Source organism: Nocardioides panacisoli, assembly GCF_019448235.1.
Classification (GTDB): Bacteria; Actinomycetota; Actinomycetes; order Propionibacteriales; family Nocardioidaceae; genus Nocardioides; species Nocardioides panacisoli_A.
Genome location: NZ_CP080409.1, coordinates 171364 through 226092, shown reverse-complemented (window position 1 = coordinate 226092; position 54729 = coordinate 171364). Strand labels below are relative to the sequence as shown.

The window sequence follows — 54729 nt, the reverse complement described above, 5'->3', positions numbered from 1 at the left end:
TGGGCGCGTGAGCGACGACACTCCCCGCACCGAACAGCACGACCCGGCGGTCCCCACGGCGTACGCCACGTTCATGCGCACCGGGTGGGCCGACACCGAGCGGGACCTCCCGGAGCTGCCCGTGGCGCGCCATGCCGCGGCACGGCGCGAGCGGCTCGCCGCGATGTTCCCCGGGGAGCGGCTGGTCCTGCCGGCCGGCACCTTCAAGGTGCGCGCCCACGACACCGACTACCGCTTCCGTCCCGACACCGCCCACACCTACTTCTCGGGCAACCAGACCACCGACGCCGTGCTGGTCATCGAGCCGGACGGCTCCTCGGTCCTCTTCGCCCGGCCGCGGTCGGGACGTGACAGCGACGAGTTCTTCCGCGACCGTCAGTACGGCGCCCTGTGGGCCGGCGAGCGGCCCTCGCTGCGCGAGCTCTCGCAGTCCTTGGCCCTCGAGGTGCGCCACCTCGAGGAGCTGCCCCGGACCCTGGAGCGCGGCGACAAGACCCGGGTGCACCGCGGCATCTCGGCCGACGTCGACCGCCTCGTGTCCCCCGACGACTCCCAGGACGCCGACCTGGCCCGTGTCGTGTCGGAGATGCGCCTCGTCAAGGACGAGTGGGAGCTCGGCGAGCTCGCGGCGGCCTGCGACGCGACCGTGCTGGGCTTCGAGGATGCCGTCCGCGAGTGGGACCGCGTGCAGCAGTACGGCGAGCGCTGGCTCGAGGGCACCTTCTTCCGCCGGGCGCGGGCGATGGGCAACGACATCGGCTACGACTCGATCTGTGCCGCAGGCCCCCACGCCACCACGCTGCACTGGATCGACAACACCGGTCCGGTCGAGCCGGGACAGCTGGTGCTGTGCGACATGGGCGTGGAGGGCACGAACCTCTACACCGCCGACGTCACGCGCACCATGCCGGTCACCGGCCGCTTCACCCCGCTGCAGCGCGACCTCTACACGTTGGTCTTCGACGCCCAGGAGGCCGCGATGGCCGCGCTGGCGCCGGGCCAGCCGTTCCTGGCCGGGCACGACGCGGCGATGCGGGTGCTCGCGCACGGACTGGCCGACCTCGACCTGCTCCCGGTCAGCGCCGAGGAGGCGCTCGACCCGGACTCCCGGGTCTACGCCCGCTGGACGCTGCACGGCACCTCCCACATGCTCGGCATGGACGTGCACGACTGCGGTGCGGCGGCGCCGGACTCCTACCGCGAGGGCACCCTGGCGAAGGACATGGTGCTCACCGTCGAGCCCGGGCTCTACTTCCAGGCCGAGGACCTGCTGGTACCCGAGGAGCTGCGCGGCATCGGCATCCGGATCGAGGACGACGTCGTGGTGACCGAGGACGGCATCCGCAACCTCTCGGCAGCGCTGCCGCGTGACGTGGCGGGCGTCGAGGAGTGGATGGGTCGCCACCTGCCCTGACACCGCGCCGGACCGGCCACGGCGTGACGAGCCCACCGTGACTTCCCAGTAACCGGCTCCGCGCGGGATAGTGCTCGCAATGAGCAAGAAGACCGCCACCGCCTCGTCCTACTCGATCACCATGCGGCTGTACGCGCCGCCGGACCACGGTGTCGTGGGGCAGGTGGCCACGGCGATCTCGGAGTCCGGTGGCGTCGTCACCGCGATCGACGTCGCCGACTCCAGCCACGAGCGGCTCGTCGTCGACGTGACGTGCTCGGCGGCGGACTCCGACCACGCCGGCGAGCTCCAGGAGGTCGTCGCCGGCGTACCCGGCGTGGAGGTCCACAAGGTCAGTGACCGGACCTTCCTGATCCACCTGGGCGGCAAGCTGGAGGTCAGCTCGAAGGTGCCGCTCAAGACGCGCGACGACCTCTCGTTGGCCTACACCCCCGGGGTGGGCCGCGTGTCGACCGCGCTGGCGGCCAACCCCGACGACATCCCGCGGCTGACCAGCAAGGGCAACGCGGTCGCGGTGGTGACCGACGGGTCCGCCGTCCTCGGACTGGGCAACATCGGCCCCGGCGCCGCCCTCCCGGTCATGGAGGGCAAGGCCGCCCTGTTCAAGCGCTTCGGTGGCATCAACGCCTGGCCGATCTGCCTGGACACCCAGGACACCGACGAGATCGTGCGCGTGGTGGAGATGATCGCCCCCGGCTTCGGCGGCATCAACCTGGAGGACATCGCGGCGCCGCGCTGCTTCGAGGTCGAGGAGCAGCTGCAGGAGCGGCTCGACATCCCGGTCTTCCACGACGACCAGCACGGCACCGCGATCGTCGTCCTCGCGGGCCTCATCAACGCGCTCCGGGTGGTGGACAAGCAGCTCGAGGACGTGCGGGCGGTCGTCGCCGGCGCGGGCGCTGCGGGCACGGCGATCGTGCGGCTGCTGCTCGCTGCCGGTGTCCCCGACGTGGTGGTCTGCGACCGCAACGGCGCCCTGGTGGCCGGCGACGACTCCCTCTCCCCCGCGCACGCCGAGCTCGCCGCGGAGACCAATCCCCGGCGCGTCAGCGGCGACCTGCGCACCGCGCTCGCCGGTGCCGACGTCTTCGTCGGGGTGTCGGCGCCCGGTGTGCTCGACCCGGAGTGGATCACCGACATGGCCGAGGCACCCATCGTGTTCGCGATGGCCAACCCGGACCCGGAGGTCGACCCGGCCGCCGCTTCCCGGTACGCCGCCGTCGTGGCCTCGGGCCGTTCGGACTTCCCCAACCAGATCAACAACGTGCTGGCCTTCCCCGGCGTCTTCCGCGGGCTGCTCGACGCCCGGGCCTCCGACGTCACGATGGAGATGATGCTGCGCGCCGCCGACGCGATCGCCCACGTCGTCCGTGACGAGGAGCTCAACCCGAGCTTCATCATGCCCTCGGTCTTCCACCCCGACGTGCACAAGGCCGTCGCAGCCGCGATCGTCGGTCACGACTGAGGCCCCGACGCCGGGCGCCGCCGTCCGAATCGGTGGGGCGGCGCCGGCGATGGGATACTGGGGGACGCGCCTCCGTAGCTCAACGGATAGAGCATCCGGTTTCTACCCGGCTGGTTGCGGGTTCGATTCCTGCCGGAGGCACTCAGCCGCGTGCGGTCGCCGCGGCGACCTCGGCGAACGGCGGACGCTCCGTGGCCGGGACGGTCCGCTCGACCCACTGCCGGTCGCGCTGCATCCGCGGCAGCACGACCTCCTCGACCGCCGCGCCGCCGCGCCGCCGGTCGGCCACCGCGAGCAGCTCGGTGGCCATCGCCCCCAGGTCGTGCAGGTGCTGGTGGCGATGGGCGCGGTTGCCGAGGTCGACCTGGGCGATGGCCTCGGTGCCGCGGCGTGAGGCCGTGTCGAGCAGCGTCGCAATCTCCACGCCGTAGCCGGTCGGCACGGGGAGGGAGGCGAAGTGGTCGCGGCGCACGGCCCACTCCCCCGCCAACGGCTGTACGACGGCCGCGAGCTCGGGACGGTGCAGCGCCAGCCAGGGGCGGGCCACGAGCTCGGTCACCCGTCCGCCCTCGACGGCGACGCCGGTGCCGAGGTCGAGCACCCGGTCGTAGAAGCCCTTCGCCAGCACGACCCCGGGGTCGGTGAGCAGCGGGCCGAGGAGTCCGGAGACGAAGTGGGTGCCCCAGTCGGTCAGGTCGGCGTCGATGAAGACCACGAGGTCGCCGGAGGTGACGAACAGCGACTTCCACAGCGCCTCGCCCTTGCCCGGGAGGACGCCGAGGTCGGGGCGGACGTCGGCGACCGAGTGGACGGTCGCGCCGGCCGACCGGGCGGCGTACGCCGTGTCGTCGGTGGACAGCGAGTCCATCACCACGACCTCGTCGACCAGGGGGATCGCGGTGACGAGGTCGTCGCGCACCTGTCGCACGACGTCGCCGACCGTCGACTCCTCGTCGCGGGCGGGGACGACCACGCTGACGCGCTGGTTCCCCTTGGCAGCGAGCAGGTCGGCTGTTGGCCAGTCGCTCGCGCGCGAGGTGCGCCGGTCGAACCAGGCGCGGGCCGCGGGGTCCACCTCAGGCGCTCGGCCGCTCGTGCCGGATCTCGTCGGGCAGCAGGTAGTCCGGATCGATCTCCCGGCGCCCCTCGAGCAGGTCGACGGTGGCGATCACGTCGCGGGCGGCGGCGACGTCGTGCACCCGCACGATGTTGCCCGGCGTGGCGGCGAAGTGGGCGATGGCGGCATGGGTCGCGGCGTCGCGGCCACGGGGCGAACGGCCGGTGACGGCGCCGAGGAAGTCCTTGCGGGACAGGGCGAGCAGCACCGGTCGCCCCAGCGCGCGGACCTCGGCGATGCGACGCAGGACGGCGACGGTCTGGTGCGGGGTCTTGGTGAAGTCGGGACCGGGGTCGAGCACGATCGACTCCGCGGGCACGCCGCGGTCGACGGCGGCGGCCATGCGGTCACCGAGGAACGCGACGACCTCGCCGGCGACGTCGTCGTAGAGGTCGCGTTGCTGGAGCCGGGTCAGTGGCGCGGCGGCGGTGTGCATCAGCACCAGGCCGGCCCGGTGCCGGGCGACGATGTCGGCCAGTGCCGGGTCGCGGAGGCCGCTGACGTCGTTGAGGATCGCCGCCCCCGCCTCGAGCGCCGCCTCGGCGACGGTCGGCTTGTAGGTGTCGACGCTCACCAGGACCTCGGGGTGGTGGCGCTGGAGCCAGGCGACGATCGGGACGACCCGGTCCGCCTCCTGGCGGGCGTCGATCTCGGGCCGGTTGGTGATCGCGGACTGGCCGCCGACGTCGATGACGTCGGCACCGGCCGCCACGAGCTCCTGGCACCGCTCCAGCCGCTGGTCGAGTGAGGTGAAGCGCCCGCCGTCGGAGAAGGACTCCGGGCTCGCGTTGACGACCCCCATCACCCAGGTGCCCTCGACGGGTCGATCGGTGCCGCCGATGCGGAGGGTTGGCGCGCTCACCCGACCGAGCATACGAAAGCCGCGGTACGACGCCCCGGCGTGGCTCCGGCGCCGGACCGGCGCCGGTGCCGAGGATGGCGACGGCCCCGCGGAGGTATGAGCCCGCGGGGCCCGCAGCGTCGGACTACTCCTGGACCGCCGCGACGAGGTTCGCGCCGATCTCCTGCCAGGAGGAGCCGTCGTCGAAGGTCTCGCCGTCGAGCTGGACCGTCGGGGTGCCCTGGAGGCCGTCGGCGGCCGCCGCCTCGGTGGCCTCGGTGACCCAGTCCTCCTGCGCCATGTCCTCGATGCCACCACGGACCGCGCCCTCCTCGGCGCCGGACTCCACGGCCAGCTCCACCAGCTGGTCGTCGGCGAGTGGTGCGGAGGCCTGCTCGGCGAAGAGCGCGTCGTGGTACTCCTTGGCCACGTCGGGGCCCGACTCCTCCAGGACGACCTTGAACGCGTTGAGCGTCCGCACCGACTCCTCGCCGAGGAACGCCACGGGCCGGTAGTCGATGCGCACCGCGCCCTGGTCGGCCTGCTCGGCGAGGTCCTCGCCGGCCGCGGCCTCCAACGTGCCGCAGTGCGGGCAGAGGAAGTCCTCGTAGATGACCACGGTGTGGTCGGCCTCGTCAGGGCCGTATACGAAGCCGTACTCGCTCGCCCCGACGTCCGCGGGCTCGACGTCCTCCCGGTTCAACGCACTGATGAGCACGGCTCCGCCGACGATGAGCACCATGGCGCCGACGACGCCACCGATGGCCAGCAGGCGGCGCTTGCGCTCGCGTCGGGCCTGGGCGGCCTTGATCTCAGCGGCCTTCTCGGCTCGGCTCTGGGTCCGGGACTTCTTCGACATCAGCTTCCTCGTGGATGGATGGGAACAACAGGTTGTCCAACGCCCACCGGGTGCGCCGCAGCGCGACGACGTACGCCGACGCCGCCAGCAGCGCGACGTCGCGTGCGATCTCCCAGGGGTAGTTGGAGGCGGCGCCGGGCTCGGCACCACCGCCGCCGAAGCATCCGCAGTCGATCTCGATGCCACGCATCCAGACCGAGGCGATGCCGACGATGAAGGCGAGGAACAGCACCGCGGAGACGACGGCGGCGCCGCGGGTGAGGGCACCGACGACCAGCGCGATCCCGATGCCGAGCTCGAGGGCGGGCAGGACGAGCCCGACCGGCTCGACCAGGCTCCCGGGGAGCAGCTCGTAGGCACGCACGGCCTCCACGCTCGCCCGCGGGTCGGTGACCTTGAGTGCGCCGGCGACGATCCAGACGCCACCGGTCACCAGGCGGGCGAGCAGCCCCAGCCAGCCGTGTACCCCCGCGTTCATGATGGCCCGATCCTAGGCGCCCGGACTGAGGAATCCCTGAGCGCGGACGCGCACCGGATCCTGCCTCGACATAGGGTGGGGCGTCGTGAGTGACCGGCTGGTGTGGATCGACTGCGAGATGACGGGCCTGGACCTGGGGGCCGATGCCCTCATCGAGATCGCTGCGCTCGTCACCGACTTCGACCTCCGGGTGCTCGGTGAGGGCGTCGACGTGATCATCAAGCCGCCGGCGGAGGCGCTGGACCAGATGATCGACCTGGTGCGGGACATGCACACGACCTCGGGGCTGCTGGACGACCTGCACGCCGGCGTGACGCTGCAGGAGGCCGAGGAGCAGGTCTTGGCCTACCTGCGCGAGCACGTCGGCAAGGGCGCTCGTCCCCCACTCGCCGGCAACTCGGTCGCCACGGACCGCGGCTTCATCGCCCGCGACATGCCGGCGCTCGACGACTTCCTCCACTACCGCATCGTCGACGTCTCCTCGGTCAAGGAGCTCTCCCGTCGCTGGTACCCGCGGGCCTACTACAACTCCCCACCCAAGCGCGGCAACCACCGCGCCCTCGCCGACATCCAGGAGAGCATCGAGGAGCTGCGCTACTACCGCGAGGCGGTGTTCCAGCCCCAGCCCGGCCCCAGCAGCGACACGGCGAAGGCCCTGGCCGACCGCCACGGGGGCGCGATCACCGGACTGGGCGAGCAGGGCGACACCGATTCCGCGTCCTGACCACCATGCGTCTACACTCGTCCCGGCCCGCATGGGCCCACGGTGGGTGTAGCTCAGCTGGTAGAGCATCGCGTTGTGGTCGCGAGGGTCGCGGGTTCAAGCCCCGTCACTCACCCCAGCACGCCGAAGGCCGGCCTCCGCAGGAGGTCGGCCTTCGGCCTTTTTCGTGGCCGGTCCGTGCTTGCCGCTCTCCATTCCTCTGACTAGAGTCAGAGGAATGGAGAGCACCGCGGTCCTGCGCCGGTTCAACCGGACCTACACCCAGCGCATCGGGGTCCTGGAGGAGTCGTTCCTGGGCACCGGCCGACCGCTCGCGGTCAACCGCGTGCTGTTCGAGGTCGGCGCCGACGAGGGCACCACCGTCCGACGGCTCCGGGAGCACCTCGGCCTGGACTCGGGACACCTCTCCCGCCTGCTGCGTCGCCTGGAGGGCGACCGGCTCGTCAGCATCGGGCCGGACCCGGTCGACGCCCGGCGACGGGTCGTGCACCTCACCGCCGACGGTCGTGCTGCGGTCGAGGACCTGGACCGCCGGTCCGAGGACCTCGCGGTGGAGCTGCTCTCCCCACTGACCGAACGGCAGCGCACGCGGCTCTCCGAGGCCCTGGCCACCGCCGACCTGCTGGTGCGTGCCGCCACCGTCGAGCTCCGGACGGTCCCGCCCGATGACGCCGTCGCCCGCGAGGCGACCCGGCGCTACGTCGCCGAGCTCGCCGCACGCTTCCCCGCCGGGTTCGAGCCCGACGGCCCTGAGGCCGCCGAGCCGGGGGCGACGTACGTCGTCGCCACCAGCGGGGGCGCTCCCGTCGCCCACGGTGGGATCCGTCCGTTGCCGGACCTCCCGGGACGCACCGCGGAGCTGAAGCGCATGTGGGTCGACGCCGAGTGGCGGGGTGCCGGCCTGGGGGCGCGGATGCTGCGCCACCTCGAGGCACTGGCACAGCAGACCGGGCACGACCGGGTCGTCCTCGACACCAACGCGACCCTGACCGAGGCGATCGACCTCTACGAGCGGATGGGCTACCGGCGCACCGAGCGCTACAACGACAACCCCTACGCCGACCACTTCTTCGAACGCACCCTCCCGTGACGCCGTCGCGCGGACGACGTCAGCGCGCGGGCAGGATGCGGCCGCGGGCCTCGCCCAGTCCGAGCCGGCCGCCGTCGGTGGCCGGCGCGGTGGCGCGCAGCACCACCTCGTCGCCGTCCTCGAGGTAGGTCCGCGGCACCCCGTCGAGCACCAGCGGATCGGCGCCGTCCCAGGTGAGCTCGATGAGCGCCCCGCGCTCGGTGCGGGCCGGACCCGAGACGGTGCCCGAGGCGAACAGGTCCCCGGGCCGCGTCGGCGCGCCGTTCGCGGTCAGGTGGGCCAGCATCTGGGCCGGCGACCAGTACATCGCGGCGTACGGCGGGCGGCTGACGACCTCGTCGTTCCACACCACCTCGACCTCGACGTCGAGTCCCCACGGCTGCGGCATCGCCAGGTAGGGCAGCACCGGCGGGTCCTGCACCGGCGTCGCGACCCGGGCTGCGTCCAGTGCTGGCAGCGGCACGACCCACGGCGAGACCGTCGAGGCGAAGGACTTGCCGAGCATCGGTCCGAGCGGCACGTACTCCCAGGCCTGCAGGTCGCGGGCGGACCAGTCGTTGAACAGCACGACGCCGAACAGGTGTCGCTCGGCGTCGGCGACCGGGATCGGCTCCCCCGCCGCGCTGCCGGTGCCCACGACGAAGCCGAGCTCCGCCTCGAGGTCCAGTCGCTGGGACGGCCCGAACTCCGGCACCGGGGTGCCGCCGCGCGCACCCGCCGCCGGCAACCGCTGCCCCTGCGGCCGGACGATGTCGGTGCCCGAGACCACGATCGAGGCCGATCGGCCGTGGTAGCCCACGGGCAGGTGCTTCCAGTTGGGCTGCAGCGGGTCCGCGGCGTCGGGACGGAACAGGCGACCGAGGTTCGCCGCGTGGTGCTCGGAGGCGTAGAAGTCGACGTAGTCGGCCACCTCGAACGGGAGGTGCAGCGTGACGGCGTCGTGGTCGTGCAGCGCGGCCTCGGGTACGTCGTCCTCGAGCGCGTCCCTGATCGCGGCGCGCACGGCGACCCACCGGTCGTGGCCCTGGGCCAGGAACGGGTTGAGCGAGGGCGCCGCGAAGACGTCGTCACCGAGGAGCAGCGCGAGGTCGACGACGTGGTCGCCGTACCGGGTCGCCACCCGCGGCGCGGCGCCGTCGACCGAGTAGACCCCGTAGGGCAGGTTGGCCGCACCGAAGAGGGATCCGGACGGCACCTCCGGACGCGTCATCGCGACGTGCCGTCGGCTCCGGCGTCCTGCGACCAGGACCGCAGGTAGACGCCGTCATCGCTGGCGCGGCCGGCCTCGCCGAGCTCGAGTGGCCGGAAGGTGTCGACCATGACGGCGAGCTCGTCGAACCGCTCGACGCCGAGGCTGGCCTCGATGGCGCTCGGCTGCGGACCGTGGGAGTGCCCCCCGGGGTGCAGCGTGATCGAGCCCCTGCCGATGCCCGACCCCTTGCGCGCCTCGTAGTCGCCGGCGACGTAGAACATGACCTCGTCGGAGTCGACGTTGGAGTGGTAGTACGGCACCGGCACCGACAGCGGGTGGTAGTCGACCTTGCGCGGCACGAAGTTGCACACCACGAAGTTGTGCCCCTCGAAGACCTGGTGGACCGGCGGCGGCTGATGGACCCGGCCGGTGATCGGCTCGAAGTCGTCGACGTTGAAGACGTAGGGGTAGAGGCACCCGTCCCAGCCCACGACGTCGAACGGGTGCTGGGGCACCACGTGGACGGTCCCGGCCAACCCACCCCCGCTGCCGCGGTGCTTGATGAGCACCTCGACCTCGGTGTCCTCGACCACGCGCGGCGCGTCGGGCAGCCGCAGGTCCCGCTCGCAGTACGGCGCGTGCTCGAGGAACTGGCCGTAGCGCGAGAGGTACCGCTTGGGTGGCGCGATGTGGCTGTTGCCCTCGATGGCGTAGAGCCGCATCGGCTCCCCGCCCGTCGGCACCCAGCGATGGGTGGTGGCACGCGGCAGGACGACGTAGTCACCGGGGCCGGCCGTGAGGTCGCCGAACACCGTCTCCACCACGCCGTGGCCAGCCTCCACGAAGACGCACTCGTCGCCCACCGCGTTGCGGTACAGCGGCGAAGCGGCGCCGGCGAGGACGTAGCTGATGCGCACGTCGGCGTTGCCGAGCACGAGACGGCGGCCCGTCACGGCGTCCCGCTGTGATGCCTCGTCGGCCCCGAACAGGTCGTGCAGCCGCAGGTGGCGCGGCGCCAGCGGCCAGTTCGGCGTCGTGGTGAGGTCGGGCAGCTCCCAGGGACGGGCCTCGAGCATCGCCGAGGGGACGTGGCGGTGGTAGAGCAGCGAGGAGTCCGAGGAGAACCCCTCCTCCCCCATCAGCTCCTCGTAGCGCAACCGGCCGTCGTCGTCACGGAACTGCGTGTGCCGCTTCGGCGGCACCGCGCCACTGCAGTGGTAGTGGGCCATGGCCTGCTCCTCAGGTATTACCCCGACGCTCCTGCTCGCGCTCGATGGCCTCGAAGAGCGCCTTGAAGTTGCCGATGCCGAACCCGAGCGACCCGTGCCGCTCGATGAACTCGAAGAAGACCGTGGGGCGGTCCCCCAACGGCTTGGTGAAGATCTGGAGCAGGTAGCCGTCCTCGTCGCGGTCGACCAGGATCCCGCGCCGCTGGAGCTCCTCGATGGGGACGCGCACCTCGCCGATGCGGGCCCGCAGCTCGGGGTCCTCGTAGTAGGAGTCCGGCACCTGGAGGAACTCGATGCCGCGCGCACGCATCGTGTCGACGGCGGTGAGGATGTCGTTGGTCGCCAGCGCGAGGTGCTGCACGCCGGGGCTGCGGTAGAAGTCGAGGTACTCCTCGATCTGTGACTTGCGCTTGCCGACCGCGGGCTCGTTGAGCGGGAACTTCACGCGGTGGTTGCCGTTGGCCACGACCTTCGACATCAGGGCGGAGTACTCGGTGGCGATGTCGTCGCCCACGAACTCGGCCATGTTCGCGAACCCCATGACGCGGCGGTAGAAGTCGACCCACTCATCCATCCGCCCCAGCTCGACGTTGCCCACGACGTGGTCGAGGGCCTGGAAGAGCCGCTTCGGGTCCCCGGGCGATGGCTGGTGGCCGGAGCTGCGCTCGACGTAGCCGGGGAAATAGGGGCCGTCGTAGCGGGACCGGTCGACCAGCGTGTGGCGGGTCTCGCCGTAGGTGGCGATCGCGGCGAGCCGGATGGTGCCGTGCTCGTCGGTGACCTCGTGCGGCTCCTCGAGGACCTCCGCCCCCGCCCGGCGCGCGTGCTCGATGCAGCGGTCGACGTCGGGCACCTCCAGCGCGACGTCGACCACGCCGTCGCCGTGGCGGGCCTGGTGGGCGATGAGCGGGCTGTCGGGGTCGACGCCACCCTTGATGACGAACCGCACGGCGCCACTGACCAGGACGTACGCCGCGTGGTCGCGGTTGCCGGTCTCCGGTCCCGAGTAGGCGACCAGCCGCATGCCCAGGGCGCTGATGAAGAAGTGCGCCGCCTGCTTGGCGTTGCCCACCGCCCACACGACGGCATCCCACCCGGTCACCGGGAAGGGGTCGGTGGCGTCGTCATACTCCACCAGGCCGACGAGCTGCTTGAGCTGGTCGAGGTCGAGGTGGGCGAGCTTCTCTTCGTGCGTCAGCAGGCTCATGCAGGGACCCTTTCGTCGTGTGGTGCCGCTCACATCCCACCGCCCGCGACCACACCTCGGCAACCTGACCGTTGATCACTCGACATCCTGTGCACCCTGCGCGTCTTCTGGTGCCGCGAACTACACAGATCGACTACCCTGAGTCCAATGGCGACCGGTCACGACCTCGACGAGCTCGACCTCGCACTGCTCTCGGCCCTCACCGAGCACCCGCGGGTCGGCGACATGGAGCTCTCCCGGCTCACCCATGTCGCGCGGGCCACCGTGCAGAGCCGGCTGCGCCGACTCCAGGACGCCGGGATCATCGCCGACTGGGGACCGACCGTGGACCCGGTCGCCGCCGGGTTCCCGGTGCGGGCGATGGTGACGCTGCACATCGCCCAGGGAGCACTCGACGAGGTCGCCCGCGACCTGGCCGCGATCCCCTACGTGCTCGAGGCCTACGTGACCACCGGCGAGTACGACGTCCTGTGCCAGGTGGCGACGCCCTCGCACGAGGAGCTGCAGGCGACGCTGGTGCGCATCGACCAGTCCGCGACGGTGGTCCGGTCGGTCAGCGTGGTGGTCCTCTCCACCCTGGTCCCCCCACGCGTGCTCCCCTTGCTGCACACTGTGTCACCGGAATTGACAGGCCGGGCCCCGGCGTACCGGCGCCGCTGACCGCGGGGACTTGTCTCCCGGGGCCCCATGCGATTGGGTGACGTGATGCCGATCACACAAACATTGTTCGCAGGCACCTCACTGGGGGCCGCCGAAGCCGAGGAGAACTCCGGCTGGCTGGCAGACCTGGAGAGCGCCATCAGCAGCGGCTTCGAGCCGGTCGCCACCGCGGTCGCCGACGTCGTCTTCTTCACCGTGCCGATCGCGGGCGTCGACGTCCCGCTCGTCGCGCTGTGGCTGGTGGCCGCAGCATTCATCTTCACCGTCTACTTCGGCGGGATCCAGTTCCGCTCCTTCCCGACCTCGATGGCCCTGGTGCGCGGGAAGTACTCCCGCGCCAGCGACCCCGGCGAGGTCACCCACTTCCAGGCGTTGGCGTCGGCGGTGTCCGGCACGGTCGGCCTGGGCAACATCGCCGGTGTCGCCGTCGCGGTCACCGTGGGTGGACCGGGTGCGACGTTCTGGATGGTCCTGGCCGGACTCCTCGGCATGTGTACCAAGTTCGTGGAGTGCACGCTGGGCGTGAAGTACCGCGAGGTGCACGAGGACGGCACCGTCACCGGCGGACCGTTCCGCTACATGCCGGTCGCCTTCGAGCGCTTCGGCAGCGTCGTCAGCAAGGGCGCGGTCGGCTTCTTCGCCGTCGCCCTGATCCTCTTCGGCGCCCTGGGCGGCAACGCCTTCCAGGCCAACCAGACCTACTCCCAGGCCGTCGAGGTCACCGGTGGCGAGAGCGGGTTCCTCGGCTCCGACGCGGCGTCGCTGATCTTCGGCCTGGTCCTCGCCGCCCTCGTCGGCATCGTGATCATCGGCGGGGTCCGGTCGATCGCCCGGGTCACCAGCAAGCTGGTCCCCGTGATGGCCGTGATCTACATCGCTGCGTGCCTGCTGGTCATCCTGATCAACGTCACCGAGGTGCCCGCCGCCTTCGGCTCGATCATCTCCGGCGCCTTCAACCCCGAGGGCATCACCGGTGGTGTCATCGGTGTGCTGATCATCGGCTTCCAGCGCGCGGCCTTCTCCAACGAGGCCGGCCTCGGCTCCGCGCCGATCGTGCACTCCGCGGTCAAGACGAAGAACCCGGTCAGCGAGGGCTTCGTGGCCCTGCTCGAGCCCTTCATCGACACCGTGATCGTGTGCACGATGACCGCGCTCACCATCGTGATCGCGGCCGATGCCACCGACTACAACGACCTCATCGGTCAGGGGATCAGCAACGACACCGGCGTGGTCCTGACCTCGCAGTCCTTCGAGACCGTGCTCCCCGGCTTCGAGAACGTCCTCGCGCTGGCCGTGGCGCTGTTCGCCTTCTCGACCCTGATCACCTGGTCCTACTACACGCTGCGGGCCTGGACCACGCTCGTGGGCAAGACCAAGGGCCGGGAGAACTTCTTCAAGGCGCTGTTCTGCTTCTTCACCGTGGTCGGTGCCGTGGTCGACCTGGGGTCGGTGCTCACCTTCGCCGACTCGATGCTCTTCCTCTGCGCGATCTTCAACCTGCTGGCCTGCTACCTGCTGCTGCCGAAGGTCAAGGAGGAGATCGTCAAGTGGCGCCAGGGCATCAAGGACGGTTCGATCGCCGAGGTTCCCGTCGAGGAACGCGCGAGCTGACCGCCTGAACACACCCCAGACGCCCCCGCCGGGCCGCCCGACCGCAGGGCGCGACCGGCGGGGGCGTCGTCTGGTGTGATGGGGTCATGGCCCGCCCCCCGACCACCGCGCCGAAGGCGCGCCCGGGCGACCGCGTCGCGATCGTGTCGCCGTCGTTCGCCGCCCCGGCCGTGGCGCCCGCGGTGCACGACCAGGCACTGCGTCGCCTGCGGGACCTGACGGGTCTCGAGCCGGTCGAGTACCCGACCACGCGGCGGCTCGACGCCTCCCCCGAGGACCGGGCGGCGGACCTCAATGCCGCGTTCGCCGACCCCGACATCCGTGCCGTCCTCGCCACCATCGGCGGCGAGGACCAGATCACCGTGGTTCCGCACCTGGACCCGGACGTCGCACGGGCCGACCCCAAGCCGTTCCTCGGCTACAGCGACAACACCAACGTGCTGTCGTGGCTGTGGGAACAGGGTGTGCGCGGCTTCTACGGCGGCTCGACCCAGGTCCATCTCGGCGCCGGCCCCGGCGTCGATCCCTGCCACGCCGACTCCCTGCGCGCCGCCCTCCTCACCGGCGGGCGGCTCGAGGTGACCGACCCGGGCGTGTCCGAGGACTTCGGACGCGACTGGGCAGACCCGGCAGCCCTCTCCGAGTACGGCGACCGGCGTCCCACCGAGCCGTGGACGTGGGCCGGGCCGGCGCGAGCGGTCACGGGGCCCACGTGGGGCGGCTGCATCGAGGTGTTGCAGTGGATCCTGACCGCCGGACGCTTCCCCGCCGACCCGGCGGTGCTCGGCGGGGGCGTGCTGCTGCTGGAGAGCAGTGAAGAGCTCATCCCCGCCCGCGAGTTCGGCTGGATCCTGCGCGCCCTCGGCGAGCGGGGCCTGCTCTCGGCCGTCGACGCCGTGCTCGTCGCCCGCGCTGCGTCAGCCAACCTCGACCAGGCGGTGCTGCCCAGCGAGGCCGAGCGGGCCGCCCACCGCGAGGCCCAGCGCGACGTCGCACTGGAGACCATCGCGCGCTACAACCCCACCGCGGTGGTGTGCGTCGGCGTACCATTCGGTCACACCAGACCCCAGTGGATCCTCCCCTACGGCGGCTCGGTCACCGTGGACGGAGCGGCCCGTCGAGTCCTCGCCGACTACGGCTGAGGACCGAGCGCGGGGTCAGGCCGGGATGTGCCCGAACCGCCCCTTCTGGAAGTCCTCGTAGGCCTCGAGCACCTCGGCCTTGGTGTTCATCACGAACGGGCCGGCCCACGCGATCGCATCGCGGATGGGCTCGCCGCCGACGACGATGACGTCCATCTTCGGCGACCGGCTCTCCTGGCGCTGGTCGGCGGCCAGCGTGAGGTAGTCCCCCGCACCGAGCGCGGCGGACTGGCCCATCCGGATCGGCTGGCGGTCGATGCCGACCGTGCCGGCCCCGTTGAGCACGTAGACGAGCGCGTTGAAGTCGACCTGCCAGGGCAGCTCCAGCTGGGCGCCCGGCTCGAGGGTCGCGTGCACCATGGTCATCGGGGTGTGCGTCGACCCCGGTCCGACGTGGCCGTCGACGTCGCCGGCGATCACCCGCACCAGGGCGCCGCCGTCGGGCGTGGTGACCAGGCCGACCTCGCCGGACCGGATGTCCTGGTAGCGCGGGTCGGTGCGCTTGTCCGAGCGTGGCAGGTTCACCCAGAGCTGGACGCCGTGGAACAGGCCGCCGGAGGTGACCAACCACTCCGGCGGGGTCTCGATGTGGAGGATGCCGCTGCCGGCGGTCATCCACTGGGTGTCGCCGTCGGTGATCGACCCGCCACCGCCGTGGGAGTCGGTGTGCCCCATGACGCCGTCGATCATGTAGGTGACCGTCTCGAAGCCGCGGTGCGGGTGCCACGGCGTGCCCTTGGGCTCACCGGGCGCGTACTCCACCTCCCCCATCTGGTCCATCATGATGAACGGGTCGAGGTCGCGCAGGTCGAGGCCGGCGAAGGCGCGGCGCACCGGGAAGCCCTCGCCCTCATAGCCCTGCGGGGCGGTGCTGACCTGCTTGACCGGACGTGGCTGGTCCCCCAGGCCGGGCGCGCTGATGCGCGGCAGGACGGTCAGGTCGTCGACGGTGATCGCGGGCACGAGGGCCACCTCCCGGTTGCGGAACACATTTGGTTTCCGCGTCAACCATAGCGCGCCCGCCGCCATTCCCGACACCACGCGGGCCGCCGTGACTAGAGTCCGGACATGTCCTCGGGCACCTACGACACCGTCATCGTCGGCGGCGGCCACAACGGGCTGACCGCGGCGGCGTACCTCGCCCGCGCGGGCCAGTCCGTGCTGGTCCTCGAACGCAAGGACGTCGTGGGCGGCGCCGCCGTCTCCGAGGCGGCCTTCCCGGGCGTCGATGCGCGGCTCTCCCGCTACTCCTACCTCGTCTCCCTGCTCCCCGAGCAGGTCGTCGACGACCTCGACCTGGACCTGCGCCTCGTCTCGCGGGCCACGGCCTCCTACACCCCCGTCGTCCGCGGCGGCACCCCGACGGGGCTCTTCGTCGAGCACGAGGAGGGAGCGGCGACATGGGCCTCGTTCCGCGCGCTCACCGGCGGCGACGCGGAGTACGCCGCGTGGTGCGACTTCTACGACGAGGTGGCGCAGCTCGCCCGCGTCGTCGCCCCGAGCCTGCTGGGCCCGCTGCCGACGGCCGCGAGCCTGCGCAACGAGGTCCCGGAGACCATCTGGCGCGACCTCGTGGAGCGGCCCCTCGGCGAGGCGATCGAACGACGCTTCGCCGACGACACGGTGCGCGGCGTCGTGGCCACCGACGCACTCATCGGCACCTTCGCCTCACTGCACGACCCGTCACTGGTGCAGAACCGCTGCTTCCTCTACCACCTGATCGGCAACGGCACCGGCGAGTGGCGCGTGCCCGTCGGCGGCATGGGCGCGGTCACCGACGCCCTCGCACGCGCCGCGACCGACGCCGGCGCGCGGATCGAGACCGGCGTCGAGGTGACCGGCATCCGCGCCGAGCCCGGCGCCACGGAGGTGCACTGGGACGGCGGGAGCGCCGTCGCGTGCCGGGTCCTGGCCAACATCGCACCCACGGTGCTCCGGCGGCTGCTCGGCGCACCGGAGGGCCCGGCACCCGAGGGCGCCCAGCTCAAGATCAACCTGCTGCTCTCCCGGCTGCCGCGCCTGCGCTCCGGCGTCGACCCCGAGCAGGCCTTTGCCGGCACGCTGCACCTCGGCGAGGACTACTCCCAGCTCGGTGCGGCGTACGACGCAGCGGCCGCCGGTCGGCTCCCCGACCCGATGCCGGGCGAGGTCTACTGCCACTCCCTGAGCGACCCGAGCATCCTGGGCGACGTGCCACCCGGCACCCACACGCTGACCTACTTCGGGCTGCACACGCCCGCCTCGCTGTTCGCCGCGGATCCCGCGGCCACCAAGGACGAGGCCGTACGCCGCGCCCTCGCCGCGCTCGACGAGCACCTGCTGGACCCGATCGAGTCCTGCCTGGCGCGCGACGCCGCCGGGAACCCGTGCCTGGAGGCGAAGGTGCCCCAGGACGTCGAGGCCGACCTCGGCATGCCGGGCGGCCACATCTTCCACGGCGACCTGGGGTGGCCGTGGCTCGCCGACGACGTCGATCCGGCCGACCTGGACACCCCGGCGGCGCGCTGGGGCGTGGCGACCGAGATCGGCTCGGTGCTGATGTGCGGGTCCGGATCGCAGCGCGGTGGTGCGGTCTCCGGGCTGGGCGGCTACCACGCCGCGCGGGCAGTGCTGGAGGGGTGAGCAGTGCCACCGCACCTCGATTTCCCGGCCGCGTCGCCCGCTGGTAATCTACTTCTCGCTTCACCACGGGCGCCATTAGCTCAATCGGTTAGAGCATCTGACTCTTAATCAGAGGGTTCGGGGTTCGAGTCCCTGATGGCGTACATCACGCGAAGGGCCGGGACACGATCGTGTCCCGGCCCTTCGTCGTTCCCCATCGCTCAGGCACTCGCCCGCACCAGGAACTGCAGCCGCACCTCGTGACCGGGCGCGGCGCCGTACTCCCGGTCGAGCTCGAGGATGCGCGTCAGCGGGGTGACGGTCACGCCACGGAATCCGGCGGCTGCAACCACGTCCGCGGTGTCGCCGATGCTGCGCGACGGGGCCAGCGGCAGCGCGGACCGCACCTCGTCGTCGTACCACCGCACGAAGTCGTCAGTGGTGTCGGCGTCGAGGCCGTCGGGGAACCAGGTCGAGTCGACCAGAGCGAGGGTGCCGCCGGGCCGGAGCAGGCGGCGCCAGTTCGCCAGTGCGGTGACCGGGTCGCGCAGCGTCCACATCACGTAGCGGTTGACGACCGCGTCGAACGCGCCGTCGTTGAAGTCGGGGGCGACCGCGTCGCCGTGCCGGAACCGCGGGACGCGTGTGCCGTCGCCGGCGTGCTGGCGGGCCCGCTCCAGCATCCCGGCGGCGCGGTCGGTGGCGGTGACGTCGTGACCGAGCGCGGCGAGCCGGAACGCGACGTAGCCACTCCCGGTGCCCACGTCGAGGACCGTGGCCGGCGCCGGCGGCAGCGCCTCGGCCCACACGTCCTCCCACGCGGCATCGTTGAGCGGGAGGCGGTCGGGACGGCGCTGGTGGTCGTCGTAGGACGCCGCGCGATCGCTCCAGTAGCGGTCGATGCGGTCCTGGACGGTGAGCGCCTGGTCGGTCGTGGTCATGTGGTGGCTCCTTGCGGGTCGTGCAGGGGACGGAACAGCAGCTGCACCTGCTGGTCGACACTCGTGCGTCGGACGCCGATGCCATAGACGGACTCGAGCAACGCGGGCTCCAGCACCTCCTCGGGCGTGCCGGCGGCGACGACCCTGCCGCCGTCGAGCAGGACGAGGTCGTCGCAGTAGCGCGCCGCCAGGTTGAGGTCGTGCAGCACCACGACGGCACTCGTCGCCACGCTCCGGACCAGTCCGAGGACGTCGTGCTGGAAACGGATGTCGAGGTGGTTGGTCGGCTCGTCGAGCAGCAGGAACGCCGACTCCTGGGCCAGGGCGCGGGCGACCAGCACCCGCTGACGCTCGCCGCCGGACAGCTCGCCGAACCCGCGGGACCGGAGGTGCTCCGCGCCGACCCGGGCGAGCGCCTCGTCGGCGACGGCGTGGTCGTGGACGCCGGCACGGCCGAAGGTGCCCAGGCGCGGGAGCCGACCCAGCAGCACCATCTCGCGCACCGTCAGCACCGACTCGCCACCGGCCTCCTGCACGACGACCGCCAGGCGACGCGCCACCTCGCGGGCCGAGAGCCGCGCCAGCGGCTCCTCCCCCACGTGCACCGTCCCCCGGTCCGGCCGCAGCGACCCGTGCAACATGCGCAGCACGGTCGTCTTCCCGCTGCCGTTGGGGCCGAGGAGACCCAGCACCCGCCCCGGGCGCGCGACCAGCGACACCTCGGAGACGACCGGGTCGCGTAGCCCGTAGGCGTAGGTGAGGGCGGACGCGGTGATCATGCGCCGTCCCCGAACCGTTCCCGCACCATGGCCAGGCCCTCCACCGACAGCGGCGTGGGAGGCTCGACGTAGTTGAACAGCAACGGCATCAGTTCGCCGTCGCGGACCGCCGTCATCCGGCCGGCCCCGGGGAGCCGGGTCACGGCGTCGACGACCTCGTCCGGGTCGCCGGCGCTGTGCAGCAGGACCAGGACGTCGGGGTCCCTGCCGACCAGCTCCTCCGCCGTCACCTCGAAGACGCGCTCGTCGGTGTCGGCGTACACGTTCTCGAAGCCGGCGGCCTCGAGCACCGGGTGCGCCATGCTGCGGCTGCCGTAGGCGTAGGTCACGCCGCCCCCGACCGTCGGGTAGAGGACCGCGGCCGTCCGCTCCTCCCCCTCGGTGCCGGCGGAGAGCTCCTCGAGGCGGTCGTCGAGCTCGGCGACCGCCTGGTCGGCCTCGGCGCGGCGGTCGAAGACCTCGCCGTACGCCCGGAGCTGGGACCGCACGTCGTCGAAGCCCGGGTCCTCGATCCCGGCCGCGCACATCGCCGGCTCCTCCAGGAGCGGTACGTCGACCGCGGCCAGCGTGTCGCGACTGAGGTTGTCCACCTCGCCGAGCACGAGGTCGGGCTGCTGGTCGATCACCACCTCCTTGGAGATCTGGAGGTGGCCGGAGGTGTCGGTCTCGCTCGTGAGCGCCGGGACCTCCTCGAGGGCCGCCCACGTGGCGTCGTCGTAGTAGTCGCGGGGGTACTCCCCCGCCCGGGCGACCACCCGGTCGAGCACGCCCAGGCGCGACAGGAACGGCACGGCCGCACTCTTGAGCAGCACGACCCTCTCCGGCGCAGCCTCCAGTCGTACGTCGGCACCACAGTTCTCCAGGACCAGCGGGTAGCCGTCGGCCGACGACGTCGACTCCTCCGCCTCACCCGGGGCGACCAGGCCGCACGCGGACAGGCCCAGCAGCGTGAGCAGGGCGATCAGGGGACGGGCAGGGCACATGCGGGACTCCTCGGTCACGGGGCGGCGACGTGCAGGCGGCGGACGAGCAAGAGCAGGAAGGGCGCCCCGAGTACGGCGGTGATGATCCCGATCGGGATCTCCTGCGGGGCGAGGACGGTGCGGGCCAGGACGTCGGCCCACAGCAGCAGCACGGCTCCCATGAGGGCGGCCACGGGCACCGTCCAGCGATGCGCCGCCCCGACCGCACGGCGCGCGAGATGGGGCACGACGAGGCCGACGAAGCCGATGCTCCCGGCGGCCGAGACCACCACGGCGATGCACAGGGCGACGACCACGAGCAGCAGCATCCGGAACCGCTCCGGCGGCACCCCCAGGCTGAGCGCGGTCTCGTCGCCGATGGCGAGGGCGTCCAGGCGTGGCCCTGCGGCCGTGAGCACCGCCACGGTGAGGACGACCACCGTCGCGGCGACCAGCAGCGACGCGCCCCACTCCGCGAGGGCGAGGGAGCCGAGCAACCAGAACATGACCGACCGGGCCCCCTCCGCGGAGTCGGAGGCGAAGATCAGGAAGCTGGTGACCGCCTGGAGCGCGTAGCCGACCGCGACGCCGGCCAGCAGCAGCCGGACCGAGGTGACGCGACCGCCGCTGCGGGCGATGGCGTAGACGAGGACGGACGCGGCGAGCGCGCCGAGGAACGCACTCCCGGCCAGCGCGTGCTCCCCGAGGCCGAGCGTCACCCCGAAGAGGATGGCGGCCGCCGCACCGGTCGAGGCGCCGGAGTTGACGCCGAGGAGGTAGGGGTCGGCGAGCAGGTTGCGCACCATCGCCTGCAACGCCAGCCCGGCGACGGCGAGACCGGCGCCGACGGTGACGGCGAGCACCACGCGCGGCAGCCGCACCTGCCAGACGATGGCGTCGCGGGGTGCGCTCCAGGCCTGCTGCTCGGGCACCAGGAAGAGGTGGTGCCCCAGCACCTCCACGACCGTGCCGAACCCGATCGCGACCGCACCGAGCGCCGTGGCGGCGACGGCGGAGAGCCCCAAGGCGAGCGTCAGCCCGAGCACCCAGCGCGCTCCCCGTGCGTCACCACGCGAGGAGTCGACGCGCCCGGGTCGGCCCGGCGCCCGCACAGCCACCGCCACTTGTTGCACCTTGTTCGTTGTTGCAGATCGTTTGCAACAACACTATCGGCACCTCACCACCGACTGCGACCGCCCCACCGTCCCCCGCCGGGCCGCACCGGCCTCAGCCGGTGACGCGGTGGTGGACCAGCAGCTCCTCGGCGAGCACCACCCCGGCGTGGCGCAGGTCCGCGGGCTCCCGCACGAAGCTGTCCGGACCGGCAGCGAGCAGCAGCATGCCGACGCGCCGCTCCAGCGGCTCCAGGCACTCCAGCTCGAGCTCGACGTCGTCCTCGTCGGCGCGCACGACCGTGACGTTCTCGGCGTACATGTCCGCCGCCCACCGGGCGTGGTGCGGCAGGACCACCGTCACCGTCGACGTCGCCCGCTGCTCGGCGAGGCGCTGCGGCAGGTCGTCGGGCAGGACGAACTGCTCCTCGAGCACCTCGAACTCGCGCACGCCGGAGAGCAGGTAGGTCCGCAGCGAGCCATCGGGATCCGGCGGACCGGCGTCGACCTCCCAGCCGCGGCGGGTCTGCACCAGCCGGTAGGGGTGGATCACCCGCGGGGGCGTCACCGCGTGGTCCCACGCCCGCGAGTAGACGACGCGCACCGCATTGCGCTGGCGCTGTGCGGTCTGCAGCGGGCGCAGCGCACGGTTCCACCGGGCCGCGGTCGGCTCCGGGCCGGCCTCGCGCCCGACCATGGTCTCGGTGAGCACGTCGATGGCGGCGGCGAGGTCCTCGTCGGGCTCGATGTCGTGCAGCGCGGACGCCGCGGTGTAGACCAGTGCGAGCTCGGAGGCGTCGACGTACTGCACGCCCAGCTCGTCGGCCGGGTGCTCGTCGACCACGCGGACGACCTCGGCCTGGTGGGGGTCGGCCTCGGCACCGTCGTCGCCGAGGAACTCCAGCACCGGCGGCCGGAAGAGCCCCAGCAGCGGGTCACCCTCCATCAGGTCGGCGCTGTAGAAGGCCAGCAGGTCCTCACGCAGCTCGTCGGCCGGCGCGCCGACCTCCTCGGCCAGCCGGGCCAGCGGTACGCCGGCCGGATGCGCCGAGAGCAGCTCGAACACCTCGGGCAGCCGGGCCACCCGGGCGGCGTACTGCGGTCCCTTGCTCATGCCTGCCCCCTCACCTCAGGTCCGCCCTCTCCTCGAGGTCGGCCACCACGTCGCGACGGATCTCCTCCGGCCCCTCCAGGACCACGCGCCGCCCCAGCTCGTAGAGCCGTGCCCGCAGCGCGGCACGGTTGGTGACGCGGTAGCGCAGCACCACCTCGCCGTCTGCGGTCTGCGTCCCGGCCGGCGGCCCGAGCCACCGGTGGACGTCGGGCTCGTAGTCGGGCGAGGTGCGCAGCGTGACGTCGACCGGCGGGTCGATCTCCCAGGTCATCGGGTGCAGGCCGACGTGGCGCGGCGCCGGCACCCGTCGCGCCGTGCCGGGGTCGTCGACGTCGACCTCGCCCATGCGGCCGACCACGAACGCCTTGACCAGGCCGTCCGCCGTGCCGTCCTCCTGGCCCCGGAGGTACCACTTGCCGTTCTGGGTGCGGACCGACTCCGGGTGCACCGCTCGCGCGCGGCCGTTGTAGTCGAACCGCAGCACCGACCGCAGCCGCACGGCACGCAGGACGGCGTCGAGACGCTCGTCGTACTGCGAGGTCGGCAGGCCGGCGGAGACGTCCGGAGCGTCGGGAGCCGCGGCACCGGCCAGGCCCAGCCGCTCGACCAGGTCGCCCCGGTCCGCCAGCAACGCGGCACGCTGCACGGCCCGCAGCTGCGGCGGGGTGAGGCGCACCCGCAACCGGTTGTCGATCGCGCGCATGCGGTAGCGCGCGGCCTCGCCACGGCCGGCGACGTTCTCGATCTGCCACCCCCGCGCGGTGAGGTGGCGGATGTCGCGCGCGAGCTGGTCCATCGCGCCGTCACCGCTGAAGCCGGCGACCTCGGCGAGCCGCGCACCGGGCACGCCCACGTCACCGTTGGCGCGCAGCACCGCGGCGATGCGCACCAGCCGCTCCATCGGAGCACGCTGGTCCCTACCGGGTCGGTTGACCACAGATCCCCCTCGTCGTCGACGCCTGGGGGCCAGTGTGGCGCATCGGGTCCAGCGCGTCGGGGACCTCGGGTGGGTCCCTACAGGTAGAGCCCGGTCGCCTCGTCGGCCAACCGGTCGGCGGCGACGGCGTGGACGTCGCGCTCGCGCATCACGACGTAGGTCTCGCCGTGGACCTCGACCTCGGCCTTGTCCTCGGGGTCGTAGAGGACCCGATCGTCGGCCTCGACGGCGCGGGCGTGCGGGCCGACGGCCACGACCGTGGACCACACCAGGCGGCGGCCGCCCATGGCGGCGGTGGCAGGGATGACGATCCCGCCGGAGGACTTGCGCTCGCCGGCCTCGGTGTCGGTCTCGCACAGGATCCGATCGTGGAGCATCTTGATCGGCGTCTTGTCCGGCGAGGCGGCCATGGCGCGGGAGGTGCTCAGCGGGCGATCGTGCGGACGAGCACGAACACCGCGACGACGCCGGCGACGCCGCCGACGGTCTTGAGGATGTTGTCGGTGCGCGGCTGCCCCGTCTCGACGTCGACGTAGTGCGCCTTCACCGCCGCGATCTCACGACTGATGATGGTCTTGGGGTGCGAGCGGTGGAGGAGCTGGTCGATCGTGCCCGCCATGCGCTCGCGGGTCTCCTCGATCTCACGCTCGATGTCGGCGGTGTCTTTGCTCACCGCGGCAGGCTATCAACATCGGCCGACGGTGCGCGGTCCGACTGCGGGGCGGTCGTCCGTGGGTCGAACCCGAAGGGCAGCTCGAGCCGGTGTGCGGCCATCAGCGCCTCGTCGGTCAGCACGTCGTACGTCGTCCCGTCGGCCACGACCGCGCCCTCGCTCAGCACGACCGAGCGCGGGCAGAGCTCGTAGGCGTAGGGCAGGTCGTGGGTGACCATCAGCACCGTCACGTCGAGGCGTCGCAGGATCTCGGCCAGCTCGCGCCGCGACGCGGGGTCGAGGTTGGAGGACGGCTCGTCGAGCACCAGGATCTCCGGCTCCATCGCCAGCACCGTCGCGATCGCGACGCGGCGACGCTGCCCGAAGGACAGGTGGTGCGGCGGCCGGTCGGCGAAGTCCGCCATCCCGACCTGTTCCAGTGCCGCCATCACCCGTCCCTCGAGCGCGTCTCCGGCGAGTCCCAGGTTGGCGGGTCCGAACGCCACATCCGCCCGCACCGACCCCATGAACAGCTGGTCATCGGGGTCCTGGAACACGATGCCGACCCGGCGGCGGATCTCGGCGAGGTGCGCCTTCGCCACCGGGAGTCCACTGACGGCCACGCTGCCGCGCTGCGGGGCGTGGATGCCGTTGAGGTGCAGCACCAGCGTGGTCTTGCCCGCTCCGTTGGGGCCGAGCAGCGCGACCCGCTCCCCCGGGTGCACGTGCAGGTCGACCCCGCGGAGCGCGGGCTGGCCGTCGGGGTAGCTGAACGCGAGGTCGCGGACGTCGAGCACGGGGGTCATCCGGGCATCCTCCCCCGATAGCCCCGCGACAGCATCGCGAGGTGGACCCGCTCGCCGCGCTCGTAGCTGCGCACGAAGAGGGCACCGAGCGTCCGGGCCAACGTGGGCCAGTGGCGCGGTGAGCGCGGGTCGGCGCCCCGGGAGCGCATGGCCGTGATCATCCGGCCGAGGTCGGCGGTCACCACGTCGAGGTAGCGGATCATGAAGGCCATGATCTGCACCAGCAGGTCCGGCAGCCGCAGCCGCTGCAGCCCGGTGAGGACGTCGCCCGGCTCGGTGGTGGCGGCGAGGGTCAGCGACGCGAGCACGCCCAGGGTGCCCTTGGCGGCCAGTCCCCAGGCGGCGACCAGTCCGGCCTCGGAGAGTCCGACGCCGAGGACCTCGACCTCGGGACCGCGGGCGATGAAGGGCATCATCGCGGCGAAGACCAGGAACGGGACCTCGATCACCGAGCGCTTGAGCACGTAGGTCACCGGCACGCCGGCGGCCACGATCGCAGCCAGCACGACCAGCAGGTAGGCGCCGTAGGCGGCGTACCACTCGCGCGGCGTGGCGACCACGGTGAGCACGAAGGCCAGCAGCACGACCAGCTTCAGGTGCGCCGGAGCGCGGTGGATCCGACTGTGCCCGTGGTAGTGCAGCCGGTGGCCGTGCCCGGCACCCACGTCAGTCCACCGAGGCCGTGTCGGAGCTCGTACGCCGCCGCAGCAGCCAGGCGAGGCCGCCGGCCACCAGCAGGGTCACCAGCACGCCCAGCACGCCGGCGATGCCGCCGCCCAGCCGCTCGTCCGCCACGCCGGAGGTCTGGTAGTCGGCGAAGACGGTGTCGGCGGTGGCGCTGTCCTCGGCGGTGTCGATGAAGCCGGTCTGCTCGGCGACGTACTCGAGGCCGTCGGGGTGCGCGCTGGCGTAGTAGCTGCCGACGCCGGCGATCAGCAGCGCGACGACCAGGCCAGTGACGAAGAAGGTACGGCGGGTCATGGGGTGACCTCCTCGGCCTCGTCGGCCGTCGGGGCGTGGGTACCGGCGGCGCGTGGGATCCCTCGAGCGCCGCGCACGAGGTCGGGTCGGGAACCGACGACGGCGCTGACCACGAGGCCCGTGACGACGGCCTCACCGATGCCGATGACGGTGTGCCAGCCGAGCATCGCGGTGAGCACGGCGCCGAGGTCCACGTCGACCTGTCCCCCGACGGCGAAGAGCCCGGTGAAGACGGCGGCGGCGACCGGCACCGACACCAGGGCACCGAAGGCGGCCGCCAGCGGCACCGAGGACAGCCTGCGCGGCAGCACGAGCATCGCGAGGCGGAAGGCGGCGTAGCCGACGAAGCAGGCGACCAGGCCGAGCAGGACGACGTTGCTGCCCAGCGCCGTGATGCCGCCGTCGGCCATGAAGAGCGCCTGGACCATGAGCACGACCGAGATGCACAGCGCGCCGGTCCACGGCCCGACGAGGACCGCGGCGAGGGCGCCCCCGAGCAGGTGCCCACTGGTGCCGGCACCGACGGGGAAGTTGATCATCTGGCCCGCGAACACGAAGGCGGCGACGAGGCCGGCCATCGGCGCGGTCCGGTCGTCCAGCTCGTCGCGGGACTTGCGCAGCGCGACGGCGATGCCGGCAGCGGCCACCGCGCCGGTCGCCACCGAGGTGGGGGCGTCGAGGAAGCCGTCGGGGACGTGCATGCCGCTCCGATCGTGGTGGATAGGTTGGGGTGGATCCCCGCCACTTTATTGCAAGACAGTTGCAACAACAACACCGACTCAGGAGTGCCCGTGTCCGAAGCCGCCCGTCTCAGCGTCGGCGACACCGCCCCCGACTTCACCCTCCCCGACGACACCGGTGCCACGGTGCGCCTGGGCGACCTGCTCGGCAAGGACGAGAAGGTGATCGTCTACTTCTACCCCTCCGCGATGACCCCCGGGTGCACCAAGCAGGCCTGCGACTTCACCGACTCCCTGGACTCGCTGCAGGCCGCCGGCTACCGCGTGCTCGGCATCTCCCCGGACAAGCCCGAGCGACTGGCGAAGTTCCGCGACCGCGACGGGTTGACGATCACGCTGCTCTCCGACCCCGACAAGGAGGTCCTCGCGGCGTACGGCGCCTTCGGCGAGAAGAAGATGTACGGCAAGGTCGTGCAGGGCGTCATCCGCTCCACCTTCGTCGTCGACGCCGACGGCACGGTCGAGCTGGCGCAGTACAACGTGCGGGCCACCGGCCATGTCGCCAAGCTGCACCGCGACCTCGGGCTGGGCGCCTGACCCGGCGCCGGAGCGCTCGGTAGCCTGAGGACATGCCCGATCCGCTGCCGAGCAAGAACTCCACGACGGTGCGCGTCATCGCCCTGGTGCTGGTCGCCGGCCTGGTGCTGTCCACCGCGGCAGCACTGTTCTCCGTACTCGGCTGACGGCACTCCCTCCAGGGCGGACCTGAGACACTGGGGCCCGGCCGGAGTGGTGGAACAGGCAGACACGCAGGCTTTAGGTGCCTGTGCCCGAGGGCGTGCGGGTTCGATTCCCGCCTCCGGCACTAGTCGAGCAGAGCGGCCACCTGCGGCGCGATCGCGCGCAGCGCGCGGCCGCGGTGGGAGATCGCGTCCTTGTCGGCGCGGCTGAGCTCGGCGGTGGTGCGGCCCGGCTGCTCGTCGGCCTCGAAGAGCACGTCGTAGCCGAACCCGCCGCTCCCCCGGACCTCCCGGATGATGCGGCCGTCCATCCGGCCCTCGACGACCAGCTCGCGGCCGTCGGCCGTCACCAGCGCGACCGCACACGTGAAGTGCGCGGTGCGCCGGTCGTCGGGGACGTCGTGCAGCTGGTCCAGCAGCAGGCGGTTGTTGCGGTCGTCCTGCCCCGGACCGGACGCGATGGGACGTCCCGACCAGCGGGCCGAGAGCACGCCCGGCATCTGGTTGAGCGCGTCCACGCACAGGCCGCTGTCGTCGGCGATCGAGGCCAGCCCGGTCGCGGCCACGCCCGCGCGCGCCTTGAGCAGGGCGTTGCCGGCGAACGTCGGCTCGTCCTCGACGGGCTCGTCGTACGCCGCCACCTCTGCGAGGCCGACCACGGTCACGCCGCGCAGGTGGTCGGCCAGGATGCGCTGCATCTCGGCGACCTTCCCTGCGTTGCGGGAGGCGAGCAGGACCCGCGGACCCGCGGGCGTGGCGTCCTCAGCCACCCGCGAGGGCTTCCTGCTGCATCCGGGTGAGGTCGGCGCAGCCCTTCTCGGCCAGCGCCAGCAGGCCGTCGAGCTCGGTGCGGTCGAAGGCGGCGCCCTCGGCGGTGCCCTGGATCTCGACGTAGGACCCCTCGCCGGTCATGACGACGTTCATGTCGGTCTCGGCGCGGACGTCCTCGACGTAGGGCAGGTCCAGCCGCGGGGTGCCGTCGATGATCCCCACGCTGATCGCGGCGACGGATCCCGTCAGGGCCTGCGGGACCCCGAGGGTCGCGCACGCGTCGGCGAGCGCCACGTAGGCGCCGGTGATGGCCGCGGTGCGGGTGCCGCCGTCGGCCTGCAGCACGTCGCAGTCGAGCTGGATGGTGTTCTCGCCGAGCTTGGCGTCGTCGATCACCGCGCGCAGCGACCGGCCGACCAGGCGGCTGATCTCGTGGGTCCGGCCGCCGATGCGGCCCTTGACCGACTCCCGCTGCGACCGCTCGTTGGTCGAGGCCGGGAGCATGGCGTACTCGGCGGTGACCCAGCCGAGCCCGGAGCCCTTGCGCCACCGCGGCACGCCCTCCGAGGCCGAGGCCGCGCACAGCACGCGGGTCCTGCCGAACTCCACCAGCACCGAGCCCGCCGGGTGGTCCAGCCAGTTGCGGGTGATGGTCACCGGTCGGAGTTCGTCGTCTGCCCTGCCGTCCTCACGAGTGCTCATGGGCGCCCAACCTACCCACGGGCAGCGCGTTGCGGATCATCCAGGGGCCGAGGTCGCGCGCCCGTCGCCCCACCCACGGTGCTCCCTCGGTGACCATCCACGCCACGTCGCGCCGCCAGCTCGGCGGATAGCCGCCGCCCGGCAGCGCCGAGGGCATCGGGAAGTCGTAGCCGGCGGCGTGCAGCTCGGTGGCGAAGGCGCGGGCGAGCGCCCGGTGGCCGAGCTCGGAGGGGTGGAAGCGGTCGACCGACCAGCACTCGCGGCGTCCCAGCTCGGGGCGGTGCGCCAGGTCCAGCCGGACGCCGCCGTAGCGCCGCCACACCTCGTCGTAGGCGGCGTTCACCACCGAGATCCGGTGCCACAGCGGCCGTCGCAGGACACCCGGCAGCCCGAGCACCGCCCCGTGGTCGTGGAAGCGTGCGGTCATCAGCGTCGCACCGACGCCGTGCAGGCACGAGGCGATGGTCAGCAGGTCGTCGCGCACGTGCGCGGGGTCCCACGACCCGCGCATCGTGTCGTTGACGCCCACCACCAGCGAGGCGAGGTCCGGCCGGTGCGCGAGCGCGTCCTCGAGCTGCTGCTCGCGCACGATCGACGTCGTCGCGCCGGAGATGGCCAGGTTGCACCAGGAGACGTCGTACGACGCCGCGAGCGCCTCGGTGAGGTGGCGGGCCCAGCCGCGCCACTGTCCACCGGGGACCGGGTCACCGATCCCGACGGTGGTGCTGTCGCCGAGCGTCGCCAGACGGAGGTACCGGGTGCCGTGGAGCCGGGTCACGGCACTCACCGTGGCCGAGGCGGGTACGCCCGGTCAGTCCTCAGGTGTCGTGTCGGACAACGCTCGGTGACGGCTTCACTTCACCTCGGCACGACGGATCCGCAGCGCACCGAGCAGCAGCGGCAGACCGATCCACAGCACGGCGGTCCAGACGAACTGGAGGTACTCCAACGCGCCCGCGTCCACCGGCTGCCCGGCGAAGTCGCGCCCGTTGATGACCGGGGCCGAGGCCACGGTGAGGTCGACCCAGGGCAGCACGTCGCGCGCCCAGTCGAACAGCGCGAAGAGCGGACCCCAGACCACCAGCGGCACCAGCAGTGCGACGACGTAGTAGACCGAGATCGCTGCCGGGGTGTTGAGCAGCAGCATCGCGACCGCGAAGGCCATCCAGAAGTAGAGCAGCTGGAGCACGATCGTCCAGCCCAGGGTGCCGGCCTCGACGTCCCACTGCACGTCGGTGCCCGCGATCACCGCACCCAGCACGTTGGTCAGCGCACCGAACAGCACCGCCACCGCGATCGTGGCGAGCGCCAGTCCCGACACCGCCACCCACTTGGAGGCGACGACGCGCATCCGGTGCGGCTCGAGGGTGAAGCTGGTCAACGCCGTGCGCTGGCTCCACTCGCTGGTCACGGTGAGGATCGCGAAGACCGGCATCAGCAGCGAGACCGGGAAGGTGAACACACTGGTGAGGTCGCCCGCGGTGATCACCGCCCCGTCGTTGAGCGCGACGATCAGCAGCACCAGGCCGGCGACGAGCGCGAGCAGGCCACCGGTGATGATCATCAGCCAGAGGCCACCGCGGGTGTCGAACATCTTGCGCCACTCGACGCGCACCAGGCGCCCGAACGGCGTCGCCGGGGTGCCGGCGACGTCCAGGGTCGTGCGTGCCGGGGCGGCAGGGGGCGGCGGGGGGATCGAGGCGCTCATCGCGGCGTACCTTCCGTCAGCGGGTCGCGTTGGGTGGCGGAGGTGAGCTCGAGGAAGAGGTCCTCGAGCCCGGCTCCCCCGCTGCGCAGGTCGGTGAGGACCACCCCGGCCGACAGAGCGGCCCGCCCCACCGCCTCGGCGGTCGCGTGGACACGGAGGCCGGCGCCCGCCGACTCCACCCGGTGGCCGCCGTCGGCGAGTGCCGTGGCCAGGGCGGCGTTGTCCAGCGAGGTCACCAGCGTCTGGACGCCGTCGGAGCCCTCGAGCAGGGTCGCGCGGTCCCCCTGCGCGACGATCCGGCCGTGGCCGATCAGGATCATCTCGTCGGCGATCTGCTCCACCTCGTGGAGCAGGTGGCTGGAGAGCAGCACCGTGCCGCCGCGGTCGGCGTAGGACTTCAACAGGTCCCGCATCCAGCGGATGCCGGCCGGGTCCAGCCCGTTGGCCGGCTCGTCCAGGATCAGCACCGACGGGTCACCGAGGAGCGCGTGGGCGATGCCGAGGCGCTGGCGCATGCCGAGTGAGTAGTTCTTGATCCGCCGGCGGGACTCCTCCGGGGACAGGCCCACCAGCGCGAGCATCTCGTCCACGCGCGTGCGGGGCAGGCCCATCGTCTGGGCACCGATCGTGAGCACCTCACGGCCGGTGCGGCCCGCGTGCTGCGCGCTGGCGTCGAGCAGCACGCCGACGTGGCGCCCCGGGTTGGGGATCTGGTGGTAGTCCAGGCCGCCGATGGTGACCGATCCCCGGGTGGCCGGCGTGAGGCCGACCATGACCCGCATCGTCGTGGTCTTGCCGGCACCGTTGGGGCCGAGGAACCCGGTGACGGTGCCCGGGCGGCAGGCGAAGCTGACGTCGTCCACGGCCGTGAAGCGCCCGTAGCTCTTGGTCAGGTGGTCGACGGTGATCATGGGGCCACTGTGCCCGATCCGCGATCGACGGCGTACGGCGTCACGCCGCGTGCCCCCGACAATTCATCAGCGATGTGCTTCCGAAGCCGTGACCACGAGCGTAGCGTCATCGTTGCTCCTTCAACTGCTCCGCCACATCTGACAACTTCATCCATGGGGACTTTGATGACCACCACGCTCTCGCGCCTGTTCACCGGCGCCATCGCTGCCGCGCTCGTGCTCGGCCTCGGCCTCGTCGCGCCGGCCAGTGCCGCCACGACCTGGAGCTTCACCGCCACGGCCGGTGCGACCCAGATCAAGGCGCTCGGCACCACCATCTCCTCCGACCTGACCGCCACCTCCTCGGTGACCGCCACCAGCGCCGCCACCGACACCAACAGCACGGCGGCGATCAAGGTGGCCCAACTGGTGTCCACCGGCGTGGTCGAGACCCGCTCGGAGCGCTTCGCCACGCCGCAGGGCGTGGCCACCAGGACCACCTCACGCATCGCCGGGGTCCGCCTGCTGGGCGGCGCGATCCGCGCCGACGCGCTCGAGACCGTCGTGACGACGTACGCCAACGACGACGGCACCTCCCGAGCGACCGGCGGCTCGAAGCTGGTCAACCTCCGCATCGCTGGCCGCAAGTTCCCCGTCACGGTGCGCAAGAACCGGTTCGTGTCGATCCCCGGCGTCGCCGCGATCGCGCTGAACTACTTCAGCTCCGCGGAGAAGGACGGCAGCCGCGGGACCTTCGCCTCGGCCCTGAGCATCTCCCTGCTCGAGCGGCGCGGTGAGGCACCCCGGGGTGCGCGCATCAACGTCAACCCCGCGATGTCGGTGCTGACGCCCGCACCCGACCCCGACGAGGGCGCCGTCTACGGCAACGCCTACGGGTCCCAGATCAAGGCCGACGCCGGCAACGGGACCGTCAGGGTCGAGTCCGGGCCGACCGCGCTGCTGCGCACCCCCAGCGGCGGCAGCGACGGCGAGACCCTGAAGAACTCCACCGCATCCGTGGACGCCGCCGGCGTCCTCAAGGTCGCCGCCGTGGAGTCCACCTCCACCTCCTCCAAGAGCGACAACGGCGACATGGAGGTCACCACCACCAGCCAGATCGCCGGGGTCAACCTCCTCGGCGGCCTGGTGAAGGCCGACGCGATCACCGCGACCGCCCACGGCGAGCGGATCGGCGGCACCTACCGCGGCGACATGGACCTGACCTTCGTCGACCTCGAGGTCGCCGGCCAGCCCATCGACGTCGACGTCGCCCCCAACACCACGATCAACGTCGCCAACCTGGGCAAGGTCGTGATCAACGAGCAGGCCACCGCCGGCCCGATCAACCGGATCCGCGCGGTCCACATCGTGCTCGACACCGAGCGTGCCGGCCTCCCGGTGGGCGCCACGATCGAGCTCGCCGTCGCCAGCACCGCCCTCACCTGGGGCAGCTGACCCGGGCTCCGCACCGTCCGCTGGGGGCGCGCGACCTGCGGGTCGGCGCCCTCAGAGGCGGTAGACCGCGCCGGCCGCCGCCAGCTCCAGCGGCCCGTCGTACGCCGCGCGCGCCTCGTCGACCACGACCTGCGGGTCGTGCCACGGCGGCACGTGCGTCAGCAGCAACCGCTTCGCCCCCGCCTTGGTGGCGTAGTCACCGCACTCCTTGCCGGTCAGGTGGAGGCTGGGCGGGTTGTCGGCGCCCTCCTCGAAGGACGCCTCGGCGAGGAAGAGGTCGGCGTCGACGGCGACGTCGACCAGCGAGTCGACCGGACCGGTGTCGCCGGAGTAGGCCAGCACCTTGTCCCCCACGCTGATGCGCATCGCATAGGCCTCGACCGGGTGGTCCACGGCGACCGCGCGCACGTGGAACGGACCGATCTCGACGGCCGCCGGGAAGGAGAAGAACTCGAACTCCTCCCGCATGCCCGGGTTCATCGGCAGGTCGTAGGCCCGGGAGAGGCGGCCCGGGGTGTCGCTCGGGCCCCACACCGGGATCTGCGGCTGCGTCCCCGTGGGGTGGAACTTGCGCAGCACGTAGTAGGAGGTCATGTCGATGCAGTGGTCGGCGTGGAGGTGGCTGAGCAGCACGGCGTCGACCTGCAACGGGTCGATGTAGCGCTGCAGCGCCCCCAGCGCGCCGTTGCCGAGGTCGACCACGAGATTCCAGGTGCGCCCCTCCGCCTCGGCCTGCACCAGGTAGCAACTGGCCGGGGAGTCCGGACCGGGGTAGGACCCGGAGCACCCCACGACCGTCATCCGGAAGTCCGTGCCCACCACCCGGCCGATCATGCCATTCCCCCGACGAACTGGCCCGCAGCGGCGAGTTCGGCACCGAGGAACCGCTGGCCGATGTCGGCGAAGTCACCGGGCGAGCCCGTGGTGAGGAAGGAGTACGTCGCCTCACCCCCGGGCCGCATCAGGCCGGTGTCGGTCAGCATCTTGAACACCTGCTTGCCGCACTCCTCGGCACTGCTCACCAGCGTGACCTCCTGGCCCATGACGTAGGAGATGACCCCGGTCAGCAGCGGGTAGTGGGTGCAGCCCAGCACCAGGGTGTCGACCCCGGCGGCGGCCAGCGGGTCCAGGTACTCGTGCGCGACGGCGTACAGCTCCTCACCGGAGGTGATGCCGGCCTCGACGAACTCCACGAACCGCGGGCACGCCTGCGTGGTCAGCTCGATGTGGGGCGCCGCCGCGAACGCGTCGTCGTAGGCCATCGACTCCGCGGTCGACCGGGTGCAGATCACGCCGATGCGGCCGTTGCGGGTCGCCGCGACCGCCCGACGCGTGGCGGGGTAGATCACCTCGACCACCGGCACGTCGTAGCGCTCGCGCGCGTCGCGCAGCATGGCGCCGCTCGCGGAGTTGCACGCGATGACCAGGGCCTTGACGCCCTGCTCGACCAGGTGGTCCAGGCACTCCAGTGCGTACTCCCGCACCTCGGCGATCCGCTTGGGGCCGTAGGGCTGGCGCGCCGTGTCACCGAGGTAGGTGATCGACTCGTGCGGGAGCTGGTCGATCACCGAGCGCGCGACGGTCAGGCCGCCGAACCCGGAGTCGAAGATGCCGATGGGGGCATCGACGTCGCGTTGCGTGGGAAACACCGGCCCAGCGTACGGGGAACCACGGGCCGGAGGACGGAATCGTCAGCGACATCACGTGGTGGCTGCCTATCCTGCTGCCATGGCTGCCCCGCACCGCCGCGCGGCCCTGCTCCTGCTGGTCCTCGCATTGGTGGGCCTCCGGCCGGTGGCCGCGGCGCCCGCCTCCTCGACCCCGGCACCCGCCACCACCAACGGCCGGCTGGTCCTGGTCATCTCGGTGGACGGGCTCACCCCGAAGGTGATCGGCAAGCTCGGCCCCTCACGCCTCCCCCACCTGCACCGGCTGCTGCGCCAGGGCGCCAGCACCCGCAACGCCCGCGCCCAACCCGAGCTCACCGACACCCTGCCCAACCACACGAGCATGGTGACCGGACGACGCATCGACGCGGCGTACGGCGGCCACGGCGTGACGTGGAACCACGACGCGCGCGGGCGGACGGTCCGCGACGGTGCCGGCGGGCCGGTGGCCTCGGTCTTCACCGAGGTCGACGCGGCCGGTGGCAGCACGGCCGTGTTCGCCACGAAGTCCAAGTTCTCCCTCTTCCGCCGCACCTGGCCGGGCGCGGTGCACACCTCGGTGGTCCGCGAGGGCAAGGACGCCGGGGTCACCTTCCGGTTGCGGCGCCACCTGCGCCGCGAGCGTCCGGCCTTCTCGCTGCTGCACCTGGGCGGGCCGGACCGTGCCGGCCACGACCACCGCTGGATGGGGCCGCAGTACCGACGGGCCGTGCAGCGTGCGGACCGGCTGGTCGGCACGGTGCTGGCCACGCGTGACGCCTCTCGGGCCCTGCGACAGCGGCTCAGGATCGTGCTGACCAGCGACCACGGCGGCGTGCCCTGGCGCCGCAGCCACGCCGACCCCCGGCGGCTCGCCAACCACCGCGTGCCCTTCGTGGTCCACGGCCGCGGCGTCGCGCGCGGCGAGAACCTCTACCGCCTCTCGCGCGGCTACCGGCGGCCCGGCCGGGCGTGGCGGCCGGCCACCGGGGTGCAGCCGATCCGCAACGGCGACGTGGCGAACCTCGCCCTGTCGCTGCTGGGGCTCGGCCCGGTGCCGGGGAGCCAGTGGGGCACCGAGCAGCGGCTCGCCTGGCGGTGACGCGAGGACCGCGTCAGGCCCAGAGCTGGCCCTCGAGCTTCTCCTCCGCCTCGTCGATCGTGCCCTCGTAGGCGCCGGTCGAGAGGTACTTCCAGCCGGCGTCGCAGACGACGAAGGCGATGTCGGCGCTCGTGCCGGCCTTGACCGCCTTGGCGGCCTGCCCCAGCGCGGCGTGCAGGATCGCGCCCGTCGAGACGCCGGCGAAGATGCCCTCCAGCTCCAACAGCTCGCGGACGCGGCGTACGGCGTCGCGCGGACCCACCGAGAACCGGCCGTCGATCATCGAGGCGTCGTAGAGCTCGGGGACGAAACCCTCGTCGAGGTTGCGCAGGCCGTAGACCAACTCGCCGTAGCGGGGCTCGGCCGCGACGATCTTGACGTCGGGCTTGTGGACGCGGAAGTAGCGGCTCACACCCATCAACGTGCCGGTCGTGCCCAGCCCCGCGACGAAGTGGGTGACCGAGGGCAGGTCCGCGTGGATCTCCGGCGCGGTCCCCTCCTCGTGCGCGACGGAGTTGGCGTCGTTGCCGTACTGGTAGAGCATCACCCAGTCGGGGTGCTCGGCCGACATCTGCTTGGCCACGCGCACCGCCTCGTTGGAGCCGCCGGCGGCGGGGCTGGAGAAGATCTCCGCACCCCACATGCGCAGCAGCAGGCGTCGCTCCTGGGAGGTGTTCTCGGGCATGACGAACACCGCCCGGTAGCCTTTGAGCTTGGCCGCCATGGCCAACGAGATGCCGGTGTTGCCGGAGGTCGGCTCGAGGATCGTGCAGCCGGGCCGCAGCGTGCCGTCGGCCTCGGCCTGCTCGATCATCTTCAACGCCGGCCGGTCCTTGATCGAACCGGTCGGGTTGCGGTCCTCCAGCTTGGCCCACAGCCGCACCTCGGGTGACGGCGAGAGCCTCGGCAGGCCCACGAGCGGCGTGTTGCCGACCGAGGCCAGGAGGTGGTCGTAGCGGGTCACTGACCGCCCGCGACTGCGGGGAGCACGACGACCTGGTCGCCGTCGGAGAGCTCGGCGTCGAGCCCACCGATGAAGCGCACGTCCTCGTCGTTGACGTAGATGTTGACGAAGCGCCGCAGCTCGACCTTGTCCTCCTTGGGCTCGACGAGCCGCTCCTTGATGCCCGGGTGGTTCGCCTCCAGGTCATCGATCAGGGCGCTCAGGCTGGCACCGCTCGCCTCGACGGACTTCTCGCCGTCGGTGTAGGTGCGCAGGATGGTCGGGATCCGGACCTCAATGGCCATGGCTTAGGACTCGCTCCTCGTCGGGTTGCTCGGGAGTTCGGGGACGACCTCGACCGCTTCCTCGGTCACGACGCCGTCAACGATGCTGTAGGAGTGGAACTCCACAGGCTCGTCGTTATTCCCACCGTCGGCATCAAAGCAGTTCCGCGTGCTCACCAACACGTAGTGGGCGCCCGGCTCGCTGGCCAGGTTGATGTCGGTCACACTCGGGTAGGCCTCGGTGGCGGTGTGGGAGTGGTAGACGACGATCGGCTCCTCGTCGTTGTCCCACATCTGCTTGTAGAGGTCGAGCAGCTCGGTGGAGTCGAACTCGTAGAACGTCGGACTCCCCGCGGCGTTGACCATCTCGACCAGGCGCTCGGGCCGGTCGCTGCCCTCGGGGCCGGCGACGATGCCGCAGGCCTCCACGGGGTGGTCACGCTTGGCGTGGGCGACGATCGCGTCGTACGTCGCCTGGTCGATCCTCAACACGCCCCACAGGTTAGGTGCCGCCGGCGTTGCACCCGGAATCCTCCCGGTGCGCGGACGCCACGGACGGGGTCGCGGCAACGCTGCTACGGGAGGCGGTAGCGCCGCTCCGGTCGCCCGGACGTGCCGTAGCGCAGGCGCACCTCGACCGCACCGGTGTCGGCGAAGTGCTCCAGGTAGCGGCGAGCAGTCACCCGGCTGAGGCCGACCGCCTCGCCCGCCTCGGAGGCCGAGGTCTCCTCGTGGCGTCGCACCGCGTCGAGCACCAGGGCCGCCGTCTCGGGGCTGAGGCCCTTGGGCAGCCGCGGGCGCGGCCGTGCGCGGCTCGGCCCGCCGAAGACGGTGTCGATGGTCGCCTGGTCGACCGGCGTGGCGTCCCCCGCCTCGTCGGAGAGCTGCGCCACGGCGGCGGCGACCCGGCGCAGGCGGTCGGCGAGGTCGTCGTACTCGAACGGCTTGACGAGGTACTGCATGGCGCCGCCGTGCAGGGCGGCGCGGACGGCGTCGGCCCCGCGCTCGGCGGTGACCATGACCACCGCGACCTGGCGGCCCTCGCCGCGGATCCGCTCGAGCACCTCCAACCCGGACACGTCGGGCAGGTGGACGTCGAGCAGGATCAGGTCGGGGTCGACGGTCGCGACCTGGGCCAGCGCCTCGGCCCCGCTGTGCGCCACGCCCGCCACCGCGAACCCCGGGGTCTGCTCGACGAACCTGGCGTGGATGCGCGCGACCATGAAGTCGTCGTCGACGACGAGTACGCCGATCACGCCGGCACCTCCTCGCTGCTCCGGTCGTCGCCGGGCACCTCGCCCAGCGGCACGTGGACGTGGAACTCCGCGCCGCCCCCGCGGTTCTCCCCCACCGTGACGCGACCGCCCCGCTGGGTGCAGATGAGGCGGACCAGCGGCAGGCCGATGCCGCGCCCGCCCGGCACGTCGGGCTTGGTCGAGTGGCCGCGCACGAAGATCGCCTCCCGCTGGTCGACCGGGACGCCGGGACCGTTGTCCCGCACCCGGACGTGGACCGTGTCGCCGTCGCGGCGGAGCCACACCTCCACCAGGGCGGCCTCCCGGCCCGCGCACGCGTCCACGGCGTTGTCGACCAGGTTGCCCACCACCGTGGTGAGGTCGCCGCTGAGGTCCGGGGCCAGCGGCGGCAGCCACGACCCCGGGTCGAGCTCGAGCGCGACGCCGGCCTCCTCGGCGACCGCGTGCTTGGCCACCATCAGTGCGGCGACGGCGGAGTCGTGCAGCCGGTCGGCGACGGCGGCGGTGACCTCCGCGCGCCGGGTGGTGAGGGATCCCACCAGGGCCGCCACCTCGTCGTACTCCCCCAGCTGGACCAGCCCGGAGATGGTGTGGAGCCGGTTGTCGAACTCGTGCGCCTGCGCCCGCAGCGTGTCGGTGATGGTGAGGTTGGAGCTGAGCTGGCTCTGCAGCGACACCAGCTGGGTGCGGTCGCGCAGCGTCGTCACACCACCGATGCCGCGGCCGTGGGTGACCGCCTCCCGGCGGTTGAACACCACCACCTGGGTGCCGACCAACGCGACGGCGTCGCGGACGTCTCCGACCTCCGGGGCGCCGGTGAGCAGGGCGACGACGTGCGGGTCGAGGCCGAGCTCGTCGACGTGTCGCCCCACCGGGGGCGGGGCGTCCGGCGCGTCCAGGCCGAGCGTGCGGCGGGCGGCGTCGTTCATCATCGTCACCCGCTGGTCGGTGCCGACGGCCACGACGCCCTCCCGGATCGCGTGCAGCAGGGCCTCGCGGTGGTCGGCCAGCCGCTCGATGTCGGTCGCCCCCAGGCCGCGCGTACGCCGCTTCACCAGTCGCGAGACGCCGTAGCTGCCCGCGACCCCCAGCAGCGCACCGATGCCGAGGAAGAGTCCCAGGTCTGGGGTGGCGCTGGTCAGTCGCTCCCACACCGTCGGGTAGGTCTCCTCGGCGACCACGATGCCGAGCAGGGCGCCGTCGTCGTCGAAGACCGGGGCGTGGGCCGCGACGGCGCGGCCGTCGGCGCCCGGCACCGCGCCGGTCCAGCCCCGCCCGGAGAGGGCGTCGCTCTCGCCCAGCTCGGCGTCGGTGCCGTTGCGGCTCGGGTCGGCCGCCACGACCACGGTGCCGGCCGTGCCCACGACGAGCACGTCACTGGCCCCGGACAGGCTGACGCCGCGCTCGACCGCCGGCGCGAGGGTGCGCGGCAGGGCGGCACGGACCACCTCATCACCCGCGGCCGCGATGAGCTGGGCGCGCACGACCTCGAGGTTGGCGACGTACTCCGCGGTGGAACGCATCTGGGCGCCGCGCTGGGTCTCGAAGCTGTCGGTGGACTGGCGCACGCTCAGCACGGCGACGATGCCCAGCAGCACCGCGACGACGACCAGCTGCCACACCAGGAACTGGCCGGCGAGGGTGAACTCGCGGCGTCGGGGAGGGGCAGCGTGCGGCGCGACCACAACGACCACAACCTCCCTTGCCTTCGCAAGCGTGACGAGCGCCACGTCCGGGGGCCATGCTCGCATGACCGGAACGCGACCCGAGCGCGCCGGGGACCGATCCGCAGGACCGAGGAACCGAAGGAGGACGTCGATGCGCAGCACCACCGACGCGGGCCGTCACTCCCTCGCTGCCGCGGTCGTCCCGCTGCTCGCCGGCCTCGCGCTCCTGCTCCCCCTCAGCGGTTGCAGTGCACCTGCCCCGGCCGATCCGCCGCTGCGGATGTTCATCCCCAACAGCCCCGGCGGCGGCTACGACCTGACCGGGCGTGCCGCGGCGAAGGCACTGGAGGACAACGACCTGGCCGGGCCGGTCGAGATCGCCCACGTCCGCGGCGGCAGCGGCACGGTCGCGCTGCAGCGGATGCGCAACGAGCGCGGCGCCGAGGACCTCGTGCTGACGATGGGACTGGGAGTCGTGGGCGCTGCCGCGGCCAGCGACAGCGAGACCACCGCGACCGACCTCACCCCCATCGCTCGCCTGGTCCGCGAGGCGGAGGGGATCGTCGTACCGGCCGACTCCCCCTGGCAGGACGTGCAGGACCTCGCCCGCGCGTGGCGTCGTGACCCGGCGGCGATCACCGTCGGCGGCGGGTCCGGCATCGGCGGACCGGACCACCTGTTCGGGATGCGACTGGCCGACGAGCTCGGCGTCGACCCCACCCGGGTGCGCTACCGCTCCTACGACGGCGGCGGCCCCCTCACCACGTCGCTGCTGCAGGCCGACGTGGACGTCGGGTTCAGCGGCGTCGGTGAGCTGCGCGGGCAGGTGGCCAACGGGAGCCTGCGGGTGCTCGCGGTCTCCGGCGAGGACCGGTCCAGCGCGGTCGCCGCACCGACGCTGACCGAGTCCGGCGTCGACCTGGTCTTCAGCAACTGGCGCGGCGTGATGGCTCCTCCCGGCATCTCCGAGGAACGTCGCGCCGAGCTGGTCGAGCACTTCGACCGGATGCGCGGCACCGACCAGTGGCAACAGGCACTGGACCGCAACGGATGGCGCGACGGCTTCCTCACCGGCGAGGACTTCGCCGACTTCCTGGCCGACCAGGAGGACCGCGTCACCACCACGCTGCGCCGCCTCGGCCTGCGTCCCTGACGCGCGCAGCACCCCGTCCCCCAGCACTCGTCCCATGTCCCCGACAGGAGGAACCCCATGACCAGCCCGCACCCGTCCGCCACCGGCGCGACGACCCGACGGACCCGCACCCGGGTCGCCCTCGTGGTCTACGCCGTGGTGGCCACGGTGATCGTCACCGCCGCGGTGGCGTCCTCGATCCAGCGTGCCGGCGTCTCCCCCGGCCTGCGCACGAAGGCGACGCTGATCGCCCCGGCGGCCGCCGGTGGTGGTTGGGACACCTTCATGCGCGAGTCGCAGAACGCCATGCGCGAGAACGACGTCGCCACCAACGTGCAGGTCCTCAACGTGCCGGGGGCCGCCGGCACGATCGGCCTGACCAGCCTGGAGCGTCGCGAGGGCGAGGCCGGCACGGCGATGGTGGGCGGCACCGGCCTCGTCGCCGGCGTGGAGCAGCTCGACTCCGCGGTGACGCTGTCCGACGTGACACCGATCGCCCGCGTGGTGGAGGAGTACGACGTCATCGTCGTCCCGGGCGACTCGCCCTACGAGACGCTGGACGACCTGGTCCGCGCCTGGCGCAAGGACCCCGGCAAGGTGCCCTTCACCGGCGGCGGCAGCTTCGACCAGCTGGTGATGGCCGAGCTCGCCCTCTCCGCCGGCATCGACCCCGCGGACGTGTCCTACATCCCCGCCTCGGGTGGTGGTGAGGTCGCGCAGTCACTGGTGACCGAGACCGCGGCCGCCGCGGCCTCGGGCTTCCCGGACGTCGACGACCAGATCGAGTCCGGTCGTCTCCGCGCGCTGGGCCTCGTGGCGGAGGAGCCCCTGGACGGGGTCGACATCCCGACGCTGCCCTCGCTGGGCTACGACGTGACGCTGACGAACTGGCGGGCGGTCTTCGGGCCACCCGACATCTCCGCGGACGAGGCCGAGGAGATGCGCGAGGTCTACGAGGAGATCGTCGCGACCGAGGAGTGGGAGAGCGCGGTCTCCCGCAACCAGTGGACCGACGTGTGGTTGGACGGTGAGGACTTCCGCGAGTTCCTCGCCGAGGAGGAGGCCCGCGTGGCCGAGCTGTACGAGGAGCTGGACCTGTGACGACGACATCGACTCCCACCGACACCACGCCCCCGGCCCCGTCCGCGACCCGTGGGCACGGCGCACTGCTGGTGCCGGCGATCCTCGGCGTGGTCAGCACGCTGGTGGTGATCGGCGTGCTGCGCATGGAGGTCCCGGCCGAGGCGACGTTCCCCGGTCCGCGCTTCTTCCCGACGCTGCTCGCGGTCGCCGGCTACCTGCTCACCGCGCTGTTGACGGTGCACTACCTGCGCCACCCCGACCGTGCGACGGCCGGGGAGCACCGCACGCACAGCGACTGGGGCGCGTTCGCCTGGGTCGCCGGCGGGTTCCTGGTCTTCGCCGTGCTGCTGGACCTGCTCGGCTGGATCCTCGGCGCTGCGCTGCTCTTCTGGTGCGTGGCCCGCGGCTTCGGCAGCACTCGTCCCGGCTTCGACACCACCGTCGCACTGGTGGTGTCGAGCGGGATCTACCTCGTCTTCGGCACCGGCCTCGGACTGCCGCTGCCCTCCGGACTCCTGGGAGGCCTGTGATGGAACAGCTCGACCTGCTGATGGAGGGCTTCTCCGGAGCCCTCACCCCGATGAACCTGCTCTGGGTGGTCCTGGGCTGCCTGATCGGCACCGCCGTCGGCGTCCTCCCCGGGCTCGGGTCGTCCATGGCCGTCGCGCTGCTGCTGCCGATGACCTTCGCGCTGGACCCGACGGCCGCGTTCATCCTCTTCGCCGGCGTCTACTTCGGTGGCCTGTTCGGCGACTCCACGATGGGCATCTTGATGAACACGCCCGGCCAGGGGTCGGCGATCGCGTCCACCTTCGAGGGACACGCGATGGCCAAGGACGGCCGGGCACCGCAGGCACTGGCGGTGGCCGCGATCGGCGCCTTCATCGGCGGCATCGTCGCCTCCGTCCTGGTGGTCTTCCTCGCCCCCTCCCTGGCGGAGTGGTCGACGAGCTTCGGTCCGGCGGAGTACTTCGCGCTGTCGCTGCTCGCCTTCGGCGCGATCTCCTCGGTGGTCGCGGACTCCGCGGTGAAGGGCCTGAGCGCCCTCGTGCTGGGACTGGTCCTCGCCACCGTCGGCCTCGACGCCTTCACCGGGGCGGAGCGGTTCACCTTCGGCTCCCCCAACCTCTTCGACGGGGTGTCGCTCGTGGTCGTCGCGGTCGCACTGCTGGCGATGGGCGAGGTCCTCAAGGTCGCGAGCCGCTTCGCCCGCGACCCCAAGCCCGCCCAGCTGGGCACCAGGGGCGACCGTGCCCACCTGTCGCGGGCCGAGGTGAAGGAGGCCGCGCCGGCCTGGGCACGCGGCACGGCCATCGGTCTGCCCTTCGGCGTGATCCCGGTCGGTGGCGCGGAGGTCCCGACCTTCCTGGCCTACGACGTCGAGCGCCGGCTGGACCGGCGCTCGGGTCGGCCGAAGTTCGGCACGGGTGCGCTGCGCGGGCTCGCGGCGCCGGAGTCCGCGGGCAACGCGACGACCGGCATGGCCATGGCCGCACTGCTGGCGCTGGGACTGCCGGTGTCGGCGACCGCGGCGATCATGCTCGCCGCGTTCCAGCAGTACGGCCTGCAGCCCGGCCCGCTGCTCTTCGACAACTCCGCCGACCTCGTGTGGGCGCTGCTCGCCAGCTTCTTCCTCGCGATGGTGGTGCTGCTGGTCATCAACCTGCCCTTCGCGCACCTGTGGTCACGGTTGCTGCTGATCCCGGCGCCGTACCTCTACGGCGGGATCGTGGTCTTCTGCGGGCTCGGCATCTACGCGACCTCGCAGTCGACCTTCGACCTGTTGCTGTTCCTCGCGATCGGCTGCCTGGGCTTCGTGATGCGGCGCTACGGCGTACCCGTCGCGCCGATGCTGATCGGCATGGTGCTCGGACCGTTGGCCGAGTCGAGCATGCGTGAGGCGCTGCTGAGTTCGGACGGGGACTACTCCGTCTTCGTCTCCGGCCCCATTCCGCTGGTGCTCTACGGCCTGCTCGCCCTGGTGGTCGGGCTCAAGGCCCGGCAGGGCGTGCGCAGCCGTGCGATGGCCGATGTCTGATCCGACGCCTTCGTCCCCGACCCGACCCAGGAGGACCCCATGACCGTGCTGGTCGCACATCTGGACACGCCCGAGAGTGCCGCTGCGCTGCGCGCCGGTGCTGACGAGGCCCGTCGCCGCTCGGAGGACCTGGTCGTCTTCGACCTGGCCCGCCACCGGGCACCGACCGTGGAGGAGGACGCCGGCATCGCGGTGCGGGTCGAGCAGTCCGACCCCCGGCAGCGCGACGCGGGGGGTGGGCTGCTCGACGCCGCCGCTCGTCACGGCGCCTCGGTGATCGTGATCGGGATCAAGCATCGCAGCCCCACCGGCAAGCTGCTCTTCGGCTCGTTGGCCCAGCAGATCCTGCTGGACGCGACGGTGCCGGTCCTGGCCGTGAAGCCCTGACGCGGGGTGGTCAGGCGTCGAGCTCCTCGAACAGCGTCAACTGCACGTCCGCGGGCGCGTCGAGGCGTGCGTTCCTCGACCGCCACGGCGTCACGGTCGGCTCGGCCACCAGGGTCGCGCCGCCGGTGACCGCGGTCCGGGTCGTGGCGTCGGTGTCGGCCACCTCGAGCGCGACGCGGAAGTGCGGCGCCACCCGCCGGCCGACCTCGACGTCGTCGATCATCTCGACCTGCGCGGTGTTGGCGAGCTCGAGCGTCGCCCGGCCGGCGTCGAGGATCACCACCTCGGCGCCGCCCTCACCGGAGTAGGACTCCTCCTCCGGCATGCCGAGGGTGTCGCGGTAGAACCGCACCGCCGCCTCGAAGTCCGCGGCATGCACCACCAGGCGCAACTGCCGCACCGTCCCCTGCCCCGCGTCGTCTGCCATGCAGTGGCAACGCCGGGGGCGCTGGAACGCTTCCCCGCACTGGGGAAGCACTGTCGGTGGTCGCCCCTAGAGTCGGACCACGGTTCGATGCTCGGGAGTGATCGCGATGACACGGCAGCAGGTGGGAGTGACCACCGCGGAGCTGGCTGCGATCACCGGCCGCCTGGTCACCGGTGGGCTCGCCGGCGACGACGCCGACCGCGTCGACGCACTGCGGGCGCTGGAGGAGCTCAAGTGCGTGGTCGAGGGACGCCAGCTCCGCGAGACGGCCGCGTTCGACGCCTCCCAGCGCGATCGGGCGGCCGCGCTGGGCGTCCCGGCGGAGCGCCGGGGACGAGGCATCGGGCACCAGGTCGCCCTCGCGCGCCGCGAGTCGCCCCACCGCGGCCAGCGCCACACCGGCCTGGCACGGGTGCCGGACCGGGAGATGCCCCACACGCGCCACGCGCTGGTCACCGGCGCGATCGGTGAGTGGCGTGCCACGCTCCTGGCCCGCGAGACCGCCTGCCTGCCGCTGGACCACCGAAGGGAGGTCGACCGCCGCCTCGCTGGAGACCGCGACCGGCTGGAGGCGCTCAGTGACCGCGAGGTGGTCGCGGAAGCGCGCCGACTCGCTGCGCGACTCGACCCCGCCTCGGTCGCGCAGCGGCGCCGCAACGCCGAGGCAGACCGCCACGTCAGTCTGCGACCGGCACCGGACACGATGGCCTGGTTCACTGCCCTGCTCCCCGTGGCCGACGCCGTCGCGATGTACGCCACTTTGCGGGCCACCGCCGACCACGCCGTCGGCACCGGGCTGGCCACCAGCCGCGGCAGGGCCATGGCCGACACGTTGCTCGAGCGCGTCACCGGACGCCCCGCCGCCACGCCGGTCCCGGTCACGCTCAACCTCGTCCTCACACCCGATGCCCTCCTGGACGATGCCGAGGGCGACGTGGTCCACCTCGACGGATGGGGGCCGATCCCGGCCGACCTCGCCCGCGACCTGACCACCCAGGCAGCTGCCCCCGACCACGGTGCCGCGGCCCTGCGGCGCCTTTTCGCCAGTCCCGACGGCCGCGACCTGGTCGCGATGGAGTCCCGTGCCCGCTGCTTTCCCCACCGGCTGGCGGAGTTCATCCGGCTCCGCGACCGCACTTGCCGGACCCCGTGGTGCCACGCACCCATCCGCCACACCGACCACCTCGTCCCCCACGGCGACGGCGGACGCACCACGGCCGCCAACGGGCAGGGGCTCTGCGAGTCCTGCAACCACGCCAAGCAGGCGCCCGGCTGGACCAGCACGCTCACCCACCCGGTCGGCCACACCGTCACCACGACCACGCCGACCGGCCACCACTACGACTCCCAGGCACCACCCATCACCGGACCACCCGCCCCGGGGCGGGTCCGCATCGAGCTCGCCTGGACCGCCGCCTGAGACTCAGAGAGCGCGGACCAGCGTCTCCTGCAGGTAGCCGAGCCAGTCGTAGACGTGGTGCATCTGGCCTCGGGGATCGTCCTCGGGCAGCGAGGCCCAGTAGTCCTCGTCGCCCTCTTCGACCTCGAGCCTCGTGCCGAGCGCGAGCCGTAGGTCGTTGAAGGAGCGCAGCCACGTGCGCGCCGCATCGTGGTCGAGCTCGACATCGATCGTGATGTCGTCCCCGGGACCGTCCGGCGGCAGTCCGGCCTCCTCGAGGGTGTCGATGACCACCACGGCCGCACGGGCCTTGCCGTCGCGCAGGGTCGACTCGGTGAACCGCCGGAAGTCGGCGGCCGCCTCCTCGTCGTCGTGATACGCCGTCGGGAACAGCCGCGCCAGGACTGGGTCCTCCGGGGCCGTGGTGGGTCCGGAGAAGTCGAGCATCGCCTCCAGCGGATCCGTCCCGCCGGGCTCCGCCTCCTCGTTGCGCAGCAACTCCACCAGCTGACCGGCCAGCGAGCGCAGCAGGTCGGCCTCGAAGCCGGCGAACGTGGCGTGGATCCGCTGGCTGCGACGGTGGCGCACGAACCCGGTCATGCCGGCCGCCTCACGCGTCGGCCTTCTGCAACGTCGCCCACAGTCCGTACTCGTGCATCGCCTGGACGTCGCGCTCCATCTCCTCGCGGGAACCGTGGCTGACCGCGGACCGCCCGTCCTTGTGGACCTCCATCATCAGCTTCTCCGCCTTGCGGCGGCCGTAGCCGAAGTACTCCTGGAACACGTGGGTGACGTAGGACATCAGGTTCACCGGGTCGTTCCACACCACCGTCACCCACGGGGTGTCGGCCAACGTGGCGTCCTCGGGGAGGGCCTCGGCCTCGACACCCGGATCGACCTCGGCGGGACTGGCAGTCACGCCCCCATCGTGGCACACGGCGAGGTCGCCCCCGGGAGCACGACAGGGCAGCCACACGCAGGTGTGACGTGATCGACCTTGCATTACATAGGTTCCCTATCTAACGTCGGAGGACGTGACGGCACCGGACCTGGACGAACTCAGCAGCGACCTCGTCGTGTACGCCGCGCGGCTGGTCCGCACGGTCCGCCACGAGGTCCCCCACCCGGCCACCACGAGGGTCCTCTCGCTGCTGGACCAGCACGGCCCGCTCGGCGTGACCGCCCTCGCGGACGCCGACCGGTGCTCCCAGCCGACGATGACCGGCGCGGTGCGCCAGCTCGTCGACCGCGGCTGGGTCACCAAGCAGCGCCATCCCGAGGACGCCCGGGCGAGCCTGGTGGCCCTCACCACGGCCGGCCGGCGTGAGCTCCGGAGGGTGCGTGAGTCGAACGGCCGACTGGTCGCCGATCGCATCACCGCCGACGGCCGTCACGACGCCGCGGACGTGGCCACCGCCGTGGCCGTGCTGCGCGACCTGCTCGAACGACCCGAAGGAGACGCCACCCCGTGAGCAGTTCCATCCTCCGTCAACCACGCGCCGTCTGGGCAGTGGCCTTCGCCTGCGTGATCGCCTTCATGGGGATCGGTCTCGTCGACCCGATCCTGAAGGAGATCGCCGCCCAGCTCGACGCCACGCCGAGCCAGGTGTCGTTGCTGTTCACCAGCTACATGGCGGTGATGGGCGTTGCGATGCTGGTGACCGGCGTGGTCTCCAGCCGGATCGGCGCCAAGCGGACCCTGCTCCTCGGCCTGTTGCTCATCATCGTGTTCGCCGGTCTCGCCGGTGCCTCCGGCTCGGTCGGGGCGATCATCGGGTTCCGTGCGGGCTGGGGCCTGGGCAACGCCCTGTTCATCGCGACCGCACTCTCCACGATCGTGAGTGCCGCGAGCGGCTCACTCGCCCAGGCCATCATCCTGTTCGAGGCGGCGCTCGGCCTCGGCATCGCCTCGGGCCCCCTGATCGGCGGACTGCTCGGCAACGTCTCCTGGCGCGGCCCCTTCTTCGGCGTCTCGGTCCTGATGACGATCGCGCTGCTGGCCACCGCATGGTTCCTCCCCGAGACACCACCCGCCGGACGGCGTACCTCCCTCGCCGACCCGTTCCGTGCACTGGCGCACCCCGCGCTCCTGGCGCTGGCCCTGGTCGCCGTCTGCTACAACCTCGGGTTCTTCACCCTCCTGGCCGCGGGGCCGTTCGCGCTGCCCAGCCTGGGCATCATGCAGATCGGTTGGGTCTTCTTCGGCTGGGGCCTCCTGCTGGCCATCACCTCGGTCGCCGTCGCACCGGGCCTGCAACGGCGCTGGGGCACCATCCCCACGATGATCGCCTGCCTCGGGCTCTTCGGCCTCGACCTGGCACTGCTGGCCTGGTGGGCCGAGAGCGAGGTCGCCGTCGCGACCGGCATCATCGCCGCCGGCGCCGTACTCGGCGTGATCAACACCCTCGTCACCGAAGCCGTCATGGGCGTCGCGCCGGTGGAGCGGCCGGTGGCCTCCGCGGCGTACTCGTTCGTGAGGTTCACCGGCGGCGCGCTCGGGCCCTACCTCGCGCTGCGACTCGCCGAGCAGCAGGGAGTGCACGCGCCGTTCTGGTTCGGCGCGATCGCCGTCACCACGGGCGTGGTCATCGCGCTGCTCGGGGCGCGGACCGTCCACCGCGCCCTGCACGGGGCCCCCGCCCGACACTCCACCGACGAGGCCGCGGCCGAGTTGGTCGGCGACACCGCGTGAGCCGGCGGCGGGTCCGCCGCCGGCCGACATTCCGCCGCGGGTCCACGTCGCTGCCCACCGCGGCAATTAGCGTGGGTCCGCGGCCACCGGGCCGCCACCGCTGCTGACCGAAGGACGGAGGCCCCCGTGCCGCGACGACGCTGGTCCGGGCCTCCCCCATTGCTCCTGCTCACCACCGTCGTGCTCTACGGCGTCGCAGTCCTGAGCAGTGGCGCCGACGTCTCCACGCCGACGGCCGGCGACCTCGCGCGGCTCGCCTCGAGCGAGCCGTCCGCGACACCGGAGACCACACCGACCGAGACCCCGACCTCGACCCCGACCTCGACCCCGTCCTCGACCGAGACCTCGACCGCGAGCGCCGACGTCCCGGAGTCCACCGGGGCCACCGAGTCGCCGAGCGCCCCGGCCGAGGAGGAGCCGACGGAGTCGGAGACGGCCGAGCCCACCACGAGCGCGACGGCACAGCCGCGGAAGACCCCGTCGCGCCGCATCGGGCTGGTCTCCTTCAACGCCTACAAGCAACTCAGCCTCGAACAGACCGTGCAGGACGCACGCACCCTCGCGCGCAAGGACTGGGTCGACATCATCGGGTGGCAGGAGGCCTACCGGATGGGTCAGGTGCGCAACCAGCTGAGCAAGCTGGGCTGGGGCACCGCCTGGGCGGCGGGGGGCTCGGAGGAGCTCGCCGTCTCGTGGCGCAAGGAGCAGTTCGTCTTCGTCCGCGCCGACCGCCGCCGCGTCGCACCCGGCGTGGACCCCTCCACCGACCACCCCGTCAGCGACCGGTACGTCCTCCGCGTCGTGCTGCGCGACCGCGCGACCGGGCACAACGTCAGCATCCTGACGACCCACCTCCCGCAGGCCATCGAGAACGAGGACCAGCCCGGCCGCTGGCGCAGCACCCCGAACGCCGAGCGCGCCCGGAGCCAGCTCTCGGCCTTCGCCCGCGCCTTCGACAACTCACCGGGACGGTGGGTCCTCGGCACGGGCGACATGAACTTCGACGTCAGCAACGAACGGCGGGTCGAGCCCCACCGCGGCCCCACGCGGACCCTGCGCGGCCACGCGACGTCGTCCTACCAGGCACTGGGCGGCAAGGGCCTGCCGGTGACCCATCCGGTGTCGGGGCGCAACATCGACTACGTGTACGCCGCCACCCCGGACGTCCGGCAGGAGCGGGTGGAGTTCCTCAAGCACCTGACGGTCGACGGCCTGCACAGCGACCACCGCCCATTGCTGGCGCGGTTCAAGCTGTCCTGACGTCGCGCACTCAGGGCAGCGCTGCGCGGGCCTCGTCCCACAGGGCACGGTAGGCCTTGGAGGCCGCGGCGGTGGGCGCCCACGACACGATCGGGGCGCGTCGGACGCCCATCTGCTCCACGGCCGAGGCGGCCGGGATCGCGGTGGTCGCGATGTCGTCGTACTCCTCGGGCAGCGAGGCGACGAGGTCCTTGTGGAGCTTGCGCCGCCGATCGACCATCGAGAGGAACCCCAGCAGCGCGGGCGAGGAGCCCTTGGTGTCGTCGATGAAGTCCCGCAGCTGCTCCAGGGTCCGCACCGACAGCGGCGCCGGCAGGATGGGTGCGAGGACGAGGTCGGCTGCACGCACGATGCTCTCCGAGACCAGCGAGACGCTCGGGGCGCAGTCGAGGAACACCACGTCGTACTCGTCGGCCATCTCGGCCAGCAGCCGGGAGAGCCGCTTGGTGGGCTTCTTCTGCGCGTCCAGCAACAGGTCGAGGTTGCGGTAGGAGAAGTCGGCGGGCAGCAGGTCGAGGTTCTCGTAGTCGCTGGCCTTGACCGCCTGCAACAGGTCGCGCTTGCCCGACACCAGCGCCTCGCCGCCGCCCTTGACCTTGGCGCGGACGCGGAAGAGGTAGGTCGCGCCGCCCTGCGGGTCGAGGTCCCACAGCAGCACGCGGCGGCCCTCCGACGCGGCCAGCCACGCCAGGTTGGCGCAAGTGGTCGTCTTCCCGACACCACCCTTGATGCTGTACGAGGCAACGATCTGCATCACTGGGCCACCAATCCGTCGTAGAGCCGCTGGTTCTGCTTGGTGTCGAACGCACGCCAGCGGGCGGCGAACTCGGCACGGGCGGCGTGCTGGCCCTCCTCCAGCTGCTGCTCCAGGCGCCCCATGCTCATCAGCGTCGTCGCGGGCGTCGTGGTGCGACCGAGCGCGTCGGCGTGCTCGAGGACGAAGTGGGCCTGCGCCTCGTAGTCCTGGAAGTCGCCGAGGTTGTCCTGGAGCCGCTTGAGCTCCTTGACCAGCCGCTGGTGAGCCTTCGGGTCGTGCAGGCTGGCGAAGAGCTCGAGCAGGTAGCGCAGCTCCTTGCCCCGCTTGCGGAGGTCGTGGAGCGACTCGGCCGGTGACTCGTCGGTGATGGCGCGGCCGCGCTTGTGCACCTTCTTCCACGACTTGTCCAGTCGCTGCACCGCCACGTCGATGACCGGGCTGTCGGCCAGCGGGCCGGTGTGGTGTCCGGCGAGGTCCTCCTGCCAGCCGTGGAGCAGCGCGGCGAACCGGTCCGAGCGCAGCGTCTTGTTCAGCGCCGCGTGGGCCGAGCGGTGCTGGCGCACCAACCGCTGGCGGAACGGCGCGAGGGAGTCGGGGTCGCTGACCCGCCCCGCGAGGTCCTCCCAGTCGAGGAGGTAGACGTCGAGGTCGCGGCTCTTCGAGGTCTGGTCGCCCAGCCACTTCAGCTCGGCGGCGTACTGCGCCCGGGTGTCGTCGTCCACGACGCCCTCGGCGAACTTGAGCACCGCACGTGCCCGTCGGACGGTCACCCGGAAGTCGTGCAGGAACTCGGTGTCGGTCTGGGCCAGGGTGCCGTCGAGGTTGTCCCGCAGGATCGCAAGCAGCTGGGCGAAGGTGTCGGCGAAGGCCTCGCCGGCGGGCAGGTCGGGGGTGAAGGCGAGATCGGGCTTGTTGCGGTGGGCCAGCGGGTCGACCTCCGCGGCGCGGCAGATCGCCTCGAACCGCGGCACCGCGCGGCGTACGCCGTCCAGCGACCTGAGCTGTTTCGCCGCCCGCTTGGCGGACTTCTCGTAGCCCCGCATGGTCTCGACACGCGCGCGGACCGGCAGCTCCTCGCCGTCGCGGACCTCGCTCGGCCCCTCGAGGACGACCCGCGCCACGGTCTTCTCGAGGTCGTCGAGCACCGCCACCACGGTCACCGGTCCGGTGGCCTCGACCTGCGGCAGCAGCGCACGGATGCCGACGATGTCGCGCACCCGGTCGGCGATCGCGCCGTCGGGCAGGGTGTCGACGGTCGGCACGGTGCGCCCGGCCTGCTGGCGCGTCGAGCGGCCGTCGCCCTCGACCAGCACCAGCCACGGACCACCCGGGACGGTGCGGTGCTCGAGCACGCACCCGGCGCGCCGCAACAACCAGTCGTGGGTGTCCAACCACACCGACCGCACCCGGTGGTCGCTCTCGACCTGTGCGCCCAGGGCGTCGACGACGGTTGCCGTGGGCTCGGGGTGCACCGTGGCATCGACGACGAACTCAACGGGTGGGGACGAACTCACGACCAGACCTCGACTCTCGCTCACACGGAGGGGCGAGATTACCGCTCCGACGTGACGCCGCAGGCAACCGACATGCGAACCCCGAGTGACCAGCGAGGCCGTCGAGGGCGTCATGTGCCAAGGCACCGTGGGGCGATCCCCACTGCACCGGTTGCATTGTGCAACCAGTTCCCCTATCGTCAAACTGATCGCGAAACGCAACCAGTCACCTGGAGTCGCCATGCCTGCCACACCTCGCCTGCTCCTCCTCCCCGGCGCCTGGATGGGCAGTTGGATCTGGGAACCGACCGTGGAGCGGCTCCGATCGCGCGGGGTCGGGGCCGACACCCTCACCCTCCGCGGACTGGAGGCCGACCCACCGCCGGACACCGGTGCCATCACCCTCGCCGACCACGTCACCCAAGTGCTCGACGTCCTCGGCGCCGGCGACACACCGGTCACGCTGGTGTCCCACTCCTACTCCGGCGTCGTGGCCGCGCAGGTGGCCGATCGGGCTCCTGCGCTCGTCGACGGGGTGGTCCACGTCGGTGGCTTCCTCCCCCGCGACGGCCGTTCCCTGCTCGACGACTGGGGCGACAGCCGGGCCGCGCGCGAGCAGGAAGCGGACGACATCGCCGCCGCCGGCAACCTGTGGCCCGCGCCGACCGACGAGGTCCTCCGCACGGTCCCGGACCTCACCGCCGAGGACCGCCGGCACCTGACCCGGGGATTCCGCGACCACCCGGGGTCGACCGTCCTCGATCCCGCCCGGATGACGCGACCGGTCGCGGAGCAACCCACGACCTACGTGGCCCTGTCACCGCACGGCCACGAGGACGCCTGGGCGACGGCGCCGGCGCCGGCCCGCGACGCCGACGCGTGGCGCCGCCGTACCCTCACCAGCGGTCACTGGCCGATGGTCAGCCAACCGGACGCGGTTGCGGACCTGCTCACGACCGAGGCCCACCACTACGCTGCCCAGGCCGGGTGAGGTTCCCCCTACCTGCGATCCACGACGTACCGTCCGCCCCGGGAGGAGAGCACCCATGGCCGCGACGCAGCGATCGGGCTGCCCGATCAACCTCACCGTCGAACTCCTCGGTGACCGATGGACGCTGCTGATCCTGCGCGACATCGTGTTCGCCGACCGCCGCCACTTCCGGGAGCTGCTGCGCGAGTCCCAGGAGGGCCTCACCAGCAGCGTGCTGGCCGATCGCGTCGAGCGACTCGTGGACGCCGGGGTCCTGGTCCGCGAGGACGACCCGAGCCACCGCCAGAAGTCGACCTACACCCTCACCGACCGCGGCGTGGACCTGGTACCCGTGCTGGCCACGATCGGACTGTGGGGCGCGACCCACCTCGACGCCGACCCCGAACTCGCGGCCGAGGCCCGCACGCTCGACCACGACCTGCCAGCGAGCTGGACGGCGCTGATGGCGTCACTCCCCCGGGCCGTCGACCACTCCTGACCCACCGCGAGCCGGTGCCCTAGGAGGACTTCCTCGCCGTCGCCCAGTCGCGGATCCTGTCGATGCGTTGGCGCAGCTGCTCGGCGTTGGCCACCGCGGCCGCCGGGCCGCCGCACTCCTTGCGCAGCGCCGAGTGGGTGATGCCGTGCGCCTGGCCGGTGCGGTGGTGCCAGGCGGCCACCAACCCGTTGAGCTCGCGGCGCAGGACCGCCAGCTGCTCGTGCGTGGTCACCTGCTCGACGGTGTCCGGCTCCGCAGTCGCGGGCCGCGGCGCGCGACTGCGGGCGCGGTCGGCCTGCCGCTGCTGCAGCAGGTCCCGCATCTGGTCGGGCTCGAGCAGGCCGGGGATGCCGAGGAAGTCCATCTCCTCCTCCGACCCCACCTGGATCTCGCCCTCGTGGCCGAACTGCGCACCGTCGTAGAGGGCGTGGTCGAACCGCGCACGGGAGTCCAGCGCCTCCCACGGCACGCCCTCCTCCTCCGCGGAGGCCGACTCCGACGCGTTGGCGCGCGCCATCAGGTCCTCCTCGGTCGCGAACGGGTTCGCCTCGTCACCGGTGTCGGTGCGCCCCAGCACGTGGTCGCGCTCGGCCTCGAGCTCCCCGGCGAAGCCCAGCAGGTTCGGCACCGAGGGCAGGAAGACCGACGCCACCTCGCCCCGGTTGCGGGCGCGCACGAAGCGGCCGATCGCCTGGGCGAAGAACAGCGGCGTCGCCGTGGTGGTCGCGTAGACGCCCACCGCCAGCCGTGGCACGTCGACGCCCTCGGAGACCATCCGCACCGCGACCATCCAGCGGCGGTCGTTGTCGCTGAACTCCGCGATCTTCTTCGACG

Annotated in this window: 60 protein-coding genes and 4 tRNA genes (1 of these 64 only partly in view); 26 read left to right on the top strand and 38 right to left on the bottom strand. The window is 72.3% G+C overall.

Going from position 1 to position 54729, the window contains the following annotated elements; genetic code table 11:
- Positions 1-7: 7 nt before the first annotated feature.
- From KUV85_RS01170 to KUV85_RS01160, 3 genes are all read left to right on the top strand, one after another.
- Positions 8-1414: an aminopeptidase P family protein gene (locus KUV85_RS01170; protein ID WP_219961391.1), complete on the top strand. Its 1407-nt coding sequence runs from the start codon at positions 8-10 to the stop codon at positions 1412-1414.
- Between the two features lie 79 nt (positions 1415-1493).
- Positions 1494-2879 carry an NAD-dependent malic enzyme gene (locus KUV85_RS01165; RefSeq protein WP_237690176.1) on the top strand — a complete coding sequence of 462 codons (1386 nt, stop codon included), beginning with the start codon at positions 1494-1496 and terminating at the stop codon, positions 2877-2879.
- A 68-nt stretch (positions 2880-2947) separates the two neighbouring features.
- A tRNA-Arg gene (locus KUV85_RS01160) sits at positions 2948-3020 on the top strand.
- 1 nt (position 3021) lies between these two features.
- On the opposite strand, the gene KUV85_RS01155 is transcribed toward KUV85_RS01160, so the two are convergent.
- The 4 genes from KUV85_RS01155 to KUV85_RS01140 form a co-directional block, all read right to left on the bottom strand.
- On the bottom strand, positions 3022-3954 hold the full coding sequence (locus KUV85_RS01155) for a glucosyl-3-phosphoglycerate synthase (RefSeq protein WP_219961390.1): 933 nt from the start codon (positions 3952-3954) through the stop codon (positions 3022-3024).
- A 1-nt stretch (position 3955) separates the two neighbouring features.
- Positions 3956-4858 carry a dihydropteroate synthase gene (gene folP, locus KUV85_RS01150; protein WP_219961389.1) on the bottom strand — a complete coding sequence of 301 codons (903 nt, stop codon included), beginning with the start codon at positions 4856-4858 and terminating at the stop codon, positions 3956-3958.
- Between the two features lie 124 nt (positions 4859-4982).
- A complete protein-coding gene (locus tag KUV85_RS01145) occupies positions 4983-5696 on the bottom strand; it encodes a DsbA family protein (protein WP_219961388.1) in 714 nt (237 codons plus the stop codon).
- Positions 5650-6174: a MauE/DoxX family redox-associated membrane protein gene (locus KUV85_RS01140; protein WP_219961387.1), complete on the bottom strand. Its 525-nt coding sequence runs from the start codon at positions 6172-6174 to the stop codon at positions 5650-5652. Before KUV85_RS01140 ends, KUV85_RS01145 begins: the two co-directional genes overlap by 47 nt.
- An 85-nt stretch (positions 6175-6259) precedes the next feature.
- Between KUV85_RS01140 and orn the strand changes: the two genes are divergently transcribed.
- From orn to KUV85_RS01125, 3 genes are all read left to right on the top strand, one after another.
- Complete coding sequence (gene orn / locus KUV85_RS01135) at positions 6260-6898, top strand: oligoribonuclease (RefSeq protein ID WP_219961386.1); 639 nt, start codon at positions 6260-6262, stop codon at positions 6896-6898.
- Positions 6899-6940: 42 nt separating this feature from the next.
- Positions 6941-7016 (top strand) — tRNA-His (locus KUV85_RS01130).
- A 99-nt stretch (positions 7017-7115) separates the two neighbouring features.
- Positions 7116-7988, top strand: a complete 873-nt coding sequence (locus KUV85_RS01125) for a helix-turn-helix domain-containing GNAT family N-acetyltransferase (RefSeq protein ID WP_219961385.1) — start codon at positions 7116-7118, stop codon at positions 7986-7988.
- Between the two features lie 19 nt (positions 7989-8007).
- Here the strand turns inward: KUV85_RS01125 and fahA are convergent, their stop codons facing one another.
- The 3 genes from fahA to hppD are packed head-to-tail and all read right to left on the bottom strand — an operon-like array spanning position 8008 to position 11616.
- The gene (fahA, locus tag KUV85_RS01120) at positions 8008-9198 is read right to left on the bottom strand and encodes a fumarylacetoacetase (RefSeq protein ID WP_219961384.1); all 1191 of its coding nucleotides are present in this window, start codon (positions 9196-9198) and stop codon (positions 8008-8010) included.
- Positions 9195-10409, bottom strand: a complete 1215-nt coding sequence (locus tag KUV85_RS01115) for a homogentisate 1,2-dioxygenase (protein WP_219961383.1) — start codon at positions 10407-10409, stop codon at positions 9195-9197. The genes fahA and KUV85_RS01115 overlap by 4 nt, the downstream gene beginning before the upstream one ends.
- A 10-nt stretch (positions 10410-10419) precedes the next feature.
- A complete protein-coding gene (gene hppD, locus KUV85_RS01110; RefSeq protein WP_219961382.1) occupies positions 10420-11616 on the bottom strand; it encodes a 4-hydroxyphenylpyruvate dioxygenase in 1197 nt (398 codons plus the stop codon).
- 147 nt (positions 11617-11763) lie between these two features.
- Here hppD and KUV85_RS01105 point away from each other — a divergent pair, with 147 nt between their 5' ends.
- The 3 genes from KUV85_RS01105 (at position 11764) to KUV85_RS01095 (ending at position 15029) form a co-directional block, all read left to right on the top strand.
- Positions 11764-12276: an Lrp/AsnC family transcriptional regulator gene (locus KUV85_RS01105; protein WP_219961381.1), complete on the top strand. Its 513-nt coding sequence runs from the start codon at positions 11764-11766 to the stop codon at positions 12274-12276.
- 45 nt (positions 12277-12321) lie between these two features.
- Positions 12322-13887 (top strand): alanine/glycine:cation symporter family protein, encoded by a 1566-nt coding sequence (locus KUV85_RS01100; protein ID WP_219961380.1) that lies wholly within the window; start codon positions 12322-12324, stop codon positions 13885-13887.
- 86 nt (positions 13888-13973) lie between these two features.
- A complete protein-coding gene (locus KUV85_RS01095) occupies positions 13974-15029 on the top strand; it encodes a S66 family peptidase (RefSeq protein ID WP_219961379.1) in 1056 nt (351 codons plus the stop codon).
- 15 nt (positions 15030-15044) lie between these two features.
- Here KUV85_RS01095 and KUV85_RS01090 read toward each other — a convergent pair whose 3' ends face one another.
- Entirely contained in the window at positions 15045-15992 is a 948-nt protein-coding gene (locus KUV85_RS01090) for a pirin family protein (protein ID WP_219961378.1), read from the bottom strand.
- A gap of 105 nt (positions 15993-16097) precedes the next feature.
- Here KUV85_RS01090 and KUV85_RS01085 point away from each other — a divergent pair, with 105 nt between their 5' ends.
- Both KUV85_RS01085 and KUV85_RS01080 read left to right on the top strand, forming a co-directional pair.
- Complete coding sequence (locus tag KUV85_RS01085; RefSeq protein ID WP_219961377.1) at positions 16098-17651, top strand: phytoene desaturase family protein; 1554 nt, start codon at positions 16098-16100, stop codon at positions 17649-17651.
- A 69-nt stretch (positions 17652-17720) separates the two neighbouring features.
- A tRNA-Lys gene (locus KUV85_RS01080) sits at positions 17721-17794 on the top strand.
- 57 nt (positions 17795-17851) lie between these two features.
- Here the strand turns inward: KUV85_RS01080 and KUV85_RS01075 are convergent.
- From KUV85_RS01075 to KUV85_RS01020, 12 genes are all read right to left on the bottom strand, one after another.
- Positions 17852-18571: a class I SAM-dependent methyltransferase gene (locus tag KUV85_RS01075; RefSeq protein ID WP_219961376.1), complete on the bottom strand. Its 720-nt coding sequence runs from the start codon at positions 18569-18571 to the stop codon at positions 17852-17854.
- Positions 18568-19350: an ABC transporter ATP-binding protein gene (locus KUV85_RS01070; RefSeq protein ID WP_219961375.1), complete on the bottom strand. Its 783-nt coding sequence runs from the start codon at positions 19348-19350 to the stop codon at positions 18568-18570. The genes KUV85_RS01075 and KUV85_RS01070 overlap by 4 nt, the downstream gene beginning before the upstream one ends.
- A complete protein-coding gene (locus tag KUV85_RS01065) occupies positions 19347-20333 on the bottom strand; it encodes an ABC transporter substrate-binding protein (RefSeq protein WP_219961374.1) in 987 nt (328 codons plus the stop codon). Before KUV85_RS01065 ends, KUV85_RS01070 begins: the two co-directional genes overlap by 4 nt.
- A 14-nt stretch (positions 20334-20347) precedes the next feature.
- On the bottom strand, positions 20348-21358 hold the full coding sequence (locus KUV85_RS01060; RefSeq protein ID WP_425299392.1) for a FecCD family ABC transporter permease: 1011 nt from the start codon (positions 21356-21358) through the stop codon (positions 20348-20350).
- Between the two features lie 181 nt (positions 21359-21539).
- Positions 21540-22538, bottom strand: coding sequence for a WYL domain-containing protein (locus KUV85_RS01055; protein ID WP_219961372.1), 999 nt, complete (start codon positions 22536-22538; stop codon positions 21540-21542).
- A gap of 10 nt (positions 22539-22548) precedes the next feature.
- Entirely contained in the window at positions 22549-23439 is an 891-nt protein-coding gene (locus KUV85_RS01050) for a helix-turn-helix transcriptional regulator (protein ID WP_219961371.1), read from the bottom strand.
- Between the two features lie 113 nt (positions 23440-23552).
- The gene (locus tag KUV85_RS01045; RefSeq protein WP_219961370.1) at positions 23553-23885 is read right to left on the bottom strand and encodes a GroES family chaperonin; all 333 of its coding nucleotides are present in this window, start codon (positions 23883-23885) and stop codon (positions 23553-23555) included.
- A 14-nt stretch (positions 23886-23899) separates the two neighbouring features.
- A complete protein-coding gene (locus KUV85_RS01040) occupies positions 23900-24148 on the bottom strand; it encodes a DUF3618 domain-containing protein (RefSeq protein ID WP_219961369.1) in 249 nt (82 codons plus the stop codon).
- On the bottom strand, positions 24145-24933 hold the full coding sequence (locus tag KUV85_RS01035; RefSeq protein WP_219961368.1) for an energy-coupling factor ABC transporter ATP-binding protein: 789 nt from the start codon (positions 24931-24933) through the stop codon (positions 24145-24147). Before KUV85_RS01035 ends, KUV85_RS01040 begins: the two co-directional genes overlap by 4 nt.
- Positions 24930-25598: a cobalt ECF transporter T component CbiQ gene (gene cbiQ / locus KUV85_RS01030; protein WP_219961367.1), complete on the bottom strand. Its 669-nt coding sequence runs from the start codon at positions 25596-25598 to the stop codon at positions 24930-24932. Before cbiQ ends, KUV85_RS01035 begins: the two co-directional genes overlap by 4 nt.
- A 1-nt stretch (position 25599) precedes the next feature.
- The gene (locus KUV85_RS01025) at positions 25600-25914 is read right to left on the bottom strand and encodes a PDGLE domain-containing protein (RefSeq protein ID WP_219961366.1); all 315 of its coding nucleotides are present in this window, start codon (positions 25912-25914) and stop codon (positions 25600-25602) included.
- The gene (locus KUV85_RS01020; protein ID WP_219961365.1) at positions 25911-26615 is read right to left on the bottom strand and encodes an energy-coupling factor ABC transporter permease; all 705 of its coding nucleotides are present in this window, start codon (positions 26613-26615) and stop codon (positions 25911-25913) included. The genes KUV85_RS01025 and KUV85_RS01020 overlap by 4 nt, the downstream gene beginning before the upstream one ends.
- Before the next feature lie 90 nt (positions 26616-26705).
- On the opposite strand from KUV85_RS01020, the gene bcp reads away from it, so the two are divergent.
- Together bcp and KUV85_RS01010 are read left to right on the top strand one after the other, a co-directional pair.
- The gene (gene bcp, locus KUV85_RS01015; RefSeq protein ID WP_219961364.1) at positions 26706-27191 is read left to right on the top strand and encodes a thioredoxin-dependent thiol peroxidase; all 486 of its coding nucleotides are present in this window, start codon (positions 26706-26708) and stop codon (positions 27189-27191) included.
- Positions 27192-27377: 186 nt separating this feature from the next.
- Positions 27378-27459, top strand: a tRNA-Leu gene (locus KUV85_RS01010).
- On the opposite strand, the gene rdgB is transcribed toward KUV85_RS01010, so the two are convergent.
- The 5 genes from rdgB to KUV85_RS00985 form a co-directional block, all read right to left on the bottom strand.
- Positions 27460-28104 carry an RdgB/HAM1 family non-canonical purine NTP pyrophosphatase gene (rdgB, locus tag KUV85_RS01005; protein WP_425299376.1) on the bottom strand — a complete coding sequence of 215 codons (645 nt, stop codon included), beginning with the start codon at positions 28102-28104 and terminating at the stop codon, positions 27460-27462.
- Positions 28097-28807, bottom strand: coding sequence for a ribonuclease PH (gene rph, locus KUV85_RS01000; RefSeq protein WP_219961363.1), 711 nt, complete (start codon positions 28805-28807; stop codon positions 28097-28099). Before rph ends, rdgB begins: the two co-directional genes overlap by 8 nt.
- Positions 28794-29585 (bottom strand): SGNH/GDSL hydrolase family protein, encoded by a 792-nt coding sequence (locus tag KUV85_RS00995; protein ID WP_219961362.1) that lies wholly within the window; start codon positions 29583-29585, stop codon positions 28794-28796. The genes rph and KUV85_RS00995 overlap by 14 nt, the downstream gene beginning before the upstream one ends.
- A 75-nt stretch (positions 29586-29660) precedes the next feature.
- Positions 29661-30515, bottom strand: a complete 855-nt coding sequence (locus KUV85_RS00990; RefSeq protein ID WP_219961361.1) for a hypothetical protein — start codon at positions 30513-30515, stop codon at positions 29661-29663.
- Positions 30512-31426: an ABC transporter ATP-binding protein gene (locus KUV85_RS00985; RefSeq protein WP_219961360.1), complete on the bottom strand. Its 915-nt coding sequence runs from the start codon at positions 31424-31426 to the stop codon at positions 30512-30514. Before KUV85_RS00985 ends, KUV85_RS00990 begins: the two co-directional genes overlap by 4 nt.
- Before the next feature lie 165 nt (positions 31427-31591).
- On the opposite strand from KUV85_RS00985, the gene KUV85_RS00980 reads away from it, so the two are divergent.
- Entirely contained in the window at positions 31592-32860 is a 1269-nt protein-coding gene (locus KUV85_RS00980) for a choice-of-anchor P family protein (RefSeq protein WP_219961359.1), read from the top strand.
- Positions 32861-32911: 51 nt separating this feature from the next.
- Here the strand turns inward: KUV85_RS00980 and KUV85_RS00975 are convergent, their stop codons facing one another.
- Positions 32912-33682 (bottom strand): MBL fold metallo-hydrolase, encoded by a 771-nt coding sequence (locus tag KUV85_RS00975; protein WP_219961358.1) that lies wholly within the window; start codon positions 33680-33682, stop codon positions 32912-32914.
- An 8-nt stretch (positions 33683-33690) separates the two neighbouring features.
- Positions 33691-34509 carry a glutamate racemase gene (murI, locus tag KUV85_RS00970; protein WP_219961357.1) on the bottom strand — a complete coding sequence of 273 codons (819 nt, stop codon included), beginning with the start codon at positions 34507-34509 and terminating at the stop codon, positions 33691-33693.
- A 79-nt stretch (positions 34510-34588) separates the two neighbouring features.
- On the opposite strand from murI, the gene KUV85_RS00965 reads away from it, so the two are divergent.
- Positions 34589-35608 carry an alkaline phosphatase family protein gene (locus KUV85_RS00965; RefSeq protein WP_219961356.1) on the top strand — a complete coding sequence of 340 codons (1020 nt, stop codon included), beginning with the start codon at positions 34589-34591 and terminating at the stop codon, positions 35606-35608.
- 13 nt (positions 35609-35621) lie between these two features.
- Here the strand turns inward: KUV85_RS00965 and KUV85_RS00960 are convergent, their stop codons facing one another.
- The 5 genes from KUV85_RS00960 to KUV85_RS00940 form a co-directional block, all read right to left on the bottom strand.
- Complete coding sequence (locus KUV85_RS00960; RefSeq protein ID WP_219961355.1) at positions 35622-36572, bottom strand: PLP-dependent cysteine synthase family protein; 951 nt, start codon at positions 36570-36572, stop codon at positions 35622-35624.
- Positions 36569-36856 (bottom strand): MoaD/ThiS family protein, encoded by a 288-nt coding sequence (locus KUV85_RS00955; RefSeq protein ID WP_219961354.1) that lies wholly within the window; start codon positions 36854-36856, stop codon positions 36569-36571. Before KUV85_RS00955 ends, KUV85_RS00960 begins: the two co-directional genes overlap by 4 nt.
- A 3-nt stretch (positions 36857-36859) precedes the next feature.
- Positions 36860-37327 carry a Mov34/MPN/PAD-1 family protein gene (locus tag KUV85_RS00950; protein WP_237690175.1) on the bottom strand — a complete coding sequence of 156 codons (468 nt, stop codon included), beginning with the start codon at positions 37325-37327 and terminating at the stop codon, positions 36860-36862.
- A gap of 83 nt (positions 37328-37410) precedes the next feature.
- Positions 37411-38091, bottom strand: a complete 681-nt coding sequence (locus tag KUV85_RS00945) for a response regulator (protein WP_219961353.1) — start codon at positions 38089-38091, stop codon at positions 37411-37413.
- Positions 38088-39776 carry a sensor histidine kinase gene (locus tag KUV85_RS00940; protein WP_219961352.1) on the bottom strand — a complete coding sequence of 563 codons (1689 nt, stop codon included), beginning with the start codon at positions 39774-39776 and terminating at the stop codon, positions 38088-38090. Before KUV85_RS00940 ends, KUV85_RS00945 begins: the two co-directional genes overlap by 4 nt.
- A gap of 133 nt (positions 39777-39909) precedes the next feature.
- Between KUV85_RS00940 and KUV85_RS00935 the strand changes: the two genes are divergently transcribed.
- Genes KUV85_RS00935 through KUV85_RS00920 form a run of 5 tightly spaced genes read left to right on the top strand, consistent with a single transcriptional unit; the run spans position 39910 to position 44398 of the window.
- Complete coding sequence (locus KUV85_RS00935; RefSeq protein WP_219961351.1) at positions 39910-40911, top strand: Bug family tripartite tricarboxylate transporter substrate binding protein; 1002 nt, start codon at positions 39910-39912, stop codon at positions 40909-40911.
- Between the two features lie 57 nt (positions 40912-40968).
- Complete coding sequence (locus KUV85_RS17510; protein ID WP_237690174.1) at positions 40969-41991, top strand: Bug family tripartite tricarboxylate transporter substrate binding protein; 1023 nt, start codon at positions 40969-40971, stop codon at positions 41989-41991.
- Entirely contained in the window at positions 41988-42503 is a 516-nt protein-coding gene (locus KUV85_RS00930; RefSeq protein ID WP_237690173.1) for a tripartite tricarboxylate transporter TctB family protein, read from the top strand. Before KUV85_RS17510 ends, KUV85_RS00930 begins: the two co-directional genes overlap by 4 nt.
- Entirely contained in the window at positions 42503-44011 is a 1509-nt protein-coding gene (locus KUV85_RS00925) for a tripartite tricarboxylate transporter permease (protein WP_219961350.1), read from the top strand. The genes KUV85_RS00930 and KUV85_RS00925 overlap by 1 nt, the downstream gene beginning before the upstream one ends.
- 39 nt (positions 44012-44050) lie before the next feature.
- Positions 44051-44398 (top strand): universal stress protein, encoded by a 348-nt coding sequence (locus tag KUV85_RS00920; protein ID WP_219961349.1) that lies wholly within the window; start codon positions 44051-44053, stop codon positions 44396-44398.
- Positions 44399-44408: 10 nt separating this feature from the next.
- Here the strand turns inward: KUV85_RS00920 and KUV85_RS00915 are convergent, their stop codons facing one another.
- The gene (locus KUV85_RS00915; protein WP_219961348.1) at positions 44409-44825 is read right to left on the bottom strand and encodes a VOC family protein; all 417 of its coding nucleotides are present in this window, start codon (positions 44823-44825) and stop codon (positions 44409-44411) included.
- A 106-nt stretch (positions 44826-44931) separates the two neighbouring features.
- Here KUV85_RS00915 and KUV85_RS00910 point away from each other — a divergent pair, with 106 nt between their 5' ends.
- Positions 44932-46245, top strand: a complete 1314-nt coding sequence (locus KUV85_RS00910; RefSeq protein WP_219961347.1) for an HNH endonuclease — start codon at positions 44932-44934, stop codon at positions 46243-46245.
- 3 nt (positions 46246-46248) lie between these two features.
- Here the strand turns inward: KUV85_RS00910 and KUV85_RS00905 are convergent, their stop codons facing one another.
- Both KUV85_RS00905 and clpS read right to left on the bottom strand, forming a co-directional pair.
- Positions 46249-46824 carry a DUF2017 domain-containing protein gene (locus tag KUV85_RS00905; protein ID WP_219961346.1) on the bottom strand — a complete coding sequence of 192 codons (576 nt, stop codon included), beginning with the start codon at positions 46822-46824 and terminating at the stop codon, positions 46249-46251.
- A 10-nt stretch (positions 46825-46834) separates the two neighbouring features.
- A complete protein-coding gene (gene clpS / locus KUV85_RS17505; protein WP_237690231.1) occupies positions 46835-47077 on the bottom strand; it encodes an ATP-dependent Clp protease adapter ClpS in 243 nt (80 codons plus the stop codon).
- A 181-nt stretch (positions 47078-47258) separates the two neighbouring features.
- Between clpS and KUV85_RS00895 the strand changes: the two genes are divergently transcribed.
- The 3 genes from KUV85_RS00895 (at position 47259) to KUV85_RS00885 (ending at position 50176) form a co-directional block, all read left to right on the top strand.
- On the top strand, positions 47259-47696 hold the full coding sequence (locus KUV85_RS00895; protein ID WP_219961344.1) for a MarR family transcriptional regulator: 438 nt from the start codon (positions 47259-47261) through the stop codon (positions 47694-47696).
- The gene (locus KUV85_RS00890; RefSeq protein ID WP_219961343.1) at positions 47693-48916 is read left to right on the top strand and encodes an MFS transporter; all 1224 of its coding nucleotides are present in this window, start codon (positions 47693-47695) and stop codon (positions 48914-48916) included. Before KUV85_RS00895 ends, KUV85_RS00890 begins: the two co-directional genes overlap by 4 nt.
- Before the next feature lie 126 nt (positions 48917-49042).
- Positions 49043-50176 carry a hypothetical protein gene (locus tag KUV85_RS00885; RefSeq protein ID WP_219961342.1) on the top strand — a complete coding sequence of 378 codons (1134 nt, stop codon included), beginning with the start codon at positions 49043-49045 and terminating at the stop codon, positions 50174-50176.
- Between the two features lie 10 nt (positions 50177-50186).
- On the opposite strand, the gene KUV85_RS00880 is transcribed toward KUV85_RS00885, so the two are convergent.
- A complete protein-coding gene (locus KUV85_RS00880; RefSeq protein ID WP_219961341.1) occupies positions 50187-50930 on the bottom strand; it encodes a ParA family protein in 744 nt (247 codons plus the stop codon).
- Complete coding sequence (locus KUV85_RS00875; protein WP_219961340.1) at positions 50930-52447, bottom strand: CHAD domain-containing protein; 1518 nt, start codon at positions 52445-52447, stop codon at positions 50930-50932. Before KUV85_RS00875 ends, KUV85_RS00880 begins: the two co-directional genes overlap by 1 nt.
- A gap of 220 nt (positions 52448-52667) precedes the next feature.
- Here KUV85_RS00875 and KUV85_RS00870 point away from each other — a divergent pair, with 220 nt between their 5' ends.
- Both KUV85_RS00870 and KUV85_RS00865 read left to right on the top strand, forming a co-directional pair.
- Positions 52668-53417: an alpha/beta fold hydrolase gene (locus KUV85_RS00870; protein WP_219961339.1), complete on the top strand. Its 750-nt coding sequence runs from the start codon at positions 52668-52670 to the stop codon at positions 53415-53417.
- A gap of 55 nt (positions 53418-53472) precedes the next feature.
- Positions 53473-53895 (top strand): winged helix-turn-helix transcriptional regulator, encoded by a 423-nt coding sequence (locus tag KUV85_RS00865; protein WP_219961338.1) that lies wholly within the window; start codon positions 53473-53475, stop codon positions 53893-53895.
- Between the two features lie 19 nt (positions 53896-53914).
- On the opposite strand, the gene KUV85_RS00860 is transcribed toward KUV85_RS00865, so the two are convergent.
- On the bottom strand, positions 53915-54729 hold the end of the coding sequence (locus tag KUV85_RS00860) for a DEAD/DEAH box helicase (RefSeq protein WP_219961337.1). It continues 982 nt past the right edge of the window; only the last 815 of its 1797 coding nucleotides appear in the window; its start codon lies off the right edge, out of view; its stop codon occupies positions 53915-53917.

Excerpts from the sequence above, each read along its gene's own strand:
- KUV85_RS01165 (WP_237690176.1), top strand. The coding sequence starts at position 1,494 with ATGAGCAAGAAGACCGCCACCGCCTCGTCCTACTCGATCACCATGCGG.
- KUV85_RS01145 (WP_219961388.1), bottom strand. The coding sequence starts at position 5,696 with ATGTCGAAGAAGTCCCGGACCCAGAGCCGAGCCGAGAAGGCCGCTGAG.
- KUV85_RS01140 (WP_219961387.1), bottom strand. The coding sequence starts at position 6,174 with ATGAACGCGGGGGTACACGGCTGGCTGGGGCTGCTCGCCCGCCTGGTG.
- KUV85_RS01125 (WP_219961385.1), top strand. The coding sequence starts at position 7,116 with ATGGAGAGCACCGCGGTCCTGCGCCGGTTCAACCGGACCTACACCCAG.
- fahA (WP_219961384.1), bottom strand. The coding sequence starts at position 9,198 with ATGACGCGTCCGGAGGTGCCGTCCGGATCCCTCTTCGGTGCGGCCAAC.
- KUV85_RS01115 (WP_219961383.1), bottom strand. The coding sequence starts at position 10,409 with ATGGCCCACTACCACTGCAGTGGCGCGGTGCCGCCGAAGCGGCACACG.
- hppD (WP_219961382.1), bottom strand. The coding sequence starts at position 11,616 with ATGAGCCTGCTGACGCACGAAGAGAAGCTCGCCCACCTCGACCTCGAC.
- KUV85_RS01105 (WP_219961381.1), top strand. The coding sequence starts at position 11,764 with ATGGCGACCGGTCACGACCTCGACGAGCTCGACCTCGCACTGCTCTCG.
- KUV85_RS01100 (WP_219961380.1), top strand. The coding sequence starts at position 12,322 with ATGCCGATCACACAAACATTGTTCGCAGGCACCTCACTGGGGGCCGCC.
- KUV85_RS01095 (WP_219961379.1), top strand. The coding sequence starts at position 13,974 with ATGGCCCGCCCCCCGACCACCGCGCCGAAGGCGCGCCCGGGCGACCGC.
- KUV85_RS01085 (WP_219961377.1), top strand. The coding sequence starts at position 16,098 with ATGTCCTCGGGCACCTACGACACCGTCATCGTCGGCGGCGGCCACAAC.
- KUV85_RS01075 (WP_219961376.1), bottom strand. The coding sequence starts at position 18,571 with ATGACCACGACCGACCAGGCGCTCACCGTCCAGGACCGCATCGACCGC.
- KUV85_RS01070 (WP_219961375.1), bottom strand. The coding sequence starts at position 19,350 with ATGATCACCGCGTCCGCCCTCACCTACGCCTACGGGCTACGCGACCCG.
- KUV85_RS01065 (WP_219961374.1), bottom strand. The coding sequence starts at position 20,333 with ATGTGCCCTGCCCGTCCCCTGATCGCCCTGCTCACGCTGCTGGGCCTG.
- KUV85_RS01055 (WP_219961372.1), bottom strand. The coding sequence starts at position 22,538 with ATGAGCAAGGGACCGCAGTACGCCGCCCGGGTGGCCCGGCTGCCCGAG.
- KUV85_RS01050 (WP_219961371.1), bottom strand. The coding sequence starts at position 23,439 with ATGGAGCGGCTGGTGCGCATCGCCGCGGTGCTGCGCGCCAACGGTGAC.
- KUV85_RS01045 (WP_219961370.1), bottom strand. The coding sequence starts at position 23,885 with ATGGCCGCCTCGCCGGACAAGACGCCGATCAAGATGCTCCACGATCGG.
- KUV85_RS01035 (WP_219961368.1), bottom strand. The coding sequence starts at position 24,933 with ATGACCCCCGTGCTCGACGTCCGCGACCTCGCGTTCAGCTACCCCGAC.
- KUV85_RS01025 (WP_219961366.1), bottom strand. The coding sequence starts at position 25,914 with ATGACCCGCCGTACCTTCTTCGTCACTGGCCTGGTCGTCGCGCTGCTG.
- KUV85_RS01020 (WP_219961365.1), bottom strand. The coding sequence starts at position 26,615 with ATGCACGTCCCCGACGGCTTCCTCGACGCCCCCACCTCGGTGGCGACC.
- rph (WP_219961363.1), bottom strand. The coding sequence starts at position 28,807 with ATGAGCACTCGTGAGGACGGCAGGGCAGACGACGAACTCCGACCGGTG.
- KUV85_RS00990 (WP_219961361.1), bottom strand. The coding sequence starts at position 30,515 with ATGAGCGCCTCGATCCCCCCGCCGCCCCCTGCCGCCCCGGCACGCACG.
- KUV85_RS00985 (WP_219961360.1), bottom strand. The coding sequence starts at position 31,426 with ATGATCACCGTCGACCACCTGACCAAGAGCTACGGGCGCTTCACGGCC.
- KUV85_RS00980 (WP_219961359.1), top strand. The coding sequence starts at position 31,592 with ATGACCACCACGCTCTCGCGCCTGTTCACCGGCGCCATCGCTGCCGCG.
- KUV85_RS00965 (WP_219961356.1), top strand. The coding sequence starts at position 34,589 with ATGGCTGCCCCGCACCGCCGCGCGGCCCTGCTCCTGCTGGTCCTCGCA.
- KUV85_RS00955 (WP_219961354.1), bottom strand. The coding sequence starts at position 36,856 with ATGGCCATTGAGGTCCGGATCCCGACCATCCTGCGCACCTACACCGAC.
- KUV85_RS00935 (WP_219961351.1), top strand. The coding sequence starts at position 39,910 with ATGCGCAGCACCACCGACGCGGGCCGTCACTCCCTCGCTGCCGCGGTC.
- KUV85_RS17510 (WP_237690174.1), top strand. The coding sequence starts at position 40,969 with ATGACCAGCCCGCACCCGTCCGCCACCGGCGCGACGACCCGACGGACC.
- KUV85_RS00925 (WP_219961350.1), top strand. The coding sequence starts at position 42,503 with ATGGAACAGCTCGACCTGCTGATGGAGGGCTTCTCCGGAGCCCTCACC.
- KUV85_RS00920 (WP_219961349.1), top strand. The coding sequence starts at position 44,051 with ATGACCGTGCTGGTCGCACATCTGGACACGCCCGAGAGTGCCGCTGCG.
- KUV85_RS00915 (WP_219961348.1), bottom strand. The coding sequence starts at position 44,825 with ATGGCAGACGACGCGGGGCAGGGGACGGTGCGGCAGTTGCGCCTGGTG.
- KUV85_RS00910 (WP_219961347.1), top strand. The coding sequence starts at position 44,932 with ATGACACGGCAGCAGGTGGGAGTGACCACCGCGGAGCTGGCTGCGATC.
- KUV85_RS00905 (WP_219961346.1), bottom strand. The coding sequence starts at position 46,824 with ATGACCGGGTTCGTGCGCCACCGTCGCAGCCAGCGGATCCACGCCACG.
- KUV85_RS00880 (WP_219961341.1), bottom strand. The coding sequence starts at position 50,930 with ATGCAGATCGTTGCCTCGTACAGCATCAAGGGTGGTGTCGGGAAGACG.
- KUV85_RS00870 (WP_219961339.1), top strand. The coding sequence starts at position 52,668 with ATGCCTGCCACACCTCGCCTGCTCCTCCTCCCCGGCGCCTGGATGGGC.
- KUV85_RS00865 (WP_219961338.1), top strand. The coding sequence starts at position 53,473 with ATGGCCGCGACGCAGCGATCGGGCTGCCCGATCAACCTCACCGTCGAA.